We start from the raw sequence: 54913 nt of genomic DNA on the forward strand, positions 1-54913 counted from the left end.
GACCTTCGCGGTCGACCCGGCCATAAGCGGGACGATCGTGGTCTCGACGCGCGCCGCCGCCTACCGTCCGACCGACGCGGACGGCAGGCCGGTCGAAGCGCGCAGGGCCGAGGCCCGCACCTTGTCCGCCCAGCGTGAGCACTGGCGGCGGGAGGAGCTCGACCTCCCGGACCACACGATCGACGTCACCGTGCCGGGTAGCGGCGTACGGGCCCGGCTGCACACCGACAGGAAGCTCGACCTGCACGCGATCGTCCGTCGCCCCGACCCGCGGTCGGGGACGGTCAGCATCACCGTGACCCTGATCAACGCGGAGCAGGTCGGCAAGTACGACCTGAAGGACGCGTTCTCCCTGTTCCAGTGTGGCCTTCGGGTCCGCGCCGCCGACGGCTCCACGGCGTTCGTCGAACGCCCCGCGAGGACGGCCTCCCACGACCCGGAGGTCGCCACGAGCCGGCTGCTGCACCGGCACGCGCCGACCTTCGCCGTCGGGCACGGCTGCTCGGCGGAATGGGACTGGACGCCGCCGCCCATCGGGGTGACCGACACTCTCGAGGGCGGCGTCCCCGAGGTGCGCAGCCAGTTCGTACCGTCGGTGGAGGTGCTGCTCACCGACTCCAACCCTGAGATCGACAGCTCGACACTGTCCATGTTGGGACTGGCGGAGAAAACCGACGCCGAGATCCTGGCCGCGCTGGAGGGTCTCGCCTCGGGGTACGAGCGGTGGATCGACCGCAAGCGGGCCGAGGCCGAGGCCCTGACCGGCACCCAGCACGATGAGGCCGCGCGGAATCAGGTGACGGCCTGCCGCGAGGCCCTCGGACGCATCCGTGAGGGCATCGAGCTGCTGCGGACCAAGCCCGACGTGATGCGGGCGTTCCGCCTGGCCAACCGTGCCATGGCCGATCAGCGCGCCCGCAGCGACTGGGTGCGGAAGGGACGGATGGGCACGCCGGACCTGCCCGTGGGGCGCTGGCGCCCGTTCCAGATCGCGTTCGTGCTGCTCTGTCTGGCGGGGATCGACGACCCCCGCCACGACGACCGCGCGCTCTCCGACCTGCTCTGGTTCCCCACCGGTGGTGGCAAGACGGAGGCCTACCTCGGCCTGATCGCGCTCACGTCGTTCCTGCGCCGTATCCGTGAGGGAGCCGCCGGCGCCGGGGTCACGGTGATCATGCGGTACACGCTCCGACTGCTCACCCTTCAGCAGTTCGAGCGCGCGGCGATCCTGCTCTGCGCGATGGAACAGCTGAGGCGCCGCGAGCCTGAGTTGGGTGAGGAAGAGTTTTCCGTCGGCATGTGGGTCGGCCGTTCGGCCACCCCCAATACGCTGGAGAAGGCCGACGAGAAGCTCGGCGAGCTGCGCCGGAACCTCGGCAAGAGCCTCGCCAAGGAGAATCCCGTCCAGTTGCACGCCTGTCCGTGGTGCGGTGAGCGGCTCGACGCGCGCGACTACGACGCCGACGTCAAGGCCGCACGGATGTTCGTCCGCTGCCCCGGCGAGGACTGCGACTTCGCCGACGGCCTGCCCGTCCACCTGGTCGACGAGGCGGTGTACGCCGCCCGGCCGACGCTGGTGATCGCCACCGTCGACAAGTTCGCTTCGATGCCGTGGCGCCCGGCCACCGCGGCGCTGTTCAACCGGGACGACACGACCGACCCCACTCCGCCGCCGGAACTGATCGTTCAGGACGAACTCCACCTGATCTCGGGACCGTTGGGGACCCTGACCGGCCTCTACGAGACGGCCGTGGACGCCCTCGCGAACAAGCCCAAGGTCATCGCCTCCACCGCGACCATCCGCCGCGCCGCCGACCAGGGCAGGCATCTCTTCGCCCGTGGCGTACGTCAGTTCCCCCCCGCCGGACTGGACTCCCGCGACTCGTGGTTCGCCGTGGAGACCCCTCGCGAGGAGAAGGCGAGTCGCCGCTACGTCGGCCTCCTTGCCCCCGGCACCAGTCAGTCCACGCTGCTGATCCGTACGTACGCCACCCTGCTGCACCGGGCGATGCACGCGGACACGGGGGACGACAGGGTGAAGGACACGTACTGGAGCCTCGTCGGCTACTTCAACAGCCTGCGCCTGCTCTCCGCCGCGGAACTCCAGGTCCACGACGACGTGGTGGCGTATCTGGAGCTGCTCGCCGAGCGCGAGGGAAGGGAGGTCCGACCGATCCCGAACTACTCAGAACTGACGAGCCGCGTCGACGCCAGCGAGATCCCGACCCGTCTCAAGCGGATCGAGAAGCGTTACCCCGACGAGGACGCGGTGGACGTGCTTCTGGCCACCAACATGATCGCGGTCGGTGTCGACGTCGACCGGCTCGGTCTCATGGCTGTGATGGGCCAACCGCAGACCACGGCGGAGTACATCCAGGCCACCAGCCGCGTCGGGCGCGCGCACCCGGGATTGGTGGCGGTCATGCTCAACTCCTCCCGTTCCCGAGACCGTTCACACTACGAGAGCTTCCAGCACTTCCACTCGGCTCTCTACCGGGAGGTCGAGTCCACGTCGGTCACCCCGTTCTCCGCGCGCTCCCGCGACCGGGGCCTTCACGCGGTTATCGTGGCCTTGGCCCGCATCCTGATCCCGGCCGCCCGCCCCAACGACGGTGCCGCCAAGGTGGAGTCGTACGAGGCAGTGCTCAGGAACGAGGTGAAGGACATCGTCCTCGACCGCACCGGCGCCGTTGACAGCAAGGAGATCACCGCCGTGTCCCGGGCGTTCGACGAGTTCGTGGATTGGTGGTGCAAAGAGGCCGATGTCCACAGCGGCCTGCTCTTCGAACCTCAGCGAGGCAACCGCTCCCCGTCGATCCTGAAGTCGTACGACGACGAGACCGAGGACCTCGAGGCATGGCCCACTCTGTGGAGCCTGCGCGACGTCGACGCCGAGTCCGCACTGTTCATGGAGGGAAACCGATGACCCCGCCCCCCGCCCGCCGCCGTCGTACGGGCCAGAGCGGTGCGCCTGCCCACAACCTGCCCCGGCGGGGTTCTGTCCGCCGCGCCCAGGCCATCACCACCTACGGCGTCGGCTCGCTCATCGCGGTCGACCAGGAGTCCTTCGTCGTCTCGGGTCTGGACGACGCGGAGAAGAGTTGGCGGGCGGACGAAGCGCCCCGGATCCACGAACGGCGTCTGGCCCGCCTGCTCGGCGTCGGCTACTTCCGGCTGCCCCCCGCGTCCGGCGACGACAGCAAGGACGGCATGCGGGTCCGACGGTTCCCCCAGATGCACTCCTGCCCCGACTGCGACGAGCTCCAGCGACACCGCGACTTCAACCCGCCGGAGGGGCGCAGCGTCTGTGGCGCCTGCGAGGTCGACCTGATCCCTTCCCGCTTCGTCGTCGCCTGCGAGGACGGGCACCTCGACGAGTTCCCGTACTGGCACTGGGTCCACCGGTCCACCGAGCCGGGGGCCAAGGCCGGACGGTGCGGTGGGCAGCTCAGGCTGCGTTCGTCCGGTCGTACGTCCTCGCTCCGCTCGATCGTCGTCTCCTGCGACTGCGCCCCGAAGCCCGAGGTCTCGATGGAGGGCTCATTCCGCAAGGAGGCGCTCAAGGATCTCGGTCTCAGGTGCCAGGGCTCTCGCCCCTGGCTGGGCGATTCGGCCAAGGAGACGTGCGGCCTGCCCCTGCGCACCCTCCAGCGCGGCTCTTCCACCGTATGGCAGCCGGTGTTGAAGTCGGCGCTGTCCATCCCGCCGTGGAGCGACGGCCGTTCGGACCCGCTGGCCGAGCACTGGGACGCGCTGCGCGAGTGCGCCGACCGCAGTGAGGTGGCGGGATACCTGAAGGCCGCCCTCAAGGACAAGGCACCCATTCCGTTGGAAGTGGTGATGACGCTCCTGGACGCGGAGCGCGAGGAGGACCCTGACGGGGACGCAGCTCCCACCTTCGACCACCGCTATCGCGCTCTGCGGAACAAGGAGTACGAGCGTCTCCGCGCAGGCAACGAGGACAGCGAACACACCCGCGACGAGCAGTTCCTCTGCGAACCCCCGGTGGGCGACACGGCCGTGCTGAAGCCGCTCGGCGTGACCGATCCGATGCTGGTGAAGCGGCTCCGCGAGGTGCGCGCGCTGAAGGCCTTCACCCGGCTCGCCGACCCCGACTCGTCCACCGAGGCGAAGGAGATGCCGCTCGCCGGCGGTCCTGTGCCGTGGCTCCCGGCCATGGAGGTCCATGGCGAGGGCGTGTTTCTCCGTCTGGACGAGGAGCGGCTCGGCTCCTGGGAGCGCACGGTCGGCGTGGCGGCTCGCGCGGAACGTCTGCGCACGGCCCATCAGCGGGTGCTGGAGGAGAGGGCGGGCGACCGCCACCAGGCCATCCGCTCCCCCGCCTCCCCGCGTATGGTGCTGCTCCACACGCTGGCCCACGTGCTCATCAACGAGTGGAGCCTGGAGGCGGGGTACCCGTCGGCTGCCCTCCGCGAGCGTCTGTACGCGGACGACGACATGGCCGGGGTCCTGATCTACACGGCGACGAGCGACTCGGCGGGCAGTCTCGGCGGCCTGGTCGCACAGGGCGAACCGCACCTGCTGGACCGTGCGATCCGCTCGGCCGTCCTCCGTGCCGAGTGGTGCTCGTCCGACCCGCTCTGCATGGAGAGCGGAGTGTCCGGCACCGGTGGCACGAACATGGCCGCCTGCCACGCATGCGTGATGCTTCCGGAGACGAGCTGCGAGCACAACAACGTCCTTCTGGACCGGGCACTGCTCGTCGGCACTCCGGACGATCCTCAGGTCGGCTTCTTCGCAGAGATAGTGGACCGCTGACGTCCACCCGGCCGACACACAGACACCTTGTGCAATGAATGACCGACGTCTGAAGGGCGGGGACTGACCGTGGCCGACTCTTCGGTTCAGACCCCGCCTCTGCGACGGACCGGAACGCAGAGGTGCCCGGTTTCCGTCGGCAGGATCTCCGACGTTCTGCATGGCACCGGCGAGGGGGACTGGAGGGGCCACCACGCGGAGGCGTTCCGTGAGCAGTTCGAGGACGACTTTCGTCCGAAGGTCGACAAGGCGAAGCAGTCCTTCGGCAGGGCTGCCCAGGCACTGGGCGACTGGGCCGCCGCGATGCCGGAGTGGCAACGCAAAGCGGAGGTACTGGAGCGCCAGGCGCAGGACGCCCAAGACGCGTTGAGCTCGGCGAAGGGCAGGCTGGCCGCGCTGCCGCCCAAGTGGCTACTCGACCCGCCGCCCACGGACGACGCGGCGGCACGCGCACAAGAGAAGACCGAGAAGGACTGAGCGGCAGCGGAACTGGCGTCCGCCACCGCTCAGTCCGACCTCGACCGAATACGCGCTGAGGCCCGCGATCTGGCCATCGACTACGACCTGGAAGGCCGGGCCGTCGCACGGCGTCTGGACAAGGCGATGAACATCGCTCCGGACGAGCCGGGGCTGATGGACAGTCTGGGGGACGCCCTGGTCGGCATCGGAAAAGCCTTGAGCGACATCGACGACATGGTCGCCGAGGCGGTCAGCGCGACGGTGTCCGACGCGGTCAAGTGGCTCGCCGAGCATGCCAACGCCGTCGCGGCCCTCGGTGACGTGCTGGCGACGGTGAGCGCCGCCCTGGGCGCGATCTCACTGGTGTTGCTCGGTCTCAGCGTGTTCTTCCCGCCCCTCGCACTGGCCTCGGAGTCGGTGGCCATCGCATCGGGGGCCTTCTCTCTCGGCGCTCTGGCAGTGCACGGCACCGCACGGGCCGTAGGAGGTGACTCCGTGGTGTCCAACAGAACGCTCGCGCAGGATGTTCTGGGTGTCCTCCCGGTCGGGCTCGGGTTCAAGAGCGTGAAGGCCATCGCCGCGAGCCGAGCCGCCGACGCGTCTGCCAACTTCGGACTGGTGGACACCATCGCCTCCTTCATGGGAGATCCGACGGCACTGGGCTACTTCATTCCGAAGACCCCGGAGCAGGGTGCCGAACTCGCCCTTCCCGGCGCACCCCTTCTCGTGGGGTTCCAGAACGCCTGGGAGGCTGGAACCGAGAAGGACCGTGCCGCCCAGCAGGAGAAATGAAGGCGTCTCATGAAGGACGAAGAAATACTCGCCCACTTCGACGGCCGCGGCACGTCAGAGATCACTCTGCTGGGCCTCGACGTCCTGCAGAACGACAAGATCGCCGCCGTCGCCTACGAGATGGGCTACCGGCTGCACTCGAGGGACATTGTCACGCGGGGGCAGTGGCAACTGGTCTACCTGCGTGACGACTCCCCCGACGTCCGCCGGCGAGCCCAGGACACGCTGAACCGGCTGCGCTCCGGCGGCCCTCTGCTGCCTCTGGTCTGGCCCCCGGCCACAACACCGAACGGCGCGGTCCGACCGGTCACCGCAGAGCAGGCGGCCTCCGCCCGGCATGGCATCGCCGCCTACGAGTCCCACGGCTCCCGGGGGTTGGTCGTCATCGCGGCACTGCTCGGCATCGGTTTCCTTCTCCTGGCATGGGTGGCACGTCAGGTGCCCGCTGTCGGTGTCGCACTGCTGCTGGGGGCCGTCGCGCTGGCTGTCGTGGCGGTACTCGTGCCCAGGTGGATGAAGGGCTGGTACGAACGCAGCCGACGCCTGGTGGACGGTTTCGAGCAGCAGCGGTCCCAGCGGTGGGGATCGCCCCCTCCTCCTCCGCCCCCTTCCGCCCCAGGCGCAAAGCCGGCGGCCCCTGAAGGAAACCTTTCGTGATCCGTGTCGACTTCTCAACTGCCGAGTTCGAGGACATCCCGGTCGGCGCCGACTTCGACACCGCCTGGGCGGAGGTGAACAGGCGATGTGCCCGGACGTCGGCCGCCGGTGACCTCGATACGGAAAACCGGTGACCTCGATACGGAAAAGCTGACCGAAATGGCCCGGCGCGCTTCAGCAGGTGTCCCGCCTCCTCGCCGAAGTCGGCGTCGTGTACGTGGCCGACCGCCTCCACTCCTTCCGGGGCGAGCCGTCGCTCTGCTCACTCGCTGTCGCTGTGGCAGAGGGCACAGGTCGTCAGGTGGTCGGGTGGCTGCCCCGGGCGTGCGATGCGGGGGTTCCGGTGTCGGACGCGTTGCCGGTCTCGGCGGACCTTCGGGCAGGGCTCCGGAACCTCCTCGGGCAGGGTTCCGGCGCGTTTGTCGGTGACTTCGGCCATGCGCCGGTCGGTGTCCGTCGTGGTGCGAGGTTCGCAGTCGCGCGCAAGTCCCGTTTGACGACGTGAAGTTGACGCGCCTTCGAGTCGGGAGGGATCATCCACTGCCAGGCGCCGACGGACGAAGCCCCGCGTTGGTCGCGGAGTCGTGCGCATACCGGTCCGGTCGATGAACCGATGCCCCGTCGCATGCATCCTCCATTCCGCCATTCAATCCTCCGAGGTCCGAGGCCCCATTCATGAGCTCAAGCAATCCCAGACGCGGAGACGCGTCGAAGGGCCGCCGTCCGGCCCTGCTGACCGCCGTCGCCGCGCTCGCCGTCGCGGGTGGGGCGGCCGTGCCGGTGCCGGCGCTGGCCGCCGGTGGCACCCCGGTTGCGGCGACCACGCTGCAGCAGGACTTCACGGCCGCCGCCGACGCGTACCACGTCCCGCGTCAGCTGCTGCTTGCGGTGGCGTACCAGGAGTCCGCCTGGGACACGCACGCCGGGCAGCACAGCACGGACGGCGGCTACGGTCCGATGCACCTGACGGACGTCACCCCGGCGATGATGGCCGGCGGCGACGCGGGCGCGGCGGGCCGCCGCGACCTGAAGCAGATGTCCGCCGCTCCGGCCCTGCACACCCTTCAGGCCGCCGCGAAGCTGACCGGGCTGCCGGCCCAGACGTTGCGTACCGATCCGACGGCCAACATCCGCGGTGGTGCGGCGCTGCTCGCCTCGTACCAGAAGGCCGCGATCGGCGCCGTATCCGCCGACCCCGGCAACTGGTATGCGGCCGTGGCCCGTTACAGCCAGTCCACCGCGCGGCAGGGCGCCACGGCCTTCGCCGACCGTGTCTTCGCCACGGTGAAGAAGGGCGCCCACCGCACCACGGCCGACGGCGAGCACGTGAAGCTGGCGGCTGACAGCGACGTCGCGCCGGCGACCGGTCAGCTGGCCTCGTTGGATCTGAAGTCCGCGGCGGACACCGCCACCGAGTGCCCGACCACGGTCGCCTGCACCTTCGTGCCGGCGTCGCCGTCCAACGGCCAGGTCTCCAACCGCCCCGCCAACGGCATCCGGATCGACAGCATCGTCATCCACGACACCGAGAGCTCGTACGACGCCGCCATCACCACCTTCGAGCAGGCGGGCGGCGGCGCCGCGCACTACGTCATGCGGTCCTCCGACGGCGCGGTGACGCAGATGGTGCCCACGAAGGACCTCGCCTTCCACGCGGGCAACTACTCCACCAACATGCACTCGATCGGCATCGAGCACGAGGGCTACGCCGCGCACGGTGCCACCTGGTACACCGAGGCGCAGTACGAGGCCACCGCCGAGTTGGTGAAGTACCTCGCCGCGCGCTTCGACATACCGCTGGACCGGCAGCACATCATCGGCCATGACAACGTCGCCGGGCCGAAGTCGTCCCTCGTCTCCGGCATGCACTGGGACCCGGGCCCGTCCTGGGACTGGAACCACCTCATGAGCCTGCTCGGAGTGCACACCGGGCGGCACGGCGTCGGTCCCGTCGGCTCGGCGGTCACGATCGCCCCCCGCTTCGCCGCCAACCTGCAGACCGTCCAGATCTGCCCCTCCGACGACCCGACCGGCGCCACCACCGCGTGCACCGAGACGCAGCAGGCGTCGAACTTCGTCTACCTGCGCACCGGGCCCAGCGACACCGCCCCCCTCTTCGGGGACCAGGCGATTCACCCCGGCGCGGCCGGCACCGACCGGATCAACGACTGGGGCAGCACCGCGGCGGCGGGACAGCAGTTCGTGGTCGCCGATCAGGACGGCGACTGGACCGCCATCTGGTTCAGCGGCGCCAAGGTGTGGTTCTACAACCCGCACGGCTGCAACACCGCGCCGGCCCACGGGGTGAAGGTGATCACGGCGGCCGGCAGCTCCCCCGTGGCGGTGTACGGCTCCAGCTACCCGGACGCCGCCGAGTACCCCGCGGGCCTGTCGCCCTCGACGCAGGCCGCGCTGAGCATGTACTCCGTCCCGGCCGGCCAGGCCTACGTGGCCACCGTGGCGCCGTCTCTCACGGACGACTTCTTCCCGTCCAGCGGCACGGTCGTCACCGGCGCCAAGGCCATGTACACCATCCAGTACAACCACCGGGTCTCCCTCGTGTACGCCTCGGACGTCACGGCCACGGACTCGTGACGCACCGCTGACAGCACGCCGACGTACGGGTGGTGTCCAGGGGCCCCGGCCTCCTGAACACCACCCGTACGTGTAGGGCATGGACATGCACGGCCGCGGTGCCAGGATGAGGGCATGACGACAATCAACGGGGAAGTCGCGGCCGGGTTCGAGGGCGTGCGGGAGGCGTTCGCCGCCAACTTCGAGCGGCGCGGGGATGTCGGGGCCGCCGTATGTGTGTATCGGGACGGGCGGCCCGTGGTGGATCTGTGGGGTGGGGTCGCCGATCCGGAGACCGGGCGGGAGTGGGAGCGGGACACGTTGCAGCTCGTGTACTCCGCGACCAAGGGGGCCACCTCCACCGTCGCGCATCTGCTCGCCCAGCGCGGGGAGTTGGATCTCGATGCGCCGGTGGCCGCCTACTGGCCGGAGTTCGCCGCGAACGGCAAGGCGGACATCCCGGTGCGGTGGTTGCTGTCGCATCGGGCCGGGGTGGTCACGGTCGAACCGCCGGTGCCGCTGGGTGAGGCGTTGCGCTGGCAGCCGATGGTGGACGCGCTCGCCGCTCAGCGGCCCGCGTGGGAGCCGGGGACCGCGCACGGGTATCACGGGCGGACCTTCGGGTGGCTGGTCGGGGAGGTGATCCGGCGGGTTTCCGGGCGTACACCCGGGCGGTTCTTCGCCGAGGAGGTCGCCGGGCCGCTCGGGCTGGACTTCTTCATCGGGCTGCCGGCGGCGGAGCGCGGGCGGGTCAGCCGGATGGTGTATCCGAAGCCGGACGTCGACCTGAGCACCGTACCGCTGGATCTCGTGCCGCCGGAGGCCCGGGAGTTCGTCGCCGCGCTGCAGGACCCGGACTCGTTGAGCAACAGGGCGTTCGCCGTCACCGATCCGGCCGAGATCGACTTCAACTCGGCCGAGGTGCAGGCCGCGGAGCTGCCCGCGTCCAACGGGATCGGGACCGCGCGCGGCCTTGCGCGGATGTACGCGGCGTTGATCGGGGAGGTTGACGGGGTACGGCTGTTCAGCGCGGAGACCCTCGCGTCGGCGACCGAGGAGCAGGCAGCCGGGGTGGACAAGGTCATCATGTTCCCGATCCGGTTCGCCTCCGGGTACATGCTGCCGGTCGAGATGAACCCCTTGACCGGTCCCCGTGCCTTCGGCCACCCCGGCCGTGGTGGATCGCTGGCGTTCGCCGACCCCGAGCATGGCATCGCCTTCGGTTACGTCATGAACAGCATCGTCGAAGGGGCGGAGGACACGCGTGCGACCGCGCTCGTCGACGCGGTGCGGGAGGCGCTGGTCTAGCCGGTGCCTCATCCTGATCGCCGGGCGCGGGGGATGAGCAGTGAGCTTGCCCTGAGAATTCTTTGAAACATTTTCCCGGGCCCACCGCATCAAGAGGATGGAACGGCAGAGCGCCGGGGACGGGGGAGCGTGCGGATGAGTCAGGGGCCTGTGGAGAACTACGCCGAGTTCGCCGCGGCGCGGGCCGGGCATCTGTACCGGTCCGCCTGTCTGCTCACCGCCGGGGACACCCACCTCGCGGAGGATCTGGTGCAGGAGGCCCTCGGGCGGATCTTCGTCCACTGGGGGCGGGTCTCCCGCGTCGGGAACCCCGCCGGGTACGCGCAGACCGTGCTCACCCGGACCTTCCTCGCCCACCGGCGGCGGTTCAGCAGCAGCGAGAGAGCCAGGGACTCGTTCCCCGAGCCGGCCGACACAGGCGCCGATCCCTCGCTGCGGCTGACCCTCCTCGACGCGCTCGCGCGGCTGCCCGCCAAGGACCGGGCCGTCGTCGTCCTGCGGTACTGGGAGGACCGGTCGATACGCGAGACCGCGGACGCGCTCAACATGAGTTCGGCCGCCGTCCGTACGCGGTGCGTGCGCGCCCTCGCGCGGTTGCGCGAGCTGCTGGGCGAGAACCTCGCCGAGTACGCCCGCTCCTGACATCAAGCGCATCAACCTTGTGGAAACGGTGGTTCGTCATGCCCGTGAAGCAGCAGCACAGCGACGGAAACAGCAGTAGCGACAGCAGTAGCGATGCCTTTGAGGGCCGGCTCTCCGCCCTCCTGCACGACGCCGGCGACACCTTCGACACCGACCGGGGCGCACTCGCGGCCGCCGGCACGGCCCGGGGGCGGCGGCTGAGGCTGCGGCGGCGGGCGACCGTGCTGGGCGGCGCCGCCGGTGTCGCGCTCGCCGGTGTGGGCGGTGCGCTGCTGGTGCCCTGGGGTGGGTCGTCGTCCGTACGGCCGCCCGCCTCCGTGGGTACGGCCCCGCACGTCACGCCGTCCCCCGACGGTCACGCCGCCACCTCGGACGAGATGATCCGCACGCTGGAGAAGCTGCTGCCCAAGGGTGAGTTCAGCAAGGCGGAGGGCCGGGGAGTCGACAAGGGCCAGCCGCTCGTGGCGCCGTACGCGCAGCTCGTGTACGACGACGGTCACGGCGCCGCCGCCATCAGCGTCGCCGTGAACCGGGTGGCGCCGGGCGGTTACGACGCCCGGCAGGCCGTCCGCTGCCCGGACAAGGTCTATATCCCGTACGACAGTTGTGCGACCAGCCATCTGCCCGACGCTTCCGTCGTGACGGTCCTCAAGGGGTACGAGTATCCCGACCGGCGGGTGGACACCAAGCTCTGGACCGCGAACCTCGTCACTCCGGACGGCCATCACGTCACCGTGAGCGAGTGGAACGCCGCCGCCGAGAAGGACGCGCCGATCAGCCGGGAGCAACCTCCGCTGTCCGCCGCCCAGCTGAAGGTGCTTGCCGCCGCGAAGGACTGGCGTGGGGTCGTCGACGCCATCCCGGAGGATCCGCGGCAGACCCAGGAGCCGCCCATCGCCCAGGGCGACGGGGGCAAGGCGATCCGGCAGACCCTCGCCTCGCTGATTCCGGAGGGGGTGAAGGTCGTGGCGCACGGGAGCGATGACGACGACCAGTTCACCTACGTCGTCGTCGACGACGGCAAGGGCAGGAGTCTCGTCCAGATCAACGTGCAGCCGGACATGTCCGATGTCGCGGGGGATCTGTTCGGGGCGGGGTCCGAGACCCTCCCCGACGGGACGAAGGTCGCCGAGCGGCAGGGGCCCGGGGAGAAGGGCGGCGACGGGGTCGTCATGTGGACCGTCGACACCATGCGCACCGACGGCTTCCGCGTGGTGATCAGCGCCTTCAACTCCGGCTCCCAGGCGACCGCCGCGACCCGCACCGCCCCGGCGCTGACCATGAAGCAGCTGCGCGCCATCGCCCTCAGCCCCAAGTGGAGGTCATGACGGCCGTGATCGTCTCGTACAGCTCCGCCGGGGCGTCCAGGTGGACGTCGTGGGCGGCGTGCGGGACGACGGTGAGGTGCGTGGCCGGGCGGCGGGTGCGCATCTGTGACCCGTCCGGGCGGCTAACCACCCCGAACGGCAGAGTCCCCGATGGCGCAGAATTGCGATCATGAAGTCGTCGTGAACCACTCATCACATGATCAGATACGCGATGCGTACGCTCTGCGCCGCCACCCTCGCGGCCGCTCCCCTCGCCCTGACCGCGACGCCTGCACAAGCCCTGACTTCATGTACGGTCAACGGCCTTCCCGTGTCGGGTACGACCGTCACTGGTACCGCCGGCTCCGACTACATCAGCTGCGGCGCCCTTGCCGTGGGCGATAGCGTCAACGGCTCGGGCGGGAGCGACTACATCGTCGTCAACGGCATCGTTGCCGGCACCGTCGACGGGGGCGCCGGCGGCGACTCCATCACGGCCAACGCCGGTACCACGGCGACCGGCAGGATCCTCGGGGGCGCCGACGGCGACTTCCTCTCCGTCGGCCCGAACGCCGGCACCGTCGACGGCGGACTCGGGTCGGACTTCTGCCGAGTCGCTTCGGGTAACCCGCCCATCAACTGCTGACCAGCAACGGGTTCGTCGGGCCGGCCGACTGCGACGCTCAGAGTGGCCGGCCGGCGTGCCACGAACGCGGCGGCCACCCGGCCCGCTGCCCCCGCTCGGCGCATTCCGTCACCTCCGGAGCCGCATTGCGTCGGTTCCCCAGCATTGACACGGGTCCACTCATGTTCGGTCGGTGCGGCCGCCACCGGGTTAGCCTCGGGAAACCAGGCAGAAGGTGGCAGAAGGAGACAGGCATGGCCAGGGTTCCCAGTTCGGTGATCGCCGCGAGCGGGCTTGTCGGAGGGTACGGCGTGGCCCGGTGGACGAAGAAGCGGCCGCTGGGCGGGGCCGTGCTGGCCGTCGCCGGGGGCGTCGCCGCGCAGCAGTGGCGGCAGCGGGCGGGCGGGAAGGCCGCGGGGGCGCTGTCCGTCGCGTATGTCGCCGCGTTCGCCGGATCGCATCCGCTGGCCAAGAAGGTCGGCGCCTGGCCGTCCGTGTTCGGCGTGGCCGGTGCGGTGGCACTGGCGTCCTGGGCGATCGCCGACCGACGCGCCTGAGCGGCGTCCGCGCCGAGCGCGCCGCCGGAAGTGCCGTGCCTGGCCGGCACCCGGCCGCGGCACCGTCGTAGCTGGTCGCCCAGTTTTCCGCGCCCCTTCGGGACACGGCCGAACGCGGACTCCCGCTAGGGCCTGTCCGCGCTGCGGAACGCCCGCCGGTACGCCTGCGGGCTCGTCCCGACGACCCTGCGGAACCGCTCCCTGAACGCCGTCGGGGAGCCGAAGCCCGACTGGGTCGCGATGCGTTCCACGGGGTGCGCGGTGGTCTCCAGCAGGTGCTGTGCCCTGCGCACCCGCGCCCGGTGCAGCCACTGCAGCGGGGTCGTGCCGGTCTGGTCGCGGAAGCGGCGGTTGAGGGTACGGGTGCTCATGCCGGCCCGTGCCGCGACCTCCTCCAGCGTCAGGTCCCGGTCGCAGTTGTCCTCCAGCCAGCTCAGCAGCGGCTCCATGGTGGCACCGGCCGGCGCCGGCGGCTGGTCGTGGACGATGAACTGGGCCTGGCCGCCCTCCCGTTCCAGGGGCATGACCGACATCCGGGCGGCGTGGGCGGCGACCGCCGAACCGTAGTCCGTGCGGACCATGTGCAGGCACATGTCCATGGCCGCGGCCGCGCCCGCCGAGGTCAGGAACTGGCCGTTGTCGACGTAGAGGACGTTCGGGTCGATGTCGATGTCCGGGTGCAGCGCGGCGAGGGTGTCGGCCGCGGCCCAGTGCGTGGTGGCGCGCAGGCCGTCGAGGAGGCCGGTGGCCGCGAGGACGAACGCCCCGACACAGACCGACGCGATCCGGGTGCCGTTCGCCGCCGCCGCGCACAGGGCGTCGGCGACCTCGGCCGGGAGGACGTACGCGGGATCCGCGACGCCCGGGACGATGATCGTGTCCGCCTCGGCCAGCGTGTCCAGCCCGTACGGCGCCTTCACCGTGAACGCGCCGCCGGCCGCGGTCACCTCGCCCGCCTGCCCGCACACCCGGACCCGGTAGGCGTCCCGGCCGTCGGGCAGCCGGGCCCAGCCGAAGGTGTCGATCGGCACGGTGAAGTCGGACGGGATGACCTGGTCCAGGACCAGTACGGCGACGGTGTGCATGGCAGGAACGTACCTGTTCGACGGGTTGTCGCCAACCGGGGGCGGATATACGGAGGCAGCGGGACGCGCGGCTGGCGAGAATCCGTTGAGTGGTGGCAGTATCGCCGCTTCTGCAAGATCCTCCGGCCGCCTACGGTCGAGGCCGTGACCAAGTTCCTCCTCGCCGTCCATGTCCTCGCGGCGATCGTCGCGATCGGTCCCGTCACCGTCGCCGCCAGCATGTTCCCGCCGGCCGCCCGCCGCGCCATCGAGGCGCCGGACGACGTCCGCGCCGCCGAGACCCTTCGGCTGCTGTACCGGATCTGCCGGGTGTACGCCGTCGTCGGCGTCGTCGTCCCCGTCTTCGGGTTCGCCACGGCGAGCAATATGCATGTGCTGGGCAGCGCCTGGCTGATCACGTCGATCGCGCTCACCGCACTCGCGGCGGTCGTCCTCGCCGCGCTGGTGCTGCCTCGCCAGAGCGCGCTGCTGGAGGCCGGCACGGCGGGCGTGACGCGGCGGGCGACGGCCCGACTCGCCATGTTCACCGGGGTGTTCAATCTCCTCTGGGCCACGGTGACGGTTCTGATGATCGTGCGTCCGGGCTCGACGACCGGCGCCTGAGCCGCCCCCCCCCCCCCCCGGTTTCTGTTATCGGGGCCGTTGCCGCCCGTCTCCCAGGGCATGCACATGACTCGACAGATCAGCCGCCGGAGCCTGCTGAAGGCCTCGGGAGCGACGGTGGGTGCCGCCACGGGGATCACCGCGGCGGTCCGGCCCGCCGCGGCGGCCGACGGGGCCTTCGCCCACCCCGGCCTGCTGCACACCCGTACCGATCTCGACCGCATGGCCGCCAAGGTGCGGGCGGGCGCCGCGCCCTACACGGCCGGGTTCGCCCGGCTCACCGCCAACCGGCACGCGCGGAGCGGCTGGCAGGCGCGGCCGCAGGCCGTGGTCTACCGGGGCTCGGGCACCCCGGAGAACTACGCGCTGCTCTACAACGACATTCACGCCGCCTACCAGAACGCCCTGCGTTACCACGTGACCGGCGAGAGCGAGTACGCCGACACCGCCGTAACCGTCCTCAACGCCTGGTCGTCCACCCTCACCGCGGTCAACGGGTCCGCCGACCGGTTCCTGGCCGCCGGGCTGTACGGCTACCAGTTCGCCAACGCCGCCGAACTCGTCCGCGACCACGGGGACTTCGAGCTCTCCCGGTTCCAGGAGATGCTCAGCGAGCTCTTCGCCACCCCCAGCGACGACTTCCTGGTCCGGCACAACGGCGCCGTCGTCTCCAACTACTGGACCAACTGGGACCTCGCCGCCATGGCCTGCGTCCTGGCCACCGGCGTCTTCTGCGACGACCGGGCCCAGGTCGCCCGCGCGGTCGACTACTTCAAGCACGGCGACGGGCTCGGAGCGATCAGGAACGCCATTCCCGTCGTGTACGACGAGGAGGCGGGCGGCGGGCTGGGCGAGTGGCTGGAGGCGGGGCGCGACCAGGGACACGCGCTGCTCGGGGTCGGGCTGATGGGCACGTTCTGCGAGATGGCCTGGAACCAGGGCATCGACCTGTACGGGTACGACGACAGCCGGTTCCTCAAGGGGGCGCAGTACGTCGCCAAGTGGAGCATGGGCGGGCAGGTGCCGTACACCGCGAACACGCGGCGGAAGGGAGCGATCGGGGGGTGGTCGGGCAGTGAGACGGCGACGGCCGCGGCGGGCGTCGATCCGTCGATGACGCGACCCGTCTGGGCGATGATCGCCAACCACTACACCAAGCGGCGGGGACTACCGGCGACCTACGTCACCCGGATCGCGGCGAAGGCCGCGCCGGAGGGCGGCGGCGGGGACTACGGGCCGAACAGCGGGGGGTACGACCAACTGGGCTTCGGGACTTTGACCTTCACGCGGGACCGGACGGAGGCGGTAGGGGGTGCGACGTCCTCCCCGACTCCGAAGGCATCGGCGCCGGCACCGGCTTCCGTATCCGCAGACGCAGACGCAGACGTAGCCGCAGACGCAGCCGCTCCGGCGTCGTCCTCCCCGTCGGTCCCGGGCAAGGGCGGCGACCTCGCGGCCACCGGGTCCGGTGATGTCGTCGGATGGGCCGCGGCCACCGGGATCACCGCGCTGGCGGGCGGGCTGCTGTTGCTCCGGAGGCGAGGGCGAGAGCGGGGGCGCCCGGCCGAGTAGGCGCCGTCCGCCGGGGCCGGACCGGCACCGGGTTTGCTCCACTCGTGGGTCCTGACCGCCCGATCGGCCGTACGGCGGGCGGCTCAGGGCTTCTCTCCCCGCTCCGAGCGGCCAGGATGGCCGGAGAGTCAGCCATGGTGCGGGTGAACCGCGAGCGTCTGGAGACACACACAGGTGACCGTTCTCAACGACCCCGAGCACTCGGCCGTCCCGCATTACGACAGCGAGGTGCCCCTGCGAGGCCGGCAGCCCGGCAACGTCGTCATCAAGTGGCTCACCACCACCGACCACAAGACGATCGGCACGCTGTACCTGATCACGTCGTTCGCGTTCTTCCTGATCGGCGGTGTGATGGCGCTGCTCATGCGCGCCGAACTCGCTCGCCCCGGTCTGCAGATCATCTCGAACGAGCAGTACAACCAGGCGTTCACGATGCACGGCACGATCATGCTGCTGATGTTCGCGACACCACTGTTCGCGGGCTTCACGAACTGGATCATGCCGCTGCAGATCGGGGCGCCGGACGTCGCGTTCCCGCGGCTGAACATGTTCGCCTACTGGCTCTACCTGTTCGGCTCGTCCATCGCGGTCGGCGGCTTCGTCACCCCGCAGGGCGCGGCCGACTTCGGCTGGTTCGCCTACACCCCGCTGTCGGACGCGATCCGCTCACCGGGCCTCGGCTCCGACATGTGGATCATGGGTCTGGCCTTCTCCGGCTTCGGCACCATCCTCGGCGCGGTCAACTTCATCACCACGATCATCTGCATGCGTGCGCCGGGCATGACCATGTTCCGCATGCCGATCTTCACTTGGAACGTGCTGCTGACCGCCGTCCTGGTCCTCTTCGCCTTCCCGGTCCTCGCCGCGGCGCTGTTCGCGCTGGAGGCGGACCGCAAGTTCGGCGCCCACGTCTTCGACGCGGCGAACGGCGGCCCGCTCCTGTGGCAGAACCTCTTCTGGTTCTTCGGCCACCCGGAGGTGTACATCATCGCGCTGCCGTTCTTCGGCATCGTGACCGAGGTGTTGCCGGTCTTCTCCCGCAAGCCGGTCTTCGGCTACATGGGCCTGGTCGCGGCCACCATCTCGATCGCCGGCCTGTCCATCACCGTCTGGGCGCACCACATGTACGTCACCGGCGGCGTGCTGCTCCCCTTCTTCGCTTTCATGACCTTCCTGATCGCGGTACCGACCGGGGTGAAGTTCTTCAACTGGATCGGCACCATGTGGCAGGGCTCGGTGTCGTTCGAGACACCGATGCTGTGGGCGACGGGCTTCCTCGTGACGTTCCTGTTCGGCGGTCTGACCGGGGTCATCCTGGCCTCGCCGCCGATGGACTTCCACGTCTCCGACTCGTACTTCGTGGTGGCCCACTTCCACTACGTGGTCTTCGGTACGGTCGTCTTCGCGATGTTCTCCGGCTTCCACTTCTGGTGGCCGAAGATGACGGGCAAGATGCTCGACGAACGGCTCGGCAAGATCACCTTCTGGACGCTGTTCATCGGCTTCCACGCCACGTTCCTGGTGCAGCACTGGCTGGGCGCCGAGGGCATGCCGCGCCGGTACGCCGACTACCTGGCGCAGGACGGCTTCACCACGCTGAACACGGTCTCGTCGATCGGTTCGTTCCTGCTCGGCCTGTCGATGGTGCCGTTCCTCTACAACGTGTGGAAGACGGCCAGGTACGGCAAGCCGGTCGGCGTCGACGACCCGTGGGGCTACGGCCGTTCGCTGGAGTGGGCGACGTCCTGCCCGCCGCCGCGGCACAACTTCGTCACCCTGCCGCGGATCCGCAGCGAGTCCCCGGCGTTCGATCTGCACCACCCCGACATCGCCCTGGCCGAGGCCGCGGCCCACGGCATCCACTCATGACGGACGCGGGACACCGGGTGGGCGGCAGGCCGCAGCGGGGAGCCGACGGAGACCTCGCCAACGAGGTGGAGGGTTACCTGCTGTGGCAGGCCAGGATCGCGGAGGCCGAACAGCGGGCCCGGGAGTTCACCGGGCACCTGGACTGGCTGACCACGTCCCAGCGTGACGAGGTCGAACGCCACTACGTCGAGGACAGTCTCAAGCGCGCCCGGCAGGACCTCGAACGGATCGCCGCCCGGTGTGTCTCCCTGCGGGGCGAGTACGAGCGGCGGTACCGCGGGCTGCGGGCGCGCTGTGCGGGCTGGGCCCTGGCCGTGTGCGGGGGCGCCGCCTTCGTGGCGGCGGCGGTGTCACTGGGCCGCTGAGCCCGACCCTGGGCCGCGCGGCCGTGTCACCGGGCGGCCGAAGCCCCTGTCCCCCACCCTTACGCGGAGGCCTTCGCCGCCCCGCCCGGCGGCGCCGCCGTCAGCGGGGTGGCGACGTCCTCCAGTGACCGGCGCTCCGCCTTCACCGCGCACACCACCGCCACCAGCCCCGCCGCGCACATCAGGCCCGCGCCGATCTGGAAGGCCAGGACGGTGTCGGCCACCTTGCCCGTCCCGGTCAGGTCGGCGAACAGGAGCGGACCGCTGATGCCGCCCGCCGCCGTGCCCAGCGCGTAGAAGAACGCGATCGACATCGCCCTCGTCTCCATCGGGAAGATCTCGGACACCGTCAGATACGCGCTGGACGCTCCCGCCGACGCGAAGAACAGCACCGCGCACCAGCACGCCGTCAGCGTCCCCGCGGTCAGCACACCTCGGTCGAACAGCCACGCCGTCAGGAACAGCAGCACCCCCGAGAGCAGGTATGTCGACGAGATCATCACCCGCCTGCCCACCGTGTCGAAGAGCTTGCCCAGCAGCAGGGGGCCCAGGAAGTTGCCGACCGCGATGACCACGAAGTAGTAACCCGTGTCGCCCGTCGGCACGTCGAAGAACTTGGTGAGGATCGCGCCGAAGCCGAAGGTGATCGCGTTGTAGAGGAACGCCTGGCCGATGAAGAGGGAGAAGCCGAGGACGGCCCGGCGCCGGTAGTCGTGGAAGATCGTACGGGCGATCTCGCGGAAGGTGACGCCGGAGCGCTGGTGGATCACCAGCTCGCTCGCCGGCTCGGGGAGCGGCTCGCCCTTCTCGGCCTCCACCTGGCTCTCGATCGAGGAGACGATCTCCTCCGCCTCCCGCTCTCTGCCGTGGATCAGCAGCCAGCGCGGGCTCTCCGGGACGTTGCGTCGTACCAGCAGGATGACCAGGCCGAGGACCACCCCCAGCGCGAAGGTCAGGCGCCATCCCACGTCCTTCGCCAGGAAGTCCGTGTTCAGCGCGACGATCGAGAGCAGCGAACCGCCGACCGCGCCCACCCAGAAGCTGCCGTTGATGATCAGGTCGACGCGGCCCCGGTAGTACGCCGGGATCAGTTCGTCGATCGCGGAGTTGATCGCCGCGTACTCGCCGCCGATACCGAAGCCGGTCAGGAAGCGGAAGATGAAGAACCACCACGGAGCGAAGGAGATCGAGGTCAGGGCGGTGGCGGCCAGATAGACCGCCAGGGTGATCATGAAGAGCTTCTTGCGGCCGTGGCGGTCGGTCAGGCGCCCCCAGAAGAGGGCTCCGACGCAGGCGCCGGCCACGTACAGCGCCGCCGCCGTGCCGGTGACCTGGGACGACGAGATCGCGAGCCCGCTGCCCGGCTCCGACAGGCGGCTCGCGATGTTGCCCACGACCGTGACCTCGAGCCCGTCCAGGATCCAGACCGTGCCCAGGCCGATGACGATCGTCCAGTGCCAGCGGGACCAGGGCAGACGGTCCAGGCGGGCCGGGATCCGGGAGGTGATCGTCCGGCCGCGGCCTTGGCCGCCGCCCACCCCGTCCACGCCCACATCCGCACCCGTAGCCATCCGCGCCTCCTCGGCCGGCGAGAGAACCGAAACCCCCGACCGAGTGCCCCGCTCCGGGCGATCGATGCGCCCTACGCGCCCAGCGCCCGCGACACAGTGAAGATCAGCACTCCGGCCAGCGACCCCACCACCGTGCCATTGATCCGGATGAACTGCAGGTCGCGGCCGATGTGCGCTTCGATCTTCCGGGTGGTGTGCTCGGCGTCCCAGCCCGCCACGGTGTCGGTGATCAGGGAGGTGATCTCCTTGCGGTAGGTCGACACGACGTGCACGGCCGCGCCCTCGACCCAGCTGTCGACCTTGTCCTGGACCTTGGGCTCGCCGGCCATCCGGGCCCCCAGGGAGATCAGGGAGGCGCGGACGCGCAGCCGCAGCTCGCTGCGTTCGTCCTCGGCCGCCGAGACGATCATGGACCGTACGGACGTCCAGGCGGACGCGATCAGGTCCTGCACCTCGCCCCGGCCCAGGACCTCGCCCTTGAGCCGCTCGACCCGGGCCCGGGTGTCGGTGTCGGACTGGAGGTCGTTCGCGAAGTCGGAGAGGAAACGGTCGAGGGCGCCGCGCGCCGGGTGCGAGGGCATGTCCCGCATCTCGGCGCAGAAGCGCAGCAGTTCCTTGTAGACGCGCTCGCCGACCCGCCGGTCCACGAACCGGGGCGTCCAGCCGGGTGCCCCGCCCTGCACGGCGTCCATCACGGAGTCCCCGTGCTGCACCAGCCAGTCGTACGCCCGGCTGACGACCAGGTCCACGACCCGCCGGTGACCGCCGTCGGCGACGACCCGGTCCAGCATCTTGCCGATGCCGGGGGCGATCTCCTGGGCGTCGGCCCGCCGGGTGATGGCCTCGCCGACCACGGCCTGCACGTCGGAGTCGCGCAGCACGGTCAGGGCGCCGCGCAGCGCGGTCGCCAGCTCCGCCGTCACCCGGTCGGCGTTCTTCGGCTCCGCCAGCCACGCGCCGAGCCGGCCGGCGATGCCGACGGCGTGCAGCCGCTGGCGTACGACGTCCTGGGAGAGGAAGTTCTCGCCGACGAACTCGCCCAGCGAGACGCCCAGCTGGTCCTTCTTCGTCGGGATGATCGCGGTGTGCGGGATGGGCAGGCCGAGCGGGTGCCGGAACAGGGCGGTCACCGCGAACCAGTCGGCGAGCGCGCCGACCATGCCCGCCTCGGCCGCCGCGGCCACGTAGTCCGCCCACGAGCCGGCGCCCGCGCCGGACGCCCACTTGGCCAGCACGTACACCAGGGCGACGAGCAGCAGCAGGCCGGTCGCCGTGGTCTTCATGCGCCGTACGCCGCGCTGGCGCTCCTCGTCGGCGGGCGTGAAGGCGTTCATGGACTTGTAGGACGGGGTGCCGGACGCGGTGCTCCCCGCCCGGCCGTCCCCGTGGCCGTCCGCCCGACCGAGCGCGCGGCCGTCGGTGTCCGGCGTTTGCGTACGTTCCTCCATCTGCTCCACCCGTTCGCAGCCGGTCTCACCCTCATGGTGATCCCGCACATATTGTCCCTTCCCGACCTACTCCTGGAACGGAACAAGAGTTCCCACCGTCTGTCTCTTCGGAAAACTCCGGCAGGACCGCCCGTCAGAGACCTGCCCGTCGTTCGAGGAGAACTGAACACGCATGACCCGGCGTCACCACGGTTACGCCCTGCTCAGCGCGGTCGTCGCGCTGATCGTGGCCCTGTCCGCCGCCCTCTACGCCGGCGTCGCCGCCGACGGTTCGTCCCGGAGCGCCGCCGTCACGGGCGGCGGGGGCCGCCACCACGGCGCCTCGGCGGCGCCCGCATCGGCCGGCAACTGGGTCGGCGCCTGGTCGGCGTCCCCGGTGGGCGGCGAACCGGGCACCGAGACGGAGGGGCTGGCGGGCCGGTCGGTGCGCAACGTCGTGCACACGACCGCGGCCGGTACCAGCGCCCGGATCACGCTCTCCAACCTGTACGGCCAGTCGGCGCTCACCATCAGCCACGCCTCGATCGCCCTCGCGGCCGGCCACGACACGGCGGCGGCCGACGCCGGGACGATGCGGCGGCTTACCTTCGGCGGCTCCGCGTCCGTCGTCGTGCCGGCAGGCGGGCAGGTGGTCGGCGACCCGGTGGCGATCCGGGTGGAGCGGGGCGCGGACGTGCTGGTCACGACGTACTCCCCGACGCCGTCAGGTCCGGTGACCTACCACCCGCGGGCCCGTCAGGTGTCGTACGTCGCGGACGGCGACCGTACGCAGGACGCGGGCGCGTCCGCGTACACCGGGCAGACGCCGTACTGGCGGTATCTCACCGCGCTGGACGTGCTCAGCGACGACTCGGTGGGCACGGTGGTGATGTTCGGGGACTCGCTGACCGACGGGATCACCTCGACGCCGGGGGCGAACCGGCGCTGGCCGGACGTGCTGGCGGGGCGGCTGCGGCGGGCCGTGGCGGGGGGTTTTGACGTGCCGCGCTACAGCGTGGTCAACGAGGGGATCAGCGGCAACCAGGTCCTCACGGACGGGCTCGGGCGGCCGGCGGAGAACCAGAGCGGTGTCGGGCGCTTCGCCCGTGACGTGCTGTCCCGTCCGAACGTCAAGGTCGTCGTCATCGATCTCGGGATCAACGACATCGTGCGCAACCGCCTGCCGGCCGACCCCGACGCGGTCGTCGCCGGGCTGCGCGGGCTGGTCCGGGCGGCGCATGCGCGCGGGCTCAAGGTGGTGGGGGCGACGCTGATGCCCTTCCAGGGCCACCGTGGCTGGTCGCCGGCGCGGGAAACGGTTCGCCAGGAGATCAACGAGCGGATCCGGGCGGGGCGGGTGTACGACGCGGTGACCGACTTCGACAAGGCGCTGCGGGACCCTTACGCGCCGAACCGTCTCCGCCCCTACTACGACTCCGGCGACCACCTCCACCCCAACGACAGCGGGTTCGCGAAGATGGCCGACACGTTCACCCTGACCGACTTGAGGGGCGGCGGCTCGACGGAACTGTGAGGGAGCGCCCCTCACGGCCGGTCGAGCCCACCGACACTCCGGCTCACGCGTGGCCCGCCACAACGGCGATCAGCCGCGACGGCGGTATCCGGCGGTGCCGGACCTGCCGGTGGTGCGCCGCGAACCGGTGACGGCCGGTGGGGGCCTGCGGGCCGGTGGTGCGCCGCGAACCGGTGACGGCCGGTGGGGGCCTGCGGGCCGGTGGTGCGCCGCGAACCGGTGACGGCCGGTGGGGGCCTGCGGGCCGGTGGGGGCCGGTGGTCCCCCGCGGGCCGTGGGGGCCGTTCGCGCAGTTCCCCGCGCCCCTGGGCGGGTGCCTCGCCCGGTGTTCAGTAGTCGCCGTGCCTCCGCCGGCTCCGTTCCTCGCGGCGCTCCTCGCGCAACTCGTGGCGGGTCGCGCGGAGTTCGTGGCGGGAGGTTTTGCGGTCCAGTTTCTCCTGGCGGCGTTCTTCCCTGAGGCGTTGCCGTTCCGCCCTGGTGACCTTGTGTTCCACCTGGACGCCGCCCCAGAAGGCGAAGCCGGTCACGATCACCCGCGGTGCGGCCGGGTCCGGCGGGGTGCCCTCCTCGCGGTGGTCGAAGCCGCCCATGATGCCGATGCCGCGCATCACGACCTCGACACCCGGCGGCACGATCACGCTCATCCCGCCCATGATCGCGACGCAGTTGATCTCGATCTCGCGGTCCGCGAAGTTCGCCTCGCGCAGGTCGATCTCGCCACCGCCCCAGAAGACGAGGCTGTTGAAGCGTTTGGGCGCCGTCCAGCGGCCCTTGCGCTGGAAGCCGGACATCACGGCCACCGCCCAGGAGGACGAGCCCTCGCCGCCGACTATCCGGCCTCCCCAACCGCCGCTGTCCACCGGCGGCTTGTTGAGTGACACCGCCGGGGACACCGACGGTGAACCGGCCACCGCCGGGAGGTCCCTCGTGATCGGCGTCAGCTCACCGTACGTACGGGCCTTGTACGTCGCCTCCAGCCGCTCCTCGAACTCCTCCATGTCGAGCCGCCCCTCCGCGAGGGCGTCCCTGAGGACCTCGGCGACTCGTTCGCGATCGGCGTCGGAGGCACGCAACTCCGCGGCATCGTCGGTCATGAGTGCAGACTACGAGTTCCGGTCGCCCGGCACTATGGCGTCGTGCGCCCCGAGGGAGGTCCCCGGCGCCTCCAGGGAACCCAGCATCTTCGCGATCACCGTCTCGATGTCCGGTTCCCGGACGGAGAGGTCCACCAAGGGATACTCCGCCGCGATCCGCGCCACCAGCGGCGCCGCCGACTCCGACGCCGGGAACGCCAGCCACTGCCGTGGTCCCTCCACCTTCACCACCCGCGCCGACCCACCCGTCTCGACCGGCGGCAGCTCCCGCTCCAGGTCCACCACCAGGGTCCGTTCGCTCTCCCCCGCCTCGTGCAGACCGGCGAGCGGACCGTCGTACACCAGCCGCCCATGGTCGATGACCATCACGCGCGAGCACAACTGCTCGATGTCCTGGAGGTCGTGGGTGGTCAGCAGGACCGTGGTGCCGCGCTCGGTGTTCAGCTCCCGCAGGAACTCGCGGACCTTGGCCTTGGAGATGACGTCCAGGCCGATCGTCGGCTCGTCCAGGTACAGCACCTCAGGGTCGTGCAGCAGCGCCGCCACGATGTCGCCGCGCATCCGCTGGCCGAGCGAGAGCTGCCGTACCGGAACGTCCAACAGGCTCTCCAGGGAGAGGAGTTCGACCAGCCGGTCCAGGTTCTCCCGGTACCGCGCGTCGGGGATGCGGTACATGCGGTGCATCAGCCGGTAGGAGTCGATCAGCGGGAGGTCCCACCACAGCGTGGTGCGCTGGCCGAAGACGACACCGATGCGGTGGGCCAGTTTCGAGCGCTCTCGCGACGGGTCGATGCCCGCCACCCGCAGCCGGCCGCCGCTCGGCGTCAGGATCCCCGTCAGCATCTTGATCGTCGTCGACTTCCCGGCACCGTTCGGGCCGATGTAGCCGACCATCTCGCCACGCTCCACCGTGAAGGAGAGCGCGTCGACCGCCCGTACCCGCCGGCGTTCCCGCTTCAGGAAGCCGGTCCTGCGCCGGACCTCGAAGACCTTCTCCACCCGGTCCACTTCAATGAACACCGTCAACTCCCCGTGCTCCGATACGACCTGAGCCCCGCCCGCCACGCCAGGCCCGCCAGCACGCAGCACACCACCGCCACCAGCGGCGGAGACCACGCCGTCCACTCCGGGAGCCGCAGCGGATACGGCCGCCCCAGCACATACGCGGCCGGCACCCAGTTGACGAAGGCCAGCGGCAGCAGGAAGGTCACCCCGCGGACGAAGTCCCGCCCGAACACCGTCGGCGGATACTGGAGCAGCGTCGTACCGCCGTAGGTGAACGCGTTCTGCACCTCGGCGGCGTCCTGCGCCAGGAACTGGAAGGTCGCGCCCGCCAGGAACAGCGCGCAGAAGATCACCGCGCCGCTGATCACGGTCACCGGCACCAGCAGCACCTTCGCCGCCGTCCACTCGACGTCCACGGCGGACAGCGCGTACCCCAGCACCAGCCCGCCCTGCACGACCCGGCCGAGACGGCGCAGCGCGAAGTGGTCCGCGCCGAGCTGGGCGAGCACCGGAGCCGGCCGCACCAGCAGGGTGTCGAAGGAGCCGTCACGGATCCGGGTGCCCAGCACGTCCATCGAGCCGAAGACCAGGTCGGCGAAGCCGAACGCGGTCGTGGACAGGCCGTACAGGAAGGCCACCTCGGGCATGGTCCAGCCGCCGAGCCGGTCGACCTGCGTGAACATCAGCAGGATCGTGGCGAAGTCCAGGCCGGTCACCGTCAGGTTGCCGAACATCGTGAGGAAGAAGGACGCGCGGTAGGTCAGGGAGGAGCGGATCCACATCCCGGCGATCAGCCGGTACGCCCGCACCCCCTCCACGGGCCGGGACGCCCGCGGCCCGGCCACGACCCGCTCAGCCACCCTGTACCACCACCCGCCGGGTCGCCGCCGTCTGGACCAGCCGTCCCGCCGTCAGCAGCGCCACCGCCCACGCCGCCTGGAAGGCGTACGCGCCCAGCGGAGCGGTCTCCCCCAGCAGGACGTCCGCCGGCATCTGGAGCTGCGCCGCCCACGGCAGGGTCCGTACGAGGTCGCCCAGAGCGCCCGGGAAGACGTTCAGCGGCAGGGTCATGCCCGAGCAGAAGATCCCCAGGACCATCAGGGCCTGGTTGACGCCCATGCCGTCCAGCAGCCAGAACACGCTCAGCGCGGCCAGGTAGCGGATGCCGAAGCTGACGACCATGGCCAGGAACAGGGCGACGGCGAAGGCCGCCCAGGTCGCCACGTCCGTCGGCAGGGCCATCGGGAAGAACAGCGCGCCGAAGGCGAAGGGGATCACCCCGCGGCCCAGCATCTGGAACAGCGACCGGCCCACGTCCGTCGCCAGCCACCACAGCTGGAGATCGGCCGGACGGTACAGGTCGATCGCGATCTCACCCGTACGGATACGCTCCATCAGGTCTTTCTCCACGCCTCCGCCCTGGATGGCGAGCGTCGCGTACAGGCACTGCCCGAGCCACACATAGGTGACCGCCTGCGCCTGGTCATAGCCTCCGAGGTGCGGTTTCTCGTCCCACAGCGCCAGGTACGTGTACACGAGAATGATCCCGAAGGCGGTGTTGGTGAACACCCCGGCGGCGGTGGCCGCCCGGTACGTCGCATACCGTCGGAAACCCCCCGCCGCCACGGCGAGGTACAACCGTCCCGCACCCACGCCACAGCCCTCCTCGACCCGTCGGCCCGAAGCGCAGCAGCCTATGCGGAGGTGAGGTGGCCGCGCCTTCCGTTTTCCGGCCCCGAAAGGACAGTGCCCGAGCTCACAGACCCCAGATCCGGAGTCGAACTCCGTTACCACGCCTACCAGTTCGCCCACACGGCGCCCGTCCCCCGCACCCGACACGTTTCGGCGACCCCGATGCGTGCCGTGGTCAGGGAACTGATCGACGGATGGGACAGTCTTCATCAAAGGAGGCATGAGTAGCCTCCCGTAACGAAGGCGCCGTCAGCGCCGAAGACGTACCGGCCCGCCGGCACGTATGACGCACCGCACCACAGGAGTCCGCGCACACCATGAGCGACGAGCCGCAGCCGCAGCAGCCGAACCAGAGCGGCGAAGGCCCGACAGAACCGCCGACGGCGGTTCAGGAGACGAAGGGGGGCGAGAAGAAGATGAAGCGGCCCAAGCGGACCGGATGGCGGCGGATCTTCCCCACCTGGCGCATGCTGCTCGGCACCTTCGTGATCGGGATACTCCTGCTGATCGGCCTGTTCTTCCTCGGCTACTCGATGGTGAAGATCCCGACGGCCAACGCGTTCGCCACCAAGCAGTCCAACGTCTACCTGTACGCCGACGGCTCCCAGCTGGCCCGGGACGGCGAGGTCAACCGGGAGAACGTGACCCTCGCCCAGGTCTCCAAGGACGCCCAGCACGCCGTGCTCGCCGCCGAGGACCGCGACTTCTACACCGAGTCCGCCGTCGACCCCAAGGCCATGCTGCGGGCCGCCTGGAACACCGCGACCGGCAAGGGCACCCAGTCCGGCTCGACGATCACCCAGCAGTACGTGAAGAACTACTACCTCGCACAGGAGCAGACCGTCACCCGAAAGGTGAAGGAGTTCTTCATCTCGATCAAGCTGGACCGCTCCGAGTCCAAGGACGAGATCCTCGAGGGCTACCTCAACACCAGCTACTTCGGCCGCAACGCCTACGGCATCCAGGCCGCCGCCCAGGCCTACTACGGCAAGGACGCCACCGACCTCGACCCGGCCCGCGCCGCCTACCTCGCGGCCCTCGTCAACGCGCCCAGCGAGTACGACGTCGTCGCCCACCCCGAGAACAAGCCCGCGGCCGTCGCCCGCTGGAACTACGTCCTGGACGGCATGGTCAAGAAGGGCTGGCTCAGCGAGTCGAAGCGGGCCGGCATGAAATTCCCGATGCCCAAGGAGCAGACCGTCTCCACCGGCATGTCCGGGCAGCGCGGCTACCTCGTCGAGGCCGTCAAGAGCTACCTGATCAAGAACAAGATCGTCGACGCCGACTCCCTGGAGGCCGGCGGCTACCGCATCACCACCACCATCGAGAAGAACAAGCAGGACGCCTTCGTCAAGGCGGTCGACGACAAGCTGATCTCCCAGCTGGACAAGAAGAACAACAAGGCCGACAACTACGTGCGCGCCGGCGGCGCCTCGGTCGACCCGAAGACCGGCAAGGTCGTCGCCCTGTACGGCGGCATCGACTACGTGAAGCAGTACACCAACGGCGCGACCCGCGGTGACTTCCAGGTCGGCTCCACCTTCAAGCCGTTCGTCTTCGCCTCCGCCGTCGACAACGGCTCCACCACCCAGTCCGGCCAGACCATCACCCCGAACACCTACTACGACGGCACCAACAAGCGCGCCGTCCAGGGCTGGCCGGGCGGCAGCTACGCGCCGGAGAACGAGGACGAGAAGTCCTACGGCCAGATCACCGTCCGCAAGGCCACCGACCTGTCGGTGAACGCGGTGTACGCGCAGATGGCCGTCGACGTCGGCCCGTCCAAGGTCAAGCAGACCGCCGTCGACCTGGGCATCCCCTCCGACACCAAGGACCTCCAGCCGTACCCGTCCATCGCCCTCGGCACCGCCACCGCCAGCGTCCTGGACATGGCGGAGGCCTACGCCACGCTCGCCAACCACGGCAAGCACGGCGCGTACACGATGGTCGAGAAGGTCACCAAGGACGGCACGCAGGAGATCAAGCTGCCGCGGTCGACGACCAAGCAGGCCGTCAGCCGGCAGTCCGCCGACACCACCACCTCGATCCTGCAGAGCGTGGTCGACAACGGCACCGCCACCGCCGCCCAGGCCGCGGGCCGACCCGCGGCCGGCAAGACCGGCACCGCCGAGGAGGACACCGCCGCCTGGTTCGCGGGCTACACCCCCGACCTCGCCACCGTCGTCTCCGTGATGGGCCAGGACCCCGTCACGGCCGCCCACAAGTCGCTCTACGGCGCGCTCGGCCTGCAACGCATCAACGGCGGCGGGGCCCCGACCGAGATCTGGGCGCAGTACACCAAGGCCGCCCTCAAGGGCGTCGTGGCCTCCGCCTTCGACCTCGACCTCCAGCCCGGCGCCGAGACCGTCGCCCCGGCCACCCAGAACCCGGCCACCCCGGGCACCGGCGGCCAGGACAACGGCGGCACCACCGGCGGGAACCAGGACAACGGCGGCACCACCGGCGGCGACCAGGACAACGGCGGCACCACGGACGGCTCCACCACCGCGGGCACCACCGACGGGGGCACCACGGACGGCTCCACCACCGACGGCTCCACCACGTCCGGCACGACGACCTCCGGCACGGACGCCGGTACGACGACCTCCGGCACCGACGCCGGCACGTCCACCGGCACCACCACCGACGGCACCAGTACCGGTACGACGAACGGGACCACCGACGGCGGCACCACGACCGGAACGACAGCGGGCGACGACGGCGACGGCTTCGGATTCCAGTAGCCGACCGGCGTCCCGCCCGGTCAGTGACTGCTGGTCGCCTTGAGTCCCACAACGGCGACCAGCAGCAGGCACACGAAGAAGATCCGCGCGGCGGTGGCCGGCTCCCCCAGCACCACCATCCCGAACACCGCCGCCCCGGCCGCCCCGATCCCCACCCAGACGCCGTACGCGGTACCGATGGGCAGGGTCCGGGCGGCGGACGAGAGCAGCAGCATGCTGGCGACGATCCCGCCGCCGGTGAGCAGGCTGGGGACGAGCCGGGTGAAGCCGTCGGTGTACTTCATGCCGACCGACCAGCCGACCTCGAGCAGACCGGCGACGACAAGCAGAACCCAGGCCATGACAGGCACCTCCGAGACGTTTCACTGAACGGGGAGCGTCGTCTTTGCCTTCACGGTCCCGGTACGGCGCGTCTCGTCGGGCTGGCTCCTTCGAAGGTAGCAAAGAAACGACAAAGAGGGCTGGTGGCCACAGTCACCAGCCCTCTTCTACCGTCGATTCACAGATACAGGCCGGTGGAGTCCTCCGAGCCCTCGAACCGGTCGGCGGCCACCGCGTGCAGGTCGCGCTCGCGCATCAGCACATAGGCCACCCCGCGCACCTCGACCTCGGCACGGTCCTCCGGGTCGTACAGCACCCGGTCACCCGGCTCCACGGTCCGCACGTTCTGCCCGACCGCGACCACCTCGGCCCAGGCCAGCCGGCGCCCGACGGCCGCCGTGGCGGGAATGAGAATCCCACCGCCCGACCGCCGCTCACCCTCGCCGGTGTCCTGCTTGACCAGCACCCGGTCGTGCAGCATGCGGATGGGCAGCTTGTCGTGATAGGTGTCGTTTCTGTTGGCGCTCACGCCTTTGAACCTACCTGTTTCCGCTCAGCTCTTCCGCCGCCGGTTAGCGAACACGAGCAGCCCGACCACGCCCACGGCCACGAGGGCGGCCGGCACGACCCGCTCCAGGCGCGGCGCGCCCTCCTCGTCCACGAACTGGGCCTTCACGTCGCTCACCACCCGGTTGACCTGGACGTAGGCCCGTCCGAGCGTGTGATCGACGTTGGCCGCGACCTTGGCCTTGGCATCGCCGACGATGGTCTTCGGGTGCACCCGCACCCCGATCTCGTCCAGCGTCTCGGCCAGCACATCGCGGCGCCGCTTGATGTCCGCCTCGATCTGCGCCGGGGTTCTGGTGTCCGACGTGTCCGCCACCGTGGGGCCCTCCGAAGTCTCCCGTGCTCCCTGTCCTGGACAGTCTGTCAGTTCTCGCCGCCCGTGCACTGTCAGGACCCCCCGTTACGCTGGACCGATGAGCGAGCGACTCCAGCCCGGGGACGTAGCCCCCGACTTCACCCTCCCCGACGCCGACGGCAACGAGGTGTCCCTCTCCGCCCACAAGGGCCGCAAGGTCATCGTCTACTTCTACCCGGCCGCGCTGACGCCCGGCTGCACGAAGCAGGCCTGCGACTTCACGGACAACCTCGACCTGCTGGCCGGCGCGGGCTACGACGTCATCGGCGTGTCCCCCGACCAGCCGGAGAAACTCGGCAAGTTCCGCGACAAGGAGAACCTCAGGGTCACCCTCGTCGCCGACCCCGACAAGAAGGTCCTGGACGCGTACGGCGCGTACGGCGAGAAGATGAACTACGGCAAGACCTACATGGGCGTCATCCGCTCCACGGTCATCGTGGACGAGGACGGCAAGGTGGCACGAGCCCTCTACAACGTCCGCGCCACCGGCCACGTAGCCAAGATCATCAAGGACCTGGGCATCTGACCCCCTGCCCCGCCCCCCCGACGGCCCGCCCCGGACAGCCCGGCGCGGGCCGTTTCCGCTCCCCCGACCGTGACTGTCCGATAACCGGTTCGTTACTCCGTACGAGCTGCGAACGTGCAGCCGGAACGGAGGGGGTCCGATGGGGGCCAGTGCGTACACCAGGGAGCGGCTGGAGGAGGCGGCTCGGGGGGCGCGGACGTTGTCGGAGGCGTTGGAGAGGCTGGGGGTGGATCCGAGGGGCTGGAAGCGCAGGTATGTCCACGAGCGGATGAAGAAATTCGGAGTGGACGTCTCGCACTTCGAGCGAGAGGGGGTCAGGTGGACGAGGGAAATCCTCGGACCGGTGGTCGCGGCGTCGACGAGCGTGAACGAGGTGCTACGAAAGCTCGGGCTCGATCCGGTTGGCGGGCACCACACGAACATCTCCCGACGTATCAAGTCGTACGGCCTCGACACCTCGCACTTCACACAGCCGATCCGCACGGAACGGCAGCGGCACAACCAACGCCGCCGGACAGCCGAAGAGATCCTCGTCGAAGAGATGTCGGCACACACCACGCGCACACCTGGCACCCGCCTCAAGCGGGCGCTGCGCGAGGTGGGCGCGGAGGAGCGGTGCGCCCTGTGCGGCATGGAAGGGACTTGGCTCGGCGAACCACTCGCCCTTGAGGTCGATCACATCGACGGCAACTGGCGGAACAACCGGGTGGAGAACCTGCGTCTACTGTGCCCCAACTGCCACTCGACAACGGACAGTTACCGAGGGCGCGGCAAAGGCAGGGCTTCATGAGCGGAGGCAGGCCGTACACCCGGGAACGGTTGGCGGAGGCTGCCCAGCAGTGCTCCGGCATTGACGAGGTCATCGCGTTCCTCGGCGTACGTCCCTATCCCAACCTCCGTCGACACCTGTACAAGCGGTTCGAGGACTTCGGCGTCGACGTCTCGCACTTCCCACGTCGACGGCGAGCCGGTGGGCCCCCGCCCAGGCCGACCGCCGGTGAATTGCGGCAGGCGGTCAGGAATGCGACCTCCATCGCAAGTGCTCTTGCCGCACTGGGCAAACCCCGCAACGGCCATCACCGCACGCTGTTCCATCAGTGGGTGGCCGAAGACGGACTCGACACCTCGCACTTCCTGGGACAGGCGCATCAGCGAGGGAAGCGCGGCACGAACGCCAAGCAGGCGGAAGACGTCCTGGTGTACAGCGACGGCCAGCACCGAATCTCGACCAGGCGTCTACGGCGGGCACTCCACGAGGTCGGTGTGCCCGAGCAGTGCGCCGGATGCGGAGTTGGTCCGGTCTGGCTCGGCAGGCCCATGACCCTGGAGGTCGATCACATCAATGGGGACTGGCGCGACAACCGGCGGGACAACCTGCGGCTGCTGTGCCCGAACTGCCACGCGATCACCAGTACGTGGTGTCGGGGAGGGCGGCGCGCCCTTCGTGTCGCCCAGTAGAGTAGGCGAGGCTTGAGGGCCCGTACCCCAGCTGGCAAGAGGGCGCCGGTTTAGGTCCGGTGTGTCGTGGGTTCGAGTCCCACCGGGCCCACAGGTAGGACAAGACCTCGCACCTTGGATTCAAAGGTGCGAGGTCTTGATCGTCGACTCAGCCCAGCAGCTCCCGCACCACCGGCACCAACCCCCGGAACGCCTTGCCCCGGTGGCTGATCGCGTTCTTCTCCTCCGGGCTCAGCTCCGCGCAGGTGCGGGTCTCGCCCTCCGGCTGGAGGATCGGGTCGTAGCCGAAGCCGTTCGTGCCGGACGGGGTGTGGCGGAGGAGGCCCCGCAGCCGGCCCTCGACCACTCGCTCGGTGCCGTCCGGCAACGCCAGCGCCGCCGCGCAGGCGAAGTGGGCGCCCCGGTGTTCCTCGGCGATGTCCGAGAGCTGGGCCAGGAGGAGGTCCAGGTTGGCCTTGTCGTCGCCGTGACGGCCGGCCCAGCGGGCGGAGAAGATGCCGGGAGCGCCGTTGAGGACGTCGACGCAGAGGCCGGAGTCGTCGGCGACCGCAGGAAGGCCCGTCGCCTGGGCGAGGGCGTGGGCCTTGAGGAGCGCGTTCTCGGCGAAGGTGACGCCCGTCTCCTTGACGTCGGGGATGTCGGGGTACGCGTCGGCGCCCACCAGTTCGTGGGGCAGTCCCGCCTCGGCGAGGATGGCGCGGAGTTCGGTGATTTTTCCGGCGTTGCGGGTGGCGAGGATCAGGCGGGTCGTCATGGCAGGAAGTATCCCAAGGGCCGGCCCCGGCGGTTACGGCGTGCAGACCTTGGTCAGTTCGCCGGCCGCGTCGGTGACCGGGGTGACGTCGGGGGTCGAGTCGCCGTTCCTGATGGACGTCCGGACGTTGTCCACGGCCTTGTCGAGGTCGTCGACCGCTTTGTTGACGTCGGCGTCGTCGGTCTTGTCGCCGATCTTCTTCAGGTTGTTCTGGATCGAGTCGAGGGAGGCGTCGGCCTGGGTGGGGTCGTTCGCGGCGTTCTCCACGGCCTGCTGGAGGTCGGTGACGCTGTCGGCGATGGAGTCGGCGGTCTGGACGCAGTCCAGGGCCTTGTTCACGGCGTCGCAGCCGGTGAGCAGCGCGGCGGCGAGTGCGGCGGTCGCGGCTGCGGCGGCGATGGCGGTGCTGCGGCCTCGGTGACGGCCTCTGCGTCGGCTGGCGGCCATGACGGTGTTCCCCTCCCGTTGGGTACGACTGGCCGAGCGCACGGTTTTCACGCCGTGCGCCCGTACCTATGGGGACGCGGAGCCGCCCGCCCTGGTTGCCCCGCCGTACCTCGGCATTTTGGGTTCCCTTTACTTTGCGGGGAGGGTGGCTTCGAGCGCGGCCCGCTGGATCGCGGCGAGGTCGTTGCAGCCGGCGACGGCGAGGTCGAGGAGGGCGTTGAGTTCGTCGCGGGCGAAGGGTTCGGCCTCGGCGGTGCCCTGGACCTCGACGAAGCGGCCGTCGCCGGTGCAGACGACGTTCATGTCGGTCTCGGCCCTGACGTCCTCCTCGTAGCAGAGGTCGAGGAGCGGGACCTTGCCGACGATGCCGACGGAGACGGCGGAGACCGTGCCGGTCAGGGGCTGGCGGCCGGCCTTGACGAGCTTGCGCTCCTTCGCCCAGGTGACGGCGTCGGCCAGCGCCACGTAGGCGCCGGTGATCGCCGCGGTGCGGGTGCCGCCGTCGGCCTGGAGGACGTCGCAGTCGAGGACGACGGTGTTCTCGCCGAGGGCCCTGTAGTCGATGACCGCGCGCAGGGAGCGGCCGATGAGGCGGGAGATCTCGTGGGTGCGGCCGCCGATCTTGCCCTTGACGGACTCGCGGTCGCCCCGGGTGTTCGTGGCGCGGGGCAGCATGGAGTACTCCGCGGTGACCCAGCCCTCGCCGCTGCCCTTGCGCCAGCGGGGGACGCCTTCGGTGACGGAGGCGGTGCAGAAGACCTTGGTGTCGCCGAAGGAGACGAGGACGGAGCCCTCGGCGTGCTTGCTCCAGCCGCGTTCGATGGTGACCGGGCGGAGTTGTTCGGGGGTGCGGCCGTCGATTCGAGACATGGCCATGAGCCTATCCGGAGCGGCAGAAGGGGCTTGTCCCGAGGCGGGAGAAGCCCCTTCGCGTGAGCCGGGAGGCTCACATCATGTCTTCGATCTCCGCGGCGATGGGGTCGGCGTCGGTGCCGATGACGACCTGGATGGCGGTGCCCATCTTGACGACGCCGTGGGCGCCGGCGGCCTTCAGGGCGGCGTCGTCGACCTTCGAGGCGTCGTGCACCTCGGTGCGCAGCCGGGTGATGCAGCCTTCGATCTCGTCGATGTTCTCGATTCCGCCGAGGCCGGCGACGATCTTCTCAGCCTTGCTGGCCATGTTCCTTCTCCCTGATCCGAACCGCTTTGTCGCAGTAACCCACAGTTGGCCCAACTTTTCGAGCGGCCGTGCCGCGCCTGCCGAATGATGGCGAGCACTGCGGCGGAACCGTCGTCAACTGGTCTACACCAGCGGATGGGCGGTCGCCAAACCCCTGGGGTGGAGCCGAGCGGCCCGGAGGACGCGCCCATGAGTGCCGAGAGCGCCGACAGCACGGTCAGTCCCGCGCGGGAGCGGTGGAACGTCCTTTTCCAGGGGCTGCAGAAGATGGGCCGGAGTCTGCAGTTGCCGATCGCGGTGCTGCCGGCGGCGGGGATCCTCAACCGGCTGGGCCAGCCTGACGTCTTCGGCGACCAGGGCCTTGGCTGGACGGATGTCTCCAAGGTGATGCAGGGCGCGGGGGGCGCGTTGCTCGACGGGTCGATCGGGCTTCCGTTGCTCTTCTGCGTCGGCGTCGCGATCGGGATGGCGAAGAAGGCGGACGGGTCGACGGCGCTGGCGGCGGTGGCGGGCTTCCTCGTCTATTACGGGGTGCTGCACCAGTTCCCGGAGGGCTGCCCGGGCGGGTCCCGGACGCTGCCGGGGATCGGCTGTCAGGTGAGCGACGGCTCGGTGTCGACGTTCACGTTCCAGAATCCCGGTGTCTTCGGCGGGATCGCGATGGGGCTGTTGACCGCGTATTTCTGGGCCCGTTTCCACCGTACGAGGCTGGTGGACTGGCTGGGTTTCTTCAATGGGCGGCGACTGGTGCCGATCATCATGTCGTTCGTCGCGATCGTCTTCGCGGTGCTGTGCCTGTGGGTGTGGCCGCCGGTCGGCGACGGGCTGGAGAGTTTCAGCCACTGGCTGCGGGATGCCGGCGCCTGGGGTGCGGGGGTGTTCGGGGTCGCGAACCGGGCGTTGCTCGTCATCGGGCTGCACCAGTTCCTGAACGTGCCCATCTGGTTCCAGTTCGGCAGTTACACCACGCCCGACGGCCGGACGGTGCACGGGGACATCAACATGTTCCTGGCGGGCGACCCGCACGCGGGGCAGTTCACGTCCGGGTTCTTCCCGATCATGATGTTCGCGCTGCCGGCCGCCGCGCTCGCGATGACGCACTGCGCCAAGCCGCACCGGCGCAAGGAGATCGGCGGTCTGATGCTGTCGGTGGCGCTGACGTCGTTCGTCACGGGGATCACCGAGCCGCTCGAGTACTCGTTCCTCTTCATCGCCCCGCTGCTGTACGCGGTGCACGCGCTGCTGACGGGGGTGTCGATGGCGGTGACATGGGGGCTCGGGGTGCACGACGGGTTCAGCTTCTCGGCGGGGCTCATCGACTACGTCATCAACTGGAACCTGGCGACCAGACCTTGGGCCATCGTCCCGATCGGCCTGTGCTTCGCGGCGGTCTACTACGTGGTCTTCCGGTTCGCCATCACGAGGTTCGATCTGAAGACCCCGGGGAGGGAGCCGGAGGACGAGGTGGAGGACGTCACCAAGGCTTAGCCGGACGGTCGCCGGACGGCGTACAAAGCGTAGTTCTCCGGTTGCGGAATTGACGGGTTCCTTATAACGCCCCCATCGTGTACAACAGGTCTACACCACTGAGTGGTGTAGACCACCACCGATGGAGGAAGTATGACAACCGCCACCACAACGGCGGCTCCCACAAAGAAGTGGGGATCCGGTCTGTTCCAGGGCCTGCAGAAGGTCGGACGCAGTCTCCAGCTCCCGATCGCCGTGCTGCCGGCGGCGGGTCTGCTGCTCCGCTTCGGTCAGCAGGACATCCACGACAAGCTGCACCTGCCCGACAAGGTCACCTCGGTGTTCGCGACGGCGGGCGGCGCGATCTTCGACAACCTCCCGATGCTGTTCTGTATCGGTGTCGCGATCGGCTTCGCCAAGAAGTCGGACGGCTCCACCGCGCTGGCTGCCCTGGTCGGCTTCCTGGTCTACAAGAACGTCCTCACCGCGTTCCCCGTCACCGACGCGAAGGTCCAGGCGGGCGCGGACATAGCCGCGACGTACAACAACCCGGGTGTGCTGGGCGGCCTGGTGATGGGTCTGCTGAGCGCGGTGGTCTGGCAGCGCTTCCACCGGACCAAGCTGGTGGACTGGCTCGGCTTCTTCAACGGCCGCCGGCTCGTCCCGATCATCATGGCCTTCGTCGGCACGATCATGGGTGTCTTCTTCGGCCTGGTCTGGAAGCCGATCGGCGAGGGCATCTCGAACTTCGGTGAGTGGATCACTGGTCTGGGCGCCTTCGGTGCCGGTCTGTTCGGTCTGATCAACCGCGCGCTGATCCCGGTCGGCATGCACCAGTTCGTGAACACCGTCTCCTGGTTCCAGATCGGCGACTTCAAGGACGCCTCCGGCCAGATCGTCCACGGTGACCTCACCCGCTTCTTCGCCGGTGACCCGACGGCCGGTCAGTTCATGTCCGGCTTCTTCCCCATCATGATGTTCGGCCTGCCGGCCGCCGCCCTCGCCATCGCGCACACCGCCCGCCCGGAGCGCCGCGCGGCCGTGATGGGCATGATGATGTCGATGGCGCTGACCTCGTTCGTGACCGGTGTGACCGAGCCGATCGAGTTCACCTTCATGTTCATCGCGCCGCTGCTGTACGCGATCCACGCGGTGCTCACCGCCCTGTCCATGGCGATCACCTGGGCGCTCGGGGTGCATGCGGGCTTCACCTTCTCCGCGGGTGTGATCGACTACGCGCTCAACTGGAACCTGGCGACCAAGCCCTGGCTGATCATCCCGATCGGCCTGGTGTTCGGAGCGATCTACTACTTCGTCTTCCGCTTCGCGATCATCAGGTTCAACCTCCCCACCCCGGGCCGCGAGCCCGAGGAGGAGATCGAGGACCTCACGAAGGCGTGAGTCCCGTCCCGGCCTGACGAGGCCCCCGCAGCCCGGCGGCTGCGGGGGCCTTGCCGTACCTACAGGCCTGAACCCCGTGGTACGACGTGTCAGATCTCGTAGACGACGCGGGGCGCCGCCAGGTCCACCGGGCCGTCGAAGACCTCGCGGGCGTCGGCGAGGTTGACGGCGGGGTCGGTCCACGGGGGGATGTGGGTGAGGACCAGCCGGCGGGCGCCGGCGCGGGCGGCGGTCTCGCCGGCCTCGCGGCCGTTGAGGTGCAGGTCCGGGATGTTCTCCTTGCCGTGCGTGAAGGCCGCCTCGCACAGGAACAGGTCGGTGTCCCGGGCCAGCGATTCGAGCGCGTCCGTGACGCCGGTGTCGCCCGAGTACGTCAGGGACTTCCCGCCGTGTTCGACGCGGACACCGTAGGCCTCCACGGGATGGCGGACCCGCTCGGTGTGGACCGTGAAGGGGCCGAGGTCGAACGTGGACGGCTTGACCGTGTGGAAGTCGAAGACCTCGCTCATCGAGGAGGCCGTGGGGGTGTCGGCGTAGGCCGTGGTGAGGCGGTGCTCGGTGCCCTCGGGGCCGTAGACCGGGATCGGGGGGCACGGCCCGCCGTCGTGGCGGTAGTAGCGCGCCACGAAGTAGGCGCACATGTCGATGCAGTGGTCGGCGTGCAGATGGCTCAGGAAGATCGCGTCGAGGTCGTAGAGACCGCAGTGGCGCTGCAGCTCGCCAAGGGCGCCGTTGCCCATGTCGAGGAGCAGCCGGAAGCCGTCGGCCTCTACGAGGTAGCTCGAGCAGGCCGATTCCGCGGACGGGAACGACCCCGAGCAGCCGACGACGGTGAGCTTCATGAAGCAGAAACCTCCGTTGGCGGAACACCCGGAACAACCGGGAACTGGAGTCGGAGAAGAGAGGTGAGCGGGGGTCGTGCGGTTCGTCGAGCGTAAGGCGCAAAAGGGCCGGTCGCTCCTCCGCCAGGGGCCGTTGTGGGCGAACTCACCTGTGCTGTCACCGGTTCGGCTGGACCGGGGGCGCATAAGGATCGCGCAAGGGCGCGCATCGATTATCTCGCGCCGGTAACGTCGTCGTATGGACACGTCATGGTGGCTCGCGCTCGCGGCAGTCGTCCTGCTGGCGTTGGTCGCCACGCTCGTCGACGGATGGGGCCGGGGGCATCGTCCGCGTGGACAGCGCACCCGCCCGCCGGGGCATCCACGCGGCACGCGCGTGCGGACGGGCCGGCCGCATCCGGGGGACATCTGGTGGGCCAACGTGCCCTACGAGGACGGGCCGGGCACCAAGGACCGGCCCTGTCTGGTGCTGGCGGTGCGCGGCAACCATGCGACCGTCGCCAAGATCACCAGCAAGTACCACGACGAGCGGGCCGGGGTGATCCCGCTGCCGCCGGGCTCGGTCGGGGACGCCCAGGGCCGGCCGAGCTTCCTGGAGACGGACGAGTTGCGCGAGGTGTCGGTGTGGGAGTTCCGGCGCCGGGTGGGCGTGGTCGACCCGGTGCTCTGGGACCAGGTGCGGCACCTGGCCCCCTGAGGGTCACTTCACCCTGACGGTGACCTGCCACTCCTGGATGCCCTTGCAGGAGACCCCGCCGGGCGCGGTGGGCTCGGCGCACAGCGGGCGGGACGAGGTGAGGGTGACGGTGCCGGAGGCCACCGCGGTGTAGGCGGCGGAGGCGTCCCCGGGCTGGAGCACGATCCCGCCGTTGGTGGCCCGCAGCGCGGAGCCGCTCGCCGTGACCGTCTTCCAGGGGCGCTGCCGGGTGCCGTCGAGGGCGAGCCGGAGCTGCCCGCCGACCGCCACGCAGACCGTACTGCGGTTGTCGGCGGCGGTGAGTTCGGAGGTCAGGGGCGTGCAACTGCCGGAGGAGCCGCTCGCGCCGGGGCTGGAGGGGGCCGGCGAGGGAGACACCTTGCCGCTGCCCTGGTCGGTGCTCCCGCTCTGCGAGCCGCAGCCCGCCAGCAGGAGGAGGGTCGCCGCGGCGAGCGACGCGCGGTGGACCGTCGTACGGCGCATGGGGTGTCCGCCTTTCCGTCGGGAACGGAACCCTTGGTGCCGATGTGACGTATCAGCCGGACGTACGGATCCCGCCCCGGGACGGCTTCCGGGGGCGGGATCCGGTCACTCGGCGGGCGGGGTCAGCTGGTCGTGACGGCGGTGTCGTCGACGACGAAGCTGGTCTGCAGGGAGGAGTCCTCGACACCGCTGAACTTCAGGGTGACGGTCGAGCCCGCGTACGACGACAGGTCGAAGGACTTCTGGGTGTAGCCGGTGGCGGCGTTGAGGTTCGAGTACGTCGCCAGGGTGGTCGAACCGGCGGACACCGTCAGCTTGTCGTACTGGCTGCTGGTGGTGGTCTCGGCGGTGTCGACGTGCAGGTAGAAGGTGAAGGTGGCCTTGCAGCCGGAGGGGACGGTCACCGACTGGGAGAGCGTGTCGGTGTGGGTGGAGCCGTAGCCGTCGAGCCAGGCCTTGTAGGAGCCGGCGTGGGCCGCCTCGCCGGTGTCGTTGGTGATGACCCCGCTGGAGGCGGTCCAGGTGGTGTTGCCCGACTCGAAGCCCGGGTTGCCGAGCAGTTGGGCGGAGGTGCAGGTGCCGCCGCCGCTGGTGCTGACGGTCCAGGTGAAGGAGGCGGAGCCGGAGGCGCCGGTGGAGTCGGTCGCGGTGACGGTGGCGCTGTAGGTGCCCGCGGTGGACGCCGTACCGGAGATCAGGCCGGTGGAGCTGGAGATGGACAGGCCGGTGGGCAGGCCGGAGGCGCTGTAGGTGAGGGTCGCGCCCGCGCTGTCGGAGGCCGAGATCTGCAGGCTGACCGAGCTGCCGGTGGCGGTGGACTGGCTGCCGGGGTTGGTGACGGTCACCGTGTTGCCGGTGCTGGTGCCGGAGGTGAAGGCGGCGGTGCCGTTGGGGGTGCCCCAGCCGGTCGGGCCGTCGTAGCCGGTGCCGGCGGTGCAGAAGTACGACGTCGAGCAGGAGCCGTTGTTGCCGCTGGTCACGTCGTACAGGTTGCTGGTGTGGCTGTAGGGGTACTTCGCCGGGTAGTCGCTCGAACCCGGGGTGCCCGCGAGGGCGTACACACCGGCGATGATCGGCGAGGAGGCACTCGTGCCGCCGTAGACCGCCCAGCCGGAGCCACCGTAGGTGTCGTAGACCGCCACGCCGGTGGCCGGGTCGGCGACCGCGGAGACGTCGGACTCCATGCGCTTGGAGCAGCCGGTGTCGGTCTGCCAGCTCGGCTTGGCGTCGTAGGCGGAGCAGCCGGAACCGGTGCCCTCGGAGGAGCTGGTCTTCCACACGGACTCGGTCCAGCCGCGGGTGCTGGAGGAGGTGGAGAGCGCGGTGCCGCCGACGGCGGTCACGTACTGGGAGGTCGCCGGGTACTCGGCGCCGTAGTCCTCGTCACCGGCGGAGACGGTGATGGCGACGCCCGGGTGCTTGAAGTACGAAGTGTCCTCGCTGGTCTGGGAGGAGGACTCGGAGCCGCCCCAGCTGTTGGAGACGAACTTGGCGCCGAGCGCGACGGCCTCGTTCTCGGCGGTGCCGAGGTCGGAGTCGGTGGCGGAGCTGGCCTCGACGAGGATGATGTTGCAGTTCGGGCAGACTGCGCTGACCATGTCGATGTCGAGCGCCTCTTCACCGGCCCAGCCGGTGTCGTTCGTCGGCAGGGAGGTCGTCGAACCGGTCTGACTGACCTGCTTGAAGCAGCCGTTGGCCTTGGTGCAGGCGGACAGGCCGTACTGCGAGCGGTAAGTGGCCAGGTCGGAGGCCGCGTTGGGGTCGTTGTAGGCGTCGACCACGGCAACGGTCAGGCCGGAGCCGCCCGTCGAGGGCAGGTTGTAGGCGCTGTGCAGGTTCGAGGGGCTCAGGCCGGAGGGAGCGGCGGCGAGCGCGGAGGCCAGCTGCTGCTTGATGTCGGTCCGGCGCTGCGCGAAGCAGGAGACCTGGCCGGCCTTGGTGGCGGTGGCGCACAGGTGCTGGGTGGGCACCTTCTGGCCGGCCTTGCCGGTGCTGTGGACGGCCTGGCGGGCGGGGTCGCTGAGGGCCTTGGCGTTCTGGGTGACCTTGGCGGTCGTGTGGGGTGCCGCGGTCGCGGGCTGGGCGGCCCCGGCGGTGGGTGCCGCGACGAATCCGGAGACGGCGAGGGCTAGGGCGGGGAAGGCTACGGCCAGGAGTCTTCGCAGGCTCCGTCGTGATTCACGCATGGGGGTACTGCCTCCATCGGTGGGGTTACAAGGCAGGCCCGTGACGCGCGTAGCGGCGGCAGAGTGCGCGCAGTCATGAGCATGACATTTCGAACACCCTGCGATGCCGACATGCATGGCATGAACAGGACGGAGGAGAAGCTAGTCGGGTTCGGCGGGGCCCGGTCCCCCCGGAGGAAGATCTTTGCTCCGGCATGGACAGCGCTTAGCCCCCTCATAGGAGGGGGTTGGCGCGTGCATGATGAGGGCTATGCCCAGAGCTGACCCTGCAGGGTCTCGATGGCTTCCTCGGTCGTGGCGGCCGTGTAGACCCCGGTCGACAGGTACTTCCAGCCGCCGTCGGCGACGACGAACACGATGTCCGCGCTCTCGCCGGCCTGTACGGCCTTCTTCCCGACGCCGATCGCGGCGTGCAGCGCGGCGCCGGTGGAGACGCCCGCGAAGATGCCCTCCTGCTGGAGGAGTTCCCGGGTCCGGGTGACGGCGTCCGCCGAGCCCACCGAGTAGCGGGTGGTGAGCACGGAGGCGTCGTACAACTCGGGTACGAAGCCCTCGTCGAGGTTCCTGAGCCCGTACACGAGGTCGTCGTACCGGGGTTCGGCGGCGACGATCTTCACATCCGGCTTCTGCTCACGCAGGTACCGGCCGACGCCCATGAGGGTGCCAGTGGTGCCGAGACCGGCGACGAAGTGCGTGACGGAGGGGAGGTCGGCGAGGATCTCCGGACCGGTCGTCGCGTAGTGCGCCCCCGCGTTGTCCGGGTTGCCGTACTGGTAGAGCATCACCCAGTCCGGGTGCTCGTCGGCGATCTCCTTGGCCACCCGCACGGCGGTGTTGGAGCCGCCGGCCGCCGGACTGGAGATGATCTCCGCACCCCACATGCCCAGCAGGTCCCGGCGCTCCTGCGAGGTGTTCTCCGGCATCACGCACACCATGCGGTAGCCCTTGAGCTTCGCCGCCATCGCCAGCGAGATGCCGGTGTTGCCCGAGGTCGGCTCCAGGATGGTGCAGCCCGGGGTGAGCCGGCCATCCTTCTCCGCCTGCTCGATCATGTGCAGGGCGGGACGGTCCTTGACCGAGCCGGTCGGGTTGCGGTCCTCCAGCTTGGCCCAGATCCGGACGTCGGCGGACGGCGAGAGCCGCGGCAGGCGCACCAGGGGGGTGTTGCCGACCGCGGCCAACGGGGAGTCGTAGCGCATGCCGATCTCAGGCCATACCGCCGGCGACCGCCGGCAGGATCGTCACGGTGTCGCCGTCGGTCAGCTTGGTCTCGATGCCGTCGACGAAACGGACGTCCTCGTCGTTCAGGTACACGTTGACGAAGCGGCGCAGCTTGCCGTCGTCCACGATGCGGGCGTGGATGCCGGCGTGCCGGGTCTCGAGGTCGTTGAAGAGGTCGGCGATGGTCTCACCGCTGCCCTCCACCGCCTTCTGACCGTCGGTGTACTGGCGGAGGATGGTCGGGATGCGGACCTCGATGGCCATGGCTCAGGGCTCCTGTCGGAAAGTCTGGGTGGGTGGGCGCGCAGCGGCACGCCGCGGCTCACGGCCGTACGGCGGCAGGGAACGTCAACAGATGGCGCTGTTCAGCCTGCACAGGTCGACGTGCAGCCGCGCCACGAGCATGCCGCCCGCCGCCTTCTCGCTCACGTCGAAGGAAACCATGGGGTCATCGTATCGATTCCCGGCCCGTCTTCCGGAGTGTGATCCCGGATGGTGGACGGATTCTGACCGCATTTCGAGACAGAGGTGGGGGCGTCCGGTCTGAAGGGGCGCGGGGCTGTATCGATATGCGGCTCCGCCGCGTGGGCGCGCTCAGCCCCCACCGGCCCGCAGGTGCCCACCGCCCGGTCCGGCACCGCCGGAATCCGCCGTCGCCGCGGAGGAGTCTGCGTGAGCGGCGGAAGGGGAGAGCGTGGGACAACGGAGGCGTCGGGGCAGCGCAGGGCGTCGCCGCGAGGGTCAGTACGCCTCGACGATCCGGACCTCCTCCTCCGTGACCTCGCCCTCCACGATGCGGAAGGAGCGGAACTGGAAGTCGCCCAGGCCGTCCGTGTCCGCTGTCGAGACCAGGACGTAGTGGGCGCCCGGCTCGTTCGCGTAGCTGATGTCCGTCCGGGACGGGTACGCCTCCGTCGCCGTGTGGGAGTGGTAGACGACCACCGGCTCCTCGTCGCGGTCGTCCATCTCGCGGTAGAGCCTGAGGAGGTCGCCGGAGTCGAACTCGTAGAACGTCGGGGACATCGCCGCGTTCAGCATCGGGATGAACCGCTCGGGCCGGTCCGAGCCGGCCGCTCCCGCGACGACCCCGCACGCCTCGTCGGGGTGGTCCTTGCGCGCGTGGGCGACGATCTGGTCGACGAGGGCCTGGGTGATGGTCAGCATGTCGGCCAGGATAAGCAGAGGGCCACCCCGTACCGAAGGCTGGTACGGGGCGGCCCATATGCCGGACGTCCTGAGCGGCTGCCGCAGGGGGCGCCACGAGTGCTCCCTGCGACGGGACGTCCTGGGGGGTGTGGCGAGGGGGTCAGCTCACCTTCTCCAGCGGCGCCCGCTCGCGCCGCCCGGCGATCTCCGGGTTGCGCGACTTGAGGACCAGCCAGCCGATGCCGAGCGCGGCGGCCCAGCCGGCCATCACGTACAGGCAGACCCGGGAGTCGCCGTCGTACGCGATCAGGCCGGTCACGAAGAGCAGGAAGACGATGGCGATCCAGCTGCACACCGCCCCGCCCGGCGCCGGGAAGGAGGACGCGGGCAGCCGGCCGGCGTCGACGGCGCGGCGGTAGAGGACGTGGCTGATCAGGATCATCAGCCAGGTCCAGATGCCGGCCGCGGTGGCCACCGAGGTGACGTACCCGAACGCCTTCTCCGGGACGATGTAGTTGAGGACCACGCCGATGCCCATGAAGAGCACCGAGACGGTGACGCCGAGCGCCGGGGTCTTGGACGCGGACAGCTTCCGGAACACGGCCGGGGCCTCGCCGCTGTCGGCCAGGTTCCGCAGCATCCGGCCGGTGGAGTACATGCCGGAGTTGCAGGAGGACAGCGCGGCGGTCAGGACGACGAAGTTGACGATGCCGGCGCCGGCCGGGATGCCGATCTTCGCGAAGGCCGCGACGAACGGGGAGACGCCCGGGGCGAACTCCGTCCACTTCACGACGCACAGGATCACCGTGAGCGCACCCACGTAGAAGAGGGCGATGCGCCAGGGGAGCGTGTTGATCGCCTTGGGGAGGGTCTTCTCCGGGTTCTCGGACTCGCCGGCGGTGACGCCGACCAGCTCGACCGCGAGGTAGGCGAACATGACGCCCTGGAGGGTCATCAGGGAGGAGCCGACGCCCTTGGGGAAGAAGCCGTCGAACTGGTAGAGGTTCGCGACCGACGCGGTGTCACCGGCGCTGCTGAAGCCGAAGGTGAGGACGCCGAGGCCGATCACGATCATGCCGATCAGGGCGGTGACCTTGACCATGGAGAACCAGAACTCCAGCTCTCCGAAGACCTTCACGGAGATCAGGTTGACCCCGAACAGGATCACCAGGAAGACCAGCGCGGTCACCCACTGGGGGACGGACGGGAACCAGTAGTTGACGTAGATCGCGGCGGCCGTCAGTTCGGCCATGCCGGTGACGACCCACATCAGCCAGTACGTCCAGCCGGTGAAGTAGCCGAAGAACGGGCCGAGGAACTCCCGGGAGTACTCGGCGAAGGAGCCGGAGACCGGGCGGTACAGGAGCAGCTCACCGAGCGCCCGCATGATGAAGAAGATGATGCCGCCCGCGAGGGCGTACATCAGGATGAGACTGGGGCCGGCCTTGGCGATGTTCGCCCCGGCACCCAGGAAGAGGCCGACGCCGATGGCGCCGCCGATGGCGATCATCTGGACCTGGCGGCTGCCGAGCCCGCGCTCGTACCCCTCTTCCGAGGCTTCGGAGGACTGCTCCGACGTGTCGACCTGAGCGGAGGTCATGTGTGGTGTGCGCCTTTCTCCATGCCGACCCGGGCCTCTGGTCGGCCGCGGATCGGGTTTCGATCCCCCCGGATTGCTGGAGTGGTGCCTGACCGGCTGTTGCCGGTTCGGTGGCGCACCCGGACGGACACGTGGGTGGTGTCGCCGGGCGGTCGTGAAGATTTATCACGGCCGCAATACTGATCACCGGGTTCCGCCGAGAGGGATTGTGGCGCACACCACAGGAAGAAGCGGACAAAGCGTGGCAGAAAATGTCATACCCGGCCGCAACGGTGACAGGATCGTTATCCGGATTTGAGCGTCCTCTGAGCGAACGCAAAAACGGGACGGATTACGGCATAAGGGTGGTGACCAGGGTCTCCTGGAGGCCACCGAGCCACAGATAGGCCATCACCATCGGCTTGCGCGGGTCCTCGTCGGGGAGCCGGTAGAGCAGATCGGTGTCGTCCTCGTCGGTGATGTCGAGGCGCGAGCCGATGGCGAGGCGCAGGTCGTTGAGGGCGCCGAGCCACTGCCGGGACTCCTCGGGCGCCAGCTTCAGGACCGCGCCGCCCTCCCCCACCGGGGCCAGCGCGTCCAGGGAGCGGATCACCGCGAGGGCGCTCTCCCGCTTGCCGGCCCTGAGGTCGTTCTCGGTGTAGCGGCGGAACTCGGCCGAGTGGGCCTGCTGCTCCTCGGCCTCCTGCGAGGAGTCGGGCACCCGCTCCGGGTCGCCGTAGGCGTCCGGGAAGAGCCGGCGCAGCACCGGGTCGGAGGGCGCCTCGCTGGGACCCTCGGCGAAGAGTTCGGCGAGCGGGTCGTCGGGGGCGTCCTCGGCGGGGCCGGGGCCGATGAGCTCCAGCAGCTGGACGGCCAGCGTCCGGATGATCGAGATCTCGACGTCGTCGAGCGCGACGGCCGCGCCGCCGCCGGGGAGCGGTTCGAAGATTCCTGGCATGGAGAGGGTTCGCTGCTTCCGGGTGCTGGTCGAGGGGGGCGGCTACGTCCGGTCCTGCGGGCCGGGGATCATTTCCGGTCCGGCCGGCGGGGGGTCATTTCCGGTCCTGCTGGAGGGTGGCCCACAGGCCGTAGCCGTGCATCGCCTGCACGTCGCGCTCCATCTCCTCGCGGCTGCCGCTGGAGACGACCGCCCGGCCCTTGTGGTGGACGTCCAGCATGAGCTTGGTGGCCTTGTCCTTGGGATAGCCGAAGTACGTCTGGAAGACGTACGTCACATAGCTCATGAGGTTGACGGGGTCGTTGTGCACGATCGTCACCCAGGGGACGTCGGGCTCGGGTACGGCGAAGACCTCCTCCGCCGACTCGGTACGTTCGATCTCTACGGGAGCGGGTGACGTCACATGGCCCATGCTGCCACGCGCCCCACAAATCGTCACACTGACGAGATGGGGGTAGCATCTCCAGTCATGAACACAGCGGACCTTGGGCTGCCGGTGGATGTTCCCTCGACGGCGCTCTTCACGGACCAGTACGAACTGACGATGCTGCAGGCCGCGCTCAAGGCCGGTACGGCCGAGCGGCGCAGCGTCTTCGAGGTCTTCACCCGGCGGCTCCCCGAGGGGCGCCGGTACGGCGTCGTGGCGGGCACCGGACGGGTCCTGGACGCCGTGGAGAACTTCCGGTTCGACCCGGACGTCCTCGGCTTCCTGGCCGAGCGGAAGATCGTCGACGAGCCCACCCGGCGCTGGCTCGCCGGCTACCGCTTCAGAGGTGACATCTGGGGCTACCCCGAGGGCGAGGTCTACTTCCCGGGCTCGCCGATCATGCGGGTGGAGGGCTCCTTCGCCGAGTGCGTGCTCCTGGAGACCGTGATCCTCTCCATCCTCAACCACGACTCGGCGATCGCGGCCGCCGCCTCCCGGATGGCCTCGGCCGCCGGCGACCGCCCGCTGATCGAGATGGGCGCCCGCCGCACCCACGAGCTGGCCGCCGTGGCCGCCTCCCGCGCCGCCTACGTCGGCGGGTTCGCGACCACCTCCGACCTGGCGGCCGGCTTCCGGTACGGCATCCCGACGGTGGGCACCTCCGCCCACGCCTTCACCCTGCTCCACGACCACGAGCGGGACGCCTTCCAGGCCCAGGTCGACTCGCTCGGCCGGGGTACCACCCTGCTGGTCGACACCTACGACGTCGCCGAGGCGGTCCGTACGGCCGTCGAGGTGGCCGGCCCCGAGCTGGGCGCCGTCCGTATCGACTCCGGCGACCTGCTGCTGGTCGCCCACCGGGTCCGGCAGCAGCTGGACGAGCTGGGCGCGCACGACACCAGGATCATCGTCACCTCCGACCTGGACGAGTACGCCATCGCCTCGCTGGCCGCGGCGCCCGTGGACGCGTACGGCGTCGGCACCCAGCTGGTCACCGGCTCCGGGCACCCCACCTGCTCCATGGTCTACAAACTGGTCGCCCGCGCCGGGTCCGCCGACCCGAAGGCCCCGCTGGTGCCGGTCGCCAAGAAGTCGTCCGGCGGCAAGACGTCCGTCGGCGGCCGCAAGTGGGCGGCGCGGCGGCTGGACGCCGAAGGGGTGGCGGAGGCGGAGGTCATCGGCACCGGGGAGGTGCCGGCCGTCCTCGTCGACCAGCAGCTGCTGGTCGAACTGGTGAAGTCCGGACAGGTGGTCGGCCGGGAACCGCTCGACGCGTCCCGCGCGCGCCATGCGGCGGCCAGGGCCAATCTGCCGCTGTCCGCGACCCAGCTCTCCCGCGGAGAAGCGGTCCTTCCGACGGAGTACGTCCAGGGGCGCTCGGGTAGCTAGAGCGGGTGCCCGCGTACGCGCCCCGCAAAGCCCCCTCCCCTACGCCCCCGTAAGTCTCTACGCTCGGAGGTTCAGGCCGGGCCCGCACCCCTTCTTGCTGCGTCTCCCCCCTCGACAGACCCGATACCGACTGCGAAGGACACCGACCATGCGCCGCGCCTTGATCGTCGTTGATGTGCAGAACGACTTCTGTGAGGGGGGCAGCCTCGCGGTGGCGGGCGGCGCCGACGTGGCCGCCGCGGTCACGGAGCTGATCGGGCAGGCGCCCGCCGGCTACCGCCACGTGGTGGCGACCCGCGACCACCACATCGCGCCGGGCGGCCACTTCGCCGACAACCCCGACTACGTGCACAGCTGGCCGGCGCACTGCGTGGCCGGCACGGAGGGCGTCGGCTTCCATCCGAACTTCGCCCCGGCGGTCGCCTCCGGCGCGGTGGACGCGGTGTTCAGCAAGGGGGCGTACTCGGCCGCCTACAGCGGCTTCGAGGGCACGGACGAGAACGGTGTCCCGCTGGCCGACTGGCTCCGCGCCCGGGAGATCACCGAGGTGGACGTCGTCGGGATCGCCACGGACCACTGCGTGCGGGCCACCGCGCTGGACGCCGCGAAGGAGGGTTTCCGCACGCACGTCCTGCTCGACCTGACCGCCGGGGTCGCCGCGGTGACCACCGCCACGGCCCTCCAGGAGCTGCGCGAGGCAGGCGTGGAGCTGACCGGGAAGCCCGTCGTCTGAAGGGCTCCGGCCGGGCCCGGAGGAGAGGCCGGGGAGTCAGGCCTGGGCGGCCGGCCGGCGCAGCAGGGCCCTGATCGGATGCCACAGCTCCGTCACCGTGACACCGTTGTCAGGGGCCGTTCGCCATATGAGGCCGTCGGGGTGGTGGAGGACGGCCGTGATCTCGTCCGGGGACGGCGGGGCGGCGTTGCCCCGCAGGTAGACGGCACGCATGCCCAGGTTGCGGAGCCTGGTCAGGGCGCGGGCGCGGTTCTGGGCGAGGACCAGCACCCGTACCCCGGCGGTGCCCCCGGCAGGGGCGGGGCTGGGCAGGTTCAGTGCCACCACCACGCTGCCGTTCGGCAGCTTGCAGAACCCTCCTGCGGCCATGCGGTCATCCCCCCGTACGAGTCGGTGTCAATAAGAAAGCCACAGGACGCACCTAAACACGATCGGCGGCGACCCGCCAGGGGGTCACCGCCGATACGTCTCTGACCTGCGAAGATGCGAGCTACTTCACCGCAGGGCCCACCTGGAGGGAGATCGTCGAGCCGTCTCGGGCCTCCGTGACAATGTTGATCTTCGTGTTGGTGTCAGTGATCTTGACACCGGCGGCCGGGTTCGAGGCGTCGTAGTAGGTGCTCTTGTGGTCGTTGAAGACCGACACCCCGGCCGACTGCCTGATCTTGGTCGCCACGTCCGCGTTGTGGAGCGTGATCCCGTCGCTCGCGTAGAGGCTGAACGGCGAGTCGTAGGCCTGGACGCGGTTGCGCATCAGCGTGCCGTTGGACCACTTCAGCGGCGCCGGGTGCGAGTCGATCGGGAGGATGAGACCCGTTCCCGGGTGGACGCTGGTGTTGTCGTCCGCCTCGGAGGTGTCCCACTTCCAGATCAACAGGCCGTTCTGGTACGGGTAGTGCTCCACCCAGTCCGGACGGGTCGTCGAGAAGCCGAAGTTGTACGGACCGGTCTTGAGGGTCTTGTCGTACGACACGTACTGGCGGTTCTCCGCGATGTAGTACTGCGCGTAGTCCTTGGTGAAGGACGCGCCGATGCGGGAGAAGCCGGACGCGGTCCAAGCCGGGTCCGCCGACTCCGCGTTGTCGGAGAAGAGGGCCGAGCCGTCCGCGGTCACCGTGATCTCGTCGGCCGCGAAGCCCTTCAGGGCGACCCCGCCGTCGGTCTGGTAGCGGAAGCGCAGCTGGATCTTCTGGCCCGCGTAGGCGTCCAGCGGGTACGACAGCTTGGTGTACGCGTCGACCGAACCGGTGAGCGCCGGCTTGTCGCTGCCGTCGCGCGGGATGGCCTGGCCGCCCGCCGTGCCGTCCAGGGCGGTCCAGTTGGCGCCGCCGTCGGTGGACACCTCGGCGTAGAGGTAGTCGTAGCCCGACTCGATGTCGTACCAGCCGTCCAGGCTCAGTGCCGCCGACGACTTGCCGGTCAGGTCGACCTCGCGGGTCAGGGTGTTCTTGAGGTTGTCGCCGCTGCCGCTCCACCACTGGGTCGAGCCCTGGGCCGGGGCGACGACGGTGGTGGTGACCGCCTTGTCGGGCAGCGAGACCACCAGGGCCTGCTTGTCCTTGGTGTTGTACTCGGCCACGCCCAGCTTGTGCGAGGACTTCGCGCCGGCCTTGGCCACGTCGTAGTTGAGCCAGCCGAGCTGCAGCTTGTCCCAGGCGTTCATGTCGCCGGGCAGGTCGCCGATGGCCTCCTTGCCGGTGCCCAGCCAGGAGCCGGAGGACATCAGGGTCCAGAAGCCGGTGGAGTTCTCGCCGCCGTTGGTGTCGTACTCGTCGGGCAGGCCGAGGTCGTGGCCGTACTCGTGGGCGTAGACCCCGAGTCCGCCGTTCTCCGGCTGCATGGTGTAGTCGCCGACCCAGATGCCGGTGTCGCCGACCTGGGTGCCGCCGAGCTTGTTGCCCGCGGGACCGGTGGCGCCGGCGTCGGTGCCGAAGGCGTACCAGCGGTGCGCCCAGATGGCGTCGGTGCCCTGGGCGCCGCCGCCCGCGGACTCGTCCTCGCCGGCGTGCACGATCTGGAAGTGGTCGACGTAACCGTCGGGCTCGTTGAAGTTGCCGTCGCCGTCGTAGTCGTAGCGGTCCCACTGGTCGTACTGGGCGAGGTCGGCCTTGATGGCGGCGTCGGACTCGCCGGCCGCCTTCTGGCCGGCGACCCAGGACGTCAGTCCGTCGCGGACCAGGTTCCAGACGCTGGAGCAGGTGGTGGAGCCGCAGGCGTTGTTGCCGTAACGGGCCTCGTTGTAGGGGACCTTGACCCAGTCGGTGACCTCGCCGTCGACCGAGTAGCGGCCCGAGGACTGCTTCTCGTAGTACTTCTTCAGCGACTCGGTCTTCTTGCCGGTGCCGAAGTAGAGGTCCTGGAAGTGGGCCTGGTTGTAGTCCGCCTGCCAGGCCGTGGAGTTGTCCTTGGTGCGGTCCGGCGCGGCTATCTGGTTGTGCAGCGGGCCGACCGTGCCGCCGTAGCGGGGGTCGCTCTGGTCGCCGAACTCCACCAGGATCGTGAAGATCTTGTCGGTCTTCTCCCGGCCGAGCTCGACGTACTTGCTGTCGCCCTTCTTGCCCTTGAGCTGAACGACCTTCGAGCCGTCCCGGTCCTTGACCTGGGCCTTGCCGGCTATGACCTGGTCGAGAGCCTCCTGCCGCTGGGCTTCCTGGGTCTTGCTCAGGGGGCCGTCGAGGTTGTGCTCGTCCTGCTTCGTCGACGGATCCTTCCGGTCGACGGTGGAGCCGGCCGTCTTCGTCGCGGCCTGGGCGACCGCGAAGGTGGTGAAGCCCGCGGATGCCGTTGCGAGTGTCACCCCGATGGCGAGCGCTCTCAACGTCCAGGATCTACTGGTCACTTGAGTTCCTCCCCCGCGCCGCGCGCACGGAAGGGGGGTCCGGATTCATGGAGGGATCCGTGCACGCACGATCAACGCGTCGATTCAAGTGACGTCATTTGACTACTGGTTTACGAGAAAAGACAGACCTTGACTTGGACAGTTCAACTGCACTATGCGGAGAGGAAGTTCGCTTTACGGACACCGCGCTAGGGGTCGACCCCTGACGGGCCTCGCTCAACCGGCGCGCATATGCCTCCGGTTGCCGTATGCCATGCGACCGTGCGCCCCCTGTGCACCGGTACCGTGGGTTAGGTCACGCTTACCAGCCGTTCCGCTCGGGCATGCACGCGAATAGAGTCGAACGGTGGAACGTCCGGAAGCCGGTGGAAAGCAAGGCCGGCTCCCCGTCTCACCCCCACATCTTCCGAGGACACGATTGCCATGCCTCGTCCGACCCCGGCACAGCTCGTCTACGGTTCGTGCACCGTGATCTGCTCGACGCTCGCCATGCTGCTGCTGTCACAGACGAGTTCGGGCATCGGGATCGCGGTCATCGCGCTCGCGGCGCTCGGTCTGGGACTGCTGGTCGCCATGACGGTGCCACTCCCCCGGCCGCGCACGGTCGCGCAGTCCGAGCCCGCCCCGATCGCATCGCCCCAGGTGCGGGTCCCCCGGCACCGGGAGACCGTGGCCGCCGCCACGGCCGAGTCCGTCCGGGAGCACACCGCGCCCTGACGCACGCACACCCGAGAAGCAGGCGAAGTCGGCGGATCCGTGAGACTGACGGACCCGCCGACTGCTTGTGCGCCCCCTGCCCTTCCGGTGTCAGTTCCTCGTACTGACCACGACCGTCTTCGCGGCCTTGTCGTGCAGCCCCTGCTTGTACGGCTTGTCGAAGTAGCTCCAGCCGCCGCAGATGACCGTCCACACACAGGCGCAGCAGAAGGCGAACGGCAGCCACAGCACCAGGGCCCGCACCAGCGAGGTCTGGGCGGAGGGCGTGGCGCCGTCGGCCAGGTCGGCGACCCGCATGCCGAGCCACTTCTTGCCGAGGGTCTGCCCGGCCTTGACGGTCATCAGGGTGTCGTACCCGACGAACAGGACGGCGGCCACCAGCGACTGCGCGAAGGACTTGCCGAACTCCATCTTGTCGCCGTTCACCTGGTACTCGCGCACCCCGAAGGCCCAGGTGAGCAGCCAGACCACGATGAGCACCAGGACCATGTCGATGATCCGGGCGAGGGTGCGTCTGCCGCTGTCGGCGAGCGGCGGCATCCCGGCGAGCGGATCGGCGGGATAGCCACCGCCGCCGCCTGCGCCGTAGGGACCGCCGCCTCCGCCGTTGTAGGGACCGCCGCCACCCGCTCCGTAGGGACCGCCGCCGTAGGAGGGCGGCGGGGGCTGCGCGCCGCCGTACGGGGTGTCGTACGGCGAGCCCGGCCCCTGGCCCGCGCCCGGCTCACCGGACGGCGGCTGCTTCTTGAACGGGTCGTCCTCCGGCGGCTGTCCGGAGCCCGGGGGCGGTTCGGTGCTCATGGCCCGAGTGGACCGCGAAGCCGCCCGGTCCGCATCCGGCGCGGGGCCGTACGGGGTACGACGCCCCGTCAGCCGGCGACGAAGGTGTGCGCCGCCTTGTCGTGCCAGCACTGGTGCCAGGGCCGGTCGAACAGGCACCAGGCGACGCCGACGATCCC

General features: G+C 69.9%; 56 protein-coding genes, 1 tRNA gene and 1 riboswitch (2 of these 58 only partly in view). Of the genes, 28 read left to right on the forward strand and 29 right to left on the reverse strand.

All coding sequences use genetic code 11. The annotated features are described in order from the left end of the window. The 10 genes from ACZ4N4_RS06430 to ACZ4N4_RS06475 form a co-directional block, all read left to right on the forward strand. Nucleotides 1-2926: the 3' portion of a helicase-related protein gene (locus tag ACZ4N4_RS06430; protein ID WP_467585048.1), read on the forward strand. Its footprint begins 338 nt before the window's first position; the window shows 2926 of its 3264 coding nt (coding positions 339-3264); its start codon lies off the left edge, out of view; its stop codon occupies nt 2924-2926. After that, complete coding sequence (gene drmB / locus ACZ4N4_RS06435; protein WP_467585051.1) at nt 2923-4779, forward strand: DrmB family protein; 1857 nt, start codon at nt 2923-2925, stop codon at nt 4777-4779. Before ACZ4N4_RS06430 ends, drmB begins: the two co-directional genes overlap by 4 nt. Before the next feature lie 69 nt (nt 4780-4848). Beyond that, a complete protein-coding gene (locus tag ACZ4N4_RS06440) occupies nt 4849-5256 on the forward strand; it encodes a hypothetical protein (protein ID WP_467585053.1) in 408 nt (135 codons plus the stop codon). Nucleotides 5257-5382: 126 nt separating this feature from the next. Next, on the forward strand, nt 5383-6030 hold the full coding sequence (locus ACZ4N4_RS06445) for a hypothetical protein (RefSeq protein ID WP_467585056.1): 648 nt from the start codon (nt 5383-5385) through the stop codon (nt 6028-6030). Between the two features lie 9 nt (nt 6031-6039). Next, on the forward strand, nt 6040-6687 hold the full coding sequence (locus ACZ4N4_RS06450; RefSeq protein WP_467585059.1) for a hypothetical protein: 648 nt from the start codon (nt 6040-6042) through the stop codon (nt 6685-6687). Then, on the forward strand, nt 6684-6821 hold the full coding sequence (locus tag ACZ4N4_RS06455; RefSeq protein WP_467585061.1) for a hypothetical protein: 138 nt from the start codon (nt 6684-6686) through the stop codon (nt 6819-6821). The genes ACZ4N4_RS06450 and ACZ4N4_RS06455 overlap by 4 nt, the downstream gene beginning before the upstream one ends. 541 nt (nt 6822-7362) lie before the next feature. Further along, complete coding sequence (locus ACZ4N4_RS06460; protein ID WP_467585064.1) at nt 7363-9282, forward strand: N-acetylmuramoyl-L-alanine amidase; 1920 nt, start codon at nt 7363-7365, stop codon at nt 9280-9282. A 114-nt stretch (nt 9283-9396) separates the two neighbouring features. Continuing rightward, nucleotides 9397-10569, forward strand: coding sequence for a serine hydrolase domain-containing protein (locus ACZ4N4_RS06465; RefSeq protein ID WP_467585067.1), 1173 nt, complete (start codon nt 9397-9399; stop codon nt 10567-10569). Between the two features lie 135 nt (nt 10570-10704). Further along, complete coding sequence (locus tag ACZ4N4_RS06470; protein WP_467585070.1) at nt 10705-11211, forward strand: SigE family RNA polymerase sigma factor; 507 nt, start codon at nt 10705-10707, stop codon at nt 11209-11211. A 38-nt stretch (nt 11212-11249) separates the two neighbouring features. Further along, the gene (locus ACZ4N4_RS06475; RefSeq protein ID WP_467585073.1) at nt 11250-12539 is read left to right on the forward strand and encodes a hypothetical protein; all 1290 of its coding nucleotides are present in this window, start codon (nt 11250-11252) and stop codon (nt 12537-12539) included. Here ACZ4N4_RS06475 and ACZ4N4_RS06480 read toward each other — a convergent pair. Then, entirely contained in the window at nt 12517-12642 is a 126-nt protein-coding gene (locus ACZ4N4_RS06480; RefSeq protein WP_467585076.1) for a hypothetical protein, read from the reverse strand. The genes ACZ4N4_RS06475 and ACZ4N4_RS06480 overlap by 23 nt on opposite strands. Before the next feature lie 93 nt (nt 12643-12735). Here ACZ4N4_RS06480 and ACZ4N4_RS06485 point away from each other — a divergent pair, with 93 nt between their 5' ends. Together ACZ4N4_RS06485 and ACZ4N4_RS06490 are read left to right on the forward strand one after the other, a co-directional pair. Beyond that, entirely contained in the window at nt 12736-13164 is a 429-nt protein-coding gene (locus tag ACZ4N4_RS06485) for a hypothetical protein (RefSeq protein WP_467585079.1), read from the forward strand. A 233-nt stretch (nt 13165-13397) separates the two neighbouring features. After that, on the forward strand, nt 13398-13700 hold the full coding sequence (locus tag ACZ4N4_RS06490; protein WP_467585082.1) for a hypothetical protein: 303 nt from the start codon (nt 13398-13400) through the stop codon (nt 13698-13700). A 125-nt stretch (nt 13701-13825) separates the two neighbouring features. On the opposite strand, the gene ACZ4N4_RS06495 is transcribed toward ACZ4N4_RS06490, so the two are convergent. Beyond that, complete coding sequence (locus ACZ4N4_RS06495; protein WP_467585085.1) at nt 13826-14785, reverse strand: GlxA family transcriptional regulator; 960 nt, start codon at nt 14783-14785, stop codon at nt 13826-13828. A 144-nt stretch (nt 14786-14929) separates the two neighbouring features. Between ACZ4N4_RS06495 and ACZ4N4_RS06500 the strand changes: the two genes are divergently transcribed. The 4 genes from ACZ4N4_RS06500 (at nt 14930) to ACZ4N4_RS06515 (ending at nt 19194) form a co-directional block, all read left to right on the forward strand. Further along, nucleotides 14930-15388: a hypothetical protein gene (locus tag ACZ4N4_RS06500; protein WP_467585088.1), complete on the forward strand. Its 459-nt coding sequence runs from the start codon at nt 14930-14932 to the stop codon at nt 15386-15388. A 66-nt stretch (nt 15389-15454) separates the two neighbouring features. Continuing rightward, nucleotides 15455-16960, forward strand: coding sequence for an alginate lyase family protein (locus ACZ4N4_RS06505; protein WP_467585091.1), 1506 nt, complete (start codon nt 15455-15457; stop codon nt 16958-16960). A gap of 174 nt (nt 16961-17134) precedes the next feature. Further along, the gene (gene ctaD / locus ACZ4N4_RS06510) at nt 17135-18829 is read left to right on the forward strand and encodes an aa3-type cytochrome oxidase subunit I (RefSeq protein ID WP_467585093.1); all 1695 of its coding nucleotides are present in this window, start codon (nt 17135-17137) and stop codon (nt 18827-18829) included. Then, complete coding sequence (locus ACZ4N4_RS06515) at nt 18826-19194, forward strand: cytochrome C oxidase subunit I (RefSeq protein ID WP_467585096.1); 369 nt, start codon at nt 18826-18828, stop codon at nt 19192-19194. The genes ctaD and ACZ4N4_RS06515 overlap by 4 nt, the downstream gene beginning before the upstream one ends. A 59-nt stretch (nt 19195-19253) precedes the next feature. Here the strand turns inward: ACZ4N4_RS06515 and ACZ4N4_RS06520 are convergent, their stop codons facing one another. Together ACZ4N4_RS06520 and ACZ4N4_RS06525 are read right to left on the reverse strand one after the other, a co-directional pair. Then, complete coding sequence (locus ACZ4N4_RS06520) at nt 19254-20765, reverse strand: MFS transporter (RefSeq protein ID WP_467585098.1); 1512 nt, start codon at nt 20763-20765, stop codon at nt 19254-19256. Nucleotides 20766-20836: 71 nt separating this feature from the next. Next, a complete protein-coding gene (locus ACZ4N4_RS06525; RefSeq protein WP_467585353.1) occupies nt 20837-22099 on the reverse strand; it encodes a DUF445 domain-containing protein in 1263 nt (420 codons plus the stop codon). Between the two features lie 286 nt (nt 22100-22385). On the opposite strand from ACZ4N4_RS06525, the gene ACZ4N4_RS06530 reads away from it, so the two are divergent. Next, nucleotides 22386-23726 carry an SGNH/GDSL hydrolase family protein gene (locus ACZ4N4_RS06530; protein ID WP_467585101.1) on the forward strand — a complete coding sequence of 447 codons (1341 nt, stop codon included), beginning with the start codon at nt 22386-22388 and terminating at the stop codon, nt 23724-23726. Between the two features lie 329 nt (nt 23727-24055). On the opposite strand, the gene ACZ4N4_RS06535 is transcribed toward ACZ4N4_RS06530, so the two are convergent. The 4 genes from ACZ4N4_RS06535 to ACZ4N4_RS06550 form a co-directional block, all read right to left on the reverse strand. Continuing rightward, nucleotides 24056-24820 (reverse strand): DUF1707 SHOCT-like domain-containing protein, encoded by a 765-nt coding sequence (locus ACZ4N4_RS06535; RefSeq protein WP_467585103.1) that lies wholly within the window; start codon nt 24818-24820, stop codon nt 24056-24058. A 9-nt stretch (nt 24821-24829) separates the two neighbouring features. Further along, nucleotides 24830-25846 carry an ABC transporter ATP-binding protein gene (locus ACZ4N4_RS06540; protein ID WP_467585106.1) on the reverse strand — a complete coding sequence of 339 codons (1017 nt, stop codon included), beginning with the start codon at nt 25844-25846 and terminating at the stop codon, nt 24830-24832. Beyond that, a complete protein-coding gene (locus ACZ4N4_RS06545; protein WP_467585355.1) occupies nt 25843-26607 on the reverse strand; it encodes an ABC transporter permease in 765 nt (254 codons plus the stop codon). The genes ACZ4N4_RS06540 and ACZ4N4_RS06545 overlap by 4 nt, the downstream gene beginning before the upstream one ends. Before the next feature lie 70 nt (nt 26608-26677). Continuing rightward, nucleotides 26678-27478, reverse strand: a complete 801-nt coding sequence (locus ACZ4N4_RS06550; protein ID WP_467585109.1) for an ABC transporter permease — start codon at nt 27476-27478, stop codon at nt 26678-26680. Between the two features lie 356 nt (nt 27479-27834). Between ACZ4N4_RS06550 and ACZ4N4_RS06555 the strand changes: the two genes are divergently transcribed. Then, a complete protein-coding gene (locus ACZ4N4_RS06555) occupies nt 27835-30261 on the forward strand; it encodes a transglycosylase domain-containing protein (protein WP_467585111.1) in 2427 nt (808 codons plus the stop codon). A gap of 20 nt (nt 30262-30281) precedes the next feature. On the opposite strand, the gene ACZ4N4_RS06560 is transcribed toward ACZ4N4_RS06555, so the two are convergent. The 3 genes from ACZ4N4_RS06560 to ACZ4N4_RS06570 all read right to left on the reverse strand — a co-directional run bounded on the left by ACZ4N4_RS06560 (nt 30282) and on the right by ACZ4N4_RS06570 (nt 31465). Then, nucleotides 30282-30602 (reverse strand): DMT family transporter, encoded by a 321-nt coding sequence (locus ACZ4N4_RS06560; protein ID WP_467585114.1) that lies wholly within the window; start codon nt 30600-30602, stop codon nt 30282-30284. Between the two features lie 32 nt (nt 30603-30634). After that, nucleotides 30635-30708: riboswitch (guanidine-III (ykkC-III) riboswitch) on the reverse strand. A 52-nt stretch (nt 30709-30760) separates the two neighbouring features. Beyond that, nucleotides 30761-31063: a GroES family chaperonin gene (locus ACZ4N4_RS06565; RefSeq protein ID WP_076089203.1), complete on the reverse strand. Its 303-nt coding sequence runs from the start codon at nt 31061-31063 to the stop codon at nt 30761-30763. A gap of 72 nt (nt 31064-31135) precedes the next feature. Then, nucleotides 31136-31465, reverse strand: a complete 330-nt coding sequence (locus tag ACZ4N4_RS06570) for a DUF3618 domain-containing protein (protein WP_467585117.1) — start codon at nt 31463-31465, stop codon at nt 31136-31138. A gap of 97 nt (nt 31466-31562) precedes the next feature. On the opposite strand from ACZ4N4_RS06570, the gene bcp reads away from it, so the two are divergent. The 4 genes from bcp to ACZ4N4_RS06590 all read left to right on the forward strand — a co-directional run bounded on the left by bcp (nt 31563) and on the right by ACZ4N4_RS06590 (nt 33579). Next, nucleotides 31563-32030: a thioredoxin-dependent thiol peroxidase gene (gene bcp / locus ACZ4N4_RS06575; protein WP_453571799.1), complete on the forward strand. Its 468-nt coding sequence runs from the start codon at nt 31563-31565 to the stop codon at nt 32028-32030. 139 nt (nt 32031-32169) lie between these two features. Further along, nucleotides 32170-32820, forward strand: a complete 651-nt coding sequence (locus ACZ4N4_RS06580) for an HNH endonuclease signature motif containing protein (protein ID WP_467585121.1) — start codon at nt 32170-32172, stop codon at nt 32818-32820. Next, nucleotides 32817-33488, forward strand: a complete 672-nt coding sequence (locus ACZ4N4_RS06585) for an HNH endonuclease signature motif containing protein (protein ID WP_467585124.1) — start codon at nt 32817-32819, stop codon at nt 33486-33488. Before ACZ4N4_RS06580 ends, ACZ4N4_RS06585 begins: the two co-directional genes overlap by 4 nt. A 16-nt stretch (nt 33489-33504) precedes the next feature. Further along, a tRNA-Leu gene (locus tag ACZ4N4_RS06590) sits at nt 33505-33579 on the forward strand. Between the two features lie 57 nt (nt 33580-33636). Here ACZ4N4_RS06590 and rdgB read toward each other — a convergent pair. From rdgB to ACZ4N4_RS06610, 4 genes are all read right to left on the reverse strand, one after another. Next, nucleotides 33637-34242 carry an RdgB/HAM1 family non-canonical purine NTP pyrophosphatase gene (gene rdgB / locus ACZ4N4_RS06595; protein WP_467585127.1) on the reverse strand — a complete coding sequence of 202 codons (606 nt, stop codon included), beginning with the start codon at nt 34240-34242 and terminating at the stop codon, nt 33637-33639. Between the two features lie 33 nt (nt 34243-34275). Then, nucleotides 34276-34689 (reverse strand): hypothetical protein, encoded by a 414-nt coding sequence (locus ACZ4N4_RS06600; protein WP_450756259.1) that lies wholly within the window; start codon nt 34687-34689, stop codon nt 34276-34278. 129 nt (nt 34690-34818) lie between these two features. Then, the gene (gene rph / locus ACZ4N4_RS06605) at nt 34819-35559 is read right to left on the reverse strand and encodes a ribonuclease PH (protein WP_467585131.1); all 741 of its coding nucleotides are present in this window, start codon (nt 35557-35559) and stop codon (nt 34819-34821) included. A gap of 76 nt (nt 35560-35635) precedes the next feature. Then, nucleotides 35636-35869: a PTS sugar transporter subunit IIB gene (locus ACZ4N4_RS06610; protein WP_234544142.1), complete on the reverse strand. Its 234-nt coding sequence runs from the start codon at nt 35867-35869 to the stop codon at nt 35636-35638. Nucleotides 35870-36058: 189 nt separating this feature from the next. On the opposite strand from ACZ4N4_RS06610, the gene ACZ4N4_RS06615 reads away from it, so the two are divergent. Next, complete coding sequence (locus tag ACZ4N4_RS06615) at nt 36059-37357, forward strand: PTS transporter subunit EIIC (protein ID WP_453571791.1); 1299 nt, start codon at nt 36059-36061, stop codon at nt 37355-37357. 132 nt (nt 37358-37489) lie between these two features. Then, nucleotides 37490-38737, forward strand: coding sequence for a PTS transporter subunit EIIC (locus ACZ4N4_RS06620; protein ID WP_467585134.1), 1248 nt, complete (start codon nt 37490-37492; stop codon nt 38735-38737). An 89-nt stretch (nt 38738-38826) separates the two neighbouring features. On the opposite strand, the gene ACZ4N4_RS06625 is transcribed toward ACZ4N4_RS06620, so the two are convergent. After that, nucleotides 38827-39579, reverse strand: coding sequence for an MBL fold metallo-hydrolase (locus tag ACZ4N4_RS06625; RefSeq protein WP_450756267.1), 753 nt, complete (start codon nt 39577-39579; stop codon nt 38827-38829). 238 nt (nt 39580-39817) lie between these two features. Between ACZ4N4_RS06625 and ACZ4N4_RS06630 the strand changes: the two genes are divergently transcribed. Further along, entirely contained in the window at nt 39818-40276 is a 459-nt protein-coding gene (locus tag ACZ4N4_RS06630; RefSeq protein WP_453571782.1) for a type II toxin-antitoxin system PemK/MazF family toxin, read from the forward strand. A gap of 3 nt (nt 40277-40279) precedes the next feature. Here ACZ4N4_RS06630 and ACZ4N4_RS06635 read toward each other — a convergent pair whose 3' ends face one another. The 9 genes from ACZ4N4_RS06635 to clpS all read right to left on the reverse strand — a co-directional run bounded on the left by ACZ4N4_RS06635 (nt 40280) and on the right by clpS (nt 48261). Then, complete coding sequence (locus ACZ4N4_RS06635; RefSeq protein ID WP_467585137.1) at nt 40280-40759, reverse strand: hypothetical protein; 480 nt, start codon at nt 40757-40759, stop codon at nt 40280-40282. 122 nt (nt 40760-40881) lie between these two features. After that, nucleotides 40882-42945, reverse strand: coding sequence for a putative Ig domain-containing protein (locus ACZ4N4_RS06640; protein ID WP_467585140.1), 2064 nt, complete (start codon nt 42943-42945; stop codon nt 40882-40884). 248 nt (nt 42946-43193) lie between these two features. Beyond that, the gene (locus tag ACZ4N4_RS06645) at nt 43194-44144 is read right to left on the reverse strand and encodes a PLP-dependent cysteine synthase family protein (protein ID WP_467585142.1); all 951 of its coding nucleotides are present in this window, start codon (nt 44142-44144) and stop codon (nt 43194-43196) included. Nucleotides 44145-44151: 7 nt separating this feature from the next. Continuing rightward, nucleotides 44152-44430: a MoaD/ThiS family protein gene (locus ACZ4N4_RS06650; RefSeq protein ID WP_351701220.1), complete on the reverse strand. Its 279-nt coding sequence runs from the start codon at nt 44428-44430 to the stop codon at nt 44152-44154. 84 nt (nt 44431-44514) lie between these two features. After that, nucleotides 44515-44610, reverse strand: a complete 96-nt coding sequence (locus ACZ4N4_RS06655) for a putative leader peptide (RefSeq protein ID WP_450756275.1) — start codon at nt 44608-44610, stop codon at nt 44515-44517. Nucleotides 44611-44907: 297 nt separating this feature from the next. Further along, on the reverse strand, nt 44908-45330 hold the full coding sequence (locus ACZ4N4_RS06660; RefSeq protein ID WP_453571770.1) for a M67 family metallopeptidase: 423 nt from the start codon (nt 45328-45330) through the stop codon (nt 44908-44910). Between the two features lie 142 nt (nt 45331-45472). Continuing rightward, entirely contained in the window at nt 45473-46912 is a 1440-nt protein-coding gene (locus ACZ4N4_RS06665; RefSeq protein WP_467585146.1) for an amino acid permease, read from the reverse strand. Between the two features lie 331 nt (nt 46913-47243). Continuing rightward, nucleotides 47244-47849 carry a DUF2017 domain-containing protein gene (locus tag ACZ4N4_RS06670; protein WP_450756280.1) on the reverse strand — a complete coding sequence of 202 codons (606 nt, stop codon included), beginning with the start codon at nt 47847-47849 and terminating at the stop codon, nt 47244-47246. A 94-nt stretch (nt 47850-47943) separates the two neighbouring features. Further along, complete coding sequence (gene clpS, locus ACZ4N4_RS06675; RefSeq protein ID WP_351701234.1) at nt 47944-48261, reverse strand: ATP-dependent Clp protease adapter ClpS; 318 nt, start codon at nt 48259-48261, stop codon at nt 47944-47946. A 57-nt stretch (nt 48262-48318) separates the two neighbouring features. Here clpS and ACZ4N4_RS06680 point away from each other — a divergent pair, with 57 nt between their 5' ends. Together ACZ4N4_RS06680 and ACZ4N4_RS06685 are read left to right on the forward strand one after the other, a co-directional pair. Next, a complete protein-coding gene (locus ACZ4N4_RS06680; RefSeq protein ID WP_453571764.1) occupies nt 48319-49665 on the forward strand; it encodes a nicotinate phosphoribosyltransferase in 1347 nt (448 codons plus the stop codon). Nucleotides 49666-49813: 148 nt separating this feature from the next. Next, a complete protein-coding gene (locus ACZ4N4_RS06685; protein WP_467585149.1) occupies nt 49814-50398 on the forward strand; it encodes an isochorismatase family protein in 585 nt (194 codons plus the stop codon). Nucleotides 50399-50434: 36 nt separating this feature from the next. Here the strand turns inward: ACZ4N4_RS06685 and ACZ4N4_RS06690 are convergent, their stop codons facing one another. Both ACZ4N4_RS06690 and ACZ4N4_RS06695 read right to left on the reverse strand, forming a co-directional pair. Then, entirely contained in the window at nt 50435-50767 is a 333-nt protein-coding gene (locus tag ACZ4N4_RS06690) for a hypothetical protein (protein ID WP_453571758.1), read from the reverse strand. Nucleotides 50768-50888: 121 nt separating this feature from the next. Further along, nucleotides 50889-53237 carry an immune inhibitor A domain-containing protein gene (locus tag ACZ4N4_RS06695; RefSeq protein ID WP_467585152.1) on the reverse strand — a complete coding sequence of 783 codons (2349 nt, stop codon included), beginning with the start codon at nt 53235-53237 and terminating at the stop codon, nt 50889-50891. A 423-nt stretch (nt 53238-53660) separates the two neighbouring features. Between ACZ4N4_RS06695 and ACZ4N4_RS06700 the strand changes: the two genes are divergently transcribed. After that, the gene (locus ACZ4N4_RS06700) at nt 53661-53954 is read left to right on the forward strand and encodes a hypothetical protein (protein ID WP_467585154.1); all 294 of its coding nucleotides are present in this window, start codon (nt 53661-53663) and stop codon (nt 53952-53954) included. A gap of 90 nt (nt 53955-54044) precedes the next feature. On the opposite strand, the gene ACZ4N4_RS06705 is transcribed toward ACZ4N4_RS06700, so the two are convergent. Together ACZ4N4_RS06705 and ACZ4N4_RS06710 are read right to left on the reverse strand one after the other, a co-directional pair. Further along, the gene (locus ACZ4N4_RS06705) at nt 54045-54755 is read right to left on the reverse strand and encodes an RDD family protein (RefSeq protein WP_467585157.1); all 711 of its coding nucleotides are present in this window, start codon (nt 54753-54755) and stop codon (nt 54045-54047) included. A 68-nt stretch (nt 54756-54823) separates the two neighbouring features. Further along, nucleotides 54824-54913 carry the final stretch of an RDD family protein gene (locus tag ACZ4N4_RS06710; protein WP_467585160.1) on the reverse strand. The gene runs 1464 nt beyond the window's last position, so 90 of the gene's 1554 nt are visible here — the last part of the coding sequence; its start codon lies off the right edge, out of view; it ends in the stop codon at nt 54824-54826.

The sequence above is a fragment of the Streptomyces sp. NPDC026538 genome (assembly GCF_055567535.1).

Coding starts and splice junctions, on each gene's coding strand:
- ACZ4N4_RS06615 (WP_453571791.1), top strand. CDS start 36,059: ATGAGTGCCGAGAGCGCCGACAGCACGGTCAGTCCCGCGCGGGAGCGG.
- ACZ4N4_RS06495 (WP_467585085.1), bottom strand. CDS start 14,785: ATGCACACCGTCGCCGTACTGGTCCTGGACCAGGTCATCCCGTCCGAC.
- ACZ4N4_RS06485 (WP_467585079.1), top strand. CDS start 12,736: ATGATCAGATACGCGATGCGTACGCTCTGCGCCGCCACCCTCGCGGCC.
- ACZ4N4_RS06665 (WP_467585146.1), bottom strand. CDS start 46,912: ATGACCTCCGCTCAGGTCGACACGTCGGAGCAGTCCTCCGAAGCCTCG.
- ACZ4N4_RS06620 (WP_467585134.1), top strand. CDS start 37,490: ATGACAACCGCCACCACAACGGCGGCTCCCACAAAGAAGTGGGGATCC.
- ACZ4N4_RS06555 (WP_467585111.1), top strand. CDS start 27,835: ATGAGCGACGAGCCGCAGCCGCAGCAGCCGAACCAGAGCGGCGAAGGC.
- ACZ4N4_RS06690 (WP_453571758.1), bottom strand. CDS start 50,767: ATGGCCGCAGGAGGGTTCTGCAAGCTGCCGAACGGCAGCGTGGTGGTG.
- ACZ4N4_RS06520 (WP_467585098.1), bottom strand. CDS start 20,765: ATGGCTACGGGTGCGGATGTGGGCGTGGACGGGGTGGGCGGCGGCCAA.
- ACZ4N4_RS06515 (WP_467585096.1), top strand. CDS start 18,826: ATGACGGACGCGGGACACCGGGTGGGCGGCAGGCCGCAGCGGGGAGCC.
- ACZ4N4_RS06480 (WP_467585076.1), bottom strand. CDS start 12,642: ATGCGCACCCGCCGCCCGGCCACGCACCTCACCGTCGTCCCGCACGCC.
- bcp (WP_453571799.1), top strand. CDS start 31,563: ATGAGCGAGCGACTCCAGCCCGGGGACGTAGCCCCCGACTTCACCCTC.
- ACZ4N4_RS06465 (WP_467585067.1), top strand. CDS start 9,397: ATGACGACAATCAACGGGGAAGTCGCGGCCGGGTTCGAGGGCGTGCGG.
- clpS (WP_351701234.1), bottom strand. CDS start 48,261: ATGGGCCATGTGACGTCACCCGCTCCCGTAGAGATCGAACGTACCGAG.
- ACZ4N4_RS06655 (WP_450756275.1), bottom strand. CDS start 44,610: ATGGTTTCCTTCGACGTGAGCGAGAAGGCGGCGGGCGGCATGCTCGTG.
- ACZ4N4_RS06560 (WP_467585114.1), bottom strand. CDS start 30,602: ATGGCCTGGGTTCTGCTTGTCGTCGCCGGTCTGCTCGAGGTCGGCTGG.
- ACZ4N4_RS06475 (WP_467585073.1), top strand. CDS start 11,250: ATGCCCGTGAAGCAGCAGCACAGCGACGGAAACAGCAGTAGCGACAGC.
- ACZ4N4_RS06450 (WP_467585059.1), top strand. CDS start 6,040: ATGAAGGACGAAGAAATACTCGCCCACTTCGACGGCCGCGGCACGTCA.
- ACZ4N4_RS06680 (WP_453571764.1), top strand. CDS start 48,319: ATGAACACAGCGGACCTTGGGCTGCCGGTGGATGTTCCCTCGACGGCG.
- ACZ4N4_RS06565 (WP_076089203.1), bottom strand. CDS start 31,063: ATGCTGCACGACCGGGTGCTGGTCAAGCAGGACACCGGCGAGGGTGAG.
- ACZ4N4_RS06460 (WP_467585064.1), top strand. CDS start 7,363: ATGAGCTCAAGCAATCCCAGACGCGGAGACGCGTCGAAGGGCCGCCGT.
- ACZ4N4_RS06525 (WP_467585353.1), bottom strand. CDS start 22,099: ATGAACGCCTTCACGCCCGCCGACGAGGAGCGCCAGCGCGGCGTACGG.
- ACZ4N4_RS06635 (WP_467585137.1), bottom strand. CDS start 40,759: ATGCGCCGTACGACGGTCCACCGCGCGTCGCTCGCCGCGGCGACCCTC.
- rph (WP_467585131.1), bottom strand. CDS start 35,559: ATGTCTCGAATCGACGGCCGCACCCCCGAACAACTCCGCCCGGTCACC.
- ACZ4N4_RS06625 (WP_450756267.1), bottom strand. CDS start 39,579: ATGAAGCTCACCGTCGTCGGCTGCTCGGGGTCGTTCCCGTCCGCGGAA.
- ACZ4N4_RS06640 (WP_467585140.1), bottom strand. CDS start 42,945: ATGCGTGAATCACGACGGAGCCTGCGAAGACTCCTGGCCGTAGCCTTC.
- ACZ4N4_RS06470 (WP_467585070.1), top strand. CDS start 10,705: ATGAGTCAGGGGCCTGTGGAGAACTACGCCGAGTTCGCCGCGGCGCGG.
- ACZ4N4_RS06545 (WP_467585355.1), bottom strand. CDS start 26,607: ATGTGGATCCGCTCCTCCCTGACCTACCGCGCGTCCTTCTTCCTCACG.
- rdgB (WP_467585127.1), bottom strand. CDS start 34,242: ATGACGACCCGCCTGATCCTCGCCACCCGCAACGCCGGAAAAATCACC.
- drmB (WP_467585051.1), top strand. CDS start 2,923: ATGACCCCGCCCCCCGCCCGCCGCCGTCGTACGGGCCAGAGCGGTGCG.
- ACZ4N4_RS06530 (WP_467585101.1), top strand. CDS start 22,386: ATGACCCGGCGTCACCACGGTTACGCCCTGCTCAGCGCGGTCGTCGCG.
- ACZ4N4_RS06505 (WP_467585091.1), top strand. CDS start 15,455: ATGACTCGACAGATCAGCCGCCGGAGCCTGCTGAAGGCCTCGGGAGCG.
- ACZ4N4_RS06685 (WP_467585149.1), top strand. CDS start 49,814: ATGCGCCGCGCCTTGATCGTCGTTGATGTGCAGAACGACTTCTGTGAG.
- ACZ4N4_RS06600 (WP_450756259.1), bottom strand. CDS start 34,689: ATGGCCGCCAGCCGACGCAGAGGCCGTCACCGAGGCCGCAGCACCGCC.
- ACZ4N4_RS06670 (WP_450756280.1), bottom strand. CDS start 47,849: ATGCCAGGAATCTTCGAACCGCTCCCCGGCGGCGGCGCGGCCGTCGCG.
- ACZ4N4_RS06580 (WP_467585121.1), top strand. CDS start 32,170: ATGGGGGCCAGTGCGTACACCAGGGAGCGGCTGGAGGAGGCGGCTCGG.
- ACZ4N4_RS06630 (WP_453571782.1), top strand. CDS start 39,818: ATGGACACGTCATGGTGGCTCGCGCTCGCGGCAGTCGTCCTGCTGGCG.
- ACZ4N4_RS06650 (WP_351701220.1), bottom strand. CDS start 44,430: ATGGCCATCGAGGTCCGCATCCCGACCATCCTCCGCCAGTACACCGAC.
- ACZ4N4_RS06535 (WP_467585103.1), bottom strand. CDS start 24,820: ATGACCGACGATGCCGCGGAGTTGCGTGCCTCCGACGCCGATCGCGAA.
- ACZ4N4_RS06700 (WP_467585154.1), top strand. CDS start 53,661: ATGCCTCGTCCGACCCCGGCACAGCTCGTCTACGGTTCGTGCACCGTG.
- ACZ4N4_RS06645 (WP_467585142.1), bottom strand. CDS start 44,144: ATGCGCTACGACTCCCCGTTGGCCGCGGTCGGCAACACCCCCCTGGTG.
- ACZ4N4_RS06705 (WP_467585157.1), bottom strand. CDS start 54,755: ATGAGCACCGAACCGCCCCCGGGCTCCGGACAGCCGCCGGAGGACGAC.
- ACZ4N4_RS06490 (WP_467585082.1), top strand. CDS start 13,398: ATGGCCAGGGTTCCCAGTTCGGTGATCGCCGCGAGCGGGCTTGTCGGA.
- ACZ4N4_RS06610 (WP_234544142.1), bottom strand. CDS start 35,869: ATGGCCAGCAAGGCTGAGAAGATCGTCGCCGGCCTCGGCGGAATCGAG.
- ACZ4N4_RS06585 (WP_467585124.1), top strand. CDS start 32,817: ATGAGCGGAGGCAGGCCGTACACCCGGGAACGGTTGGCGGAGGCTGCC.
- ACZ4N4_RS06660 (WP_453571770.1), bottom strand. CDS start 45,330: ATGCTGACCATCACCCAGGCCCTCGTCGACCAGATCGTCGCCCACGCG.
- ACZ4N4_RS06445 (WP_467585056.1), top strand. CDS start 5,383: ATGAACATCGCTCCGGACGAGCCGGGGCTGATGGACAGTCTGGGGGAC.